Origin of the sequence: Halomonas sp. SS10-MC5 (assembly GCF_015992245.1) — a bacterium.
GTDB classification, from domain to species: Bacteria; Pseudomonadota; Gammaproteobacteria; order Pseudomonadales; family Halomonadaceae; genus Halomonas; species Halomonas sulfidoxydans.
On record NZ_CP065435.1, the window covers coordinates 4072955 to 4127731 of the forward strand.

At 67.4% G+C, this 54777-nt stretch carries 56 protein-coding genes (2 of these 56 only partly in view); 21 read left to right on the forward strand and 35 right to left on the reverse strand.

Features of this window, described 5'->3' with window-relative positions; genetic code table 11:
• The 12 genes from I4484_RS19010 to I4484_RS19065 all read right to left on the reverse strand — a co-directional run.
• A protein-coding gene (locus I4484_RS19010) for a glutathione S-transferase family protein (RefSeq protein WP_197448734.1) crosses the window boundary here: on the reverse strand, window positions 1-397 show its 5' portion. It extends 230 nt beyond the left edge of the window; only the first 397 of its 627 coding nucleotides appear in the window; it begins with the start codon at window positions 395-397; the stop codon falls past the left edge of the window.
• A 157-nt stretch (window positions 398-554) separates the two neighbouring features.
• A complete protein-coding gene (locus I4484_RS19015; protein WP_197448735.1) occupies window positions 555-713 on the reverse strand; it encodes a hypothetical protein in 159 nt (52 codons plus the stop codon).
• A gap of 190 nt (window positions 714-903) precedes the next feature.
• Window positions 904-1536, reverse strand: coding sequence for a protocatechuate 3,4-dioxygenase subunit alpha (gene pcaG, locus I4484_RS19020; protein WP_197448736.1), 633 nt, complete (start codon window positions 1534-1536; stop codon window positions 904-906).
• A gap of 13 nt (window positions 1537-1549) precedes the next feature.
• Window positions 1550-2290: a protocatechuate 3,4-dioxygenase subunit beta gene (gene pcaH / locus I4484_RS19025; RefSeq protein ID WP_197448737.1), complete on the reverse strand. Its 741-nt coding sequence runs from the start codon at window positions 2288-2290 to the stop codon at window positions 1550-1552.
• 132 nt (window positions 2291-2422) lie between these two features.
• Window positions 2423-3358 (reverse strand): pca operon transcription factor PcaQ, encoded by a 936-nt coding sequence (gene pcaQ, locus I4484_RS19030; protein ID WP_197448738.1) that lies wholly within the window; start codon window positions 3356-3358, stop codon window positions 2423-2425.
• A 9-nt stretch (window positions 3359-3367) separates the two neighbouring features.
• Window positions 3368-4561: a CynX/NimT family MFS transporter gene (locus I4484_RS19035; protein ID WP_197448739.1), complete on the reverse strand. Its 1194-nt coding sequence runs from the start codon at window positions 4559-4561 to the stop codon at window positions 3368-3370.
• A gap of 126 nt (window positions 4562-4687) precedes the next feature.
• The gene (locus I4484_RS19040; RefSeq protein WP_197448740.1) at window positions 4688-5887 is read right to left on the reverse strand and encodes an alpha/beta fold hydrolase; all 1200 of its coding nucleotides are present in this window, start codon (window positions 5885-5887) and stop codon (window positions 4688-4690) included.
• Between the two features lie 75 nt (window positions 5888-5962).
• Complete coding sequence (pcaF, locus tag I4484_RS19045) at window positions 5963-7165, reverse strand: 3-oxoadipyl-CoA thiolase (protein ID WP_197448741.1); 1203 nt, start codon at window positions 7163-7165, stop codon at window positions 5963-5965.
• 31 nt (window positions 7166-7196) lie between these two features.
• Window positions 7197-7964 carry a CoA-transferase subunit beta gene (locus I4484_RS19050; protein WP_209539268.1) on the reverse strand — a complete coding sequence of 256 codons (768 nt, stop codon included), beginning with the start codon at window positions 7962-7964 and terminating at the stop codon, window positions 7197-7199.
• A 20-nt stretch (window positions 7965-7984) separates the two neighbouring features.
• Entirely contained in the window at window positions 7985-8815 is an 831-nt protein-coding gene (locus tag I4484_RS19055; RefSeq protein ID WP_197448743.1) for a CoA transferase subunit A, read from the reverse strand.
• A 289-nt stretch (window positions 8816-9104) separates the two neighbouring features.
• On the reverse strand, window positions 9105-9935 hold the full coding sequence (locus I4484_RS19060; protein WP_197448744.1) for a 3-keto-5-aminohexanoate cleavage protein: 831 nt from the start codon (window positions 9933-9935) through the stop codon (window positions 9105-9107).
• A gap of 213 nt (window positions 9936-10148) precedes the next feature.
• Window positions 10149-11474, reverse strand: a complete 1326-nt coding sequence (locus tag I4484_RS19065) for an adenylosuccinate lyase family protein (protein WP_197448745.1) — start codon at window positions 11472-11474, stop codon at window positions 10149-10151.
• Between the two features lie 144 nt (window positions 11475-11618).
• Between I4484_RS19065 and I4484_RS19070 the strand changes: the two genes are divergently transcribed.
• The gene (locus I4484_RS19070) at window positions 11619-12404 is read left to right on the forward strand and encodes an IclR family transcriptional regulator C-terminal domain-containing protein (RefSeq protein ID WP_197448746.1); all 786 of its coding nucleotides are present in this window, start codon (window positions 11619-11621) and stop codon (window positions 12402-12404) included.
• A gap of 46 nt (window positions 12405-12450) precedes the next feature.
• Window positions 12451-13407 (forward strand): AEC family transporter, encoded by a 957-nt coding sequence (locus I4484_RS19075; RefSeq protein ID WP_197448747.1) that lies wholly within the window; start codon window positions 12451-12453, stop codon window positions 13405-13407.
• A gap of 15 nt (window positions 13408-13422) precedes the next feature.
• On the opposite strand, the gene I4484_RS19080 is transcribed toward I4484_RS19075, so the two are convergent.
• The 6 genes from I4484_RS19080 to napE all read right to left on the reverse strand — a co-directional run bounded on the left by I4484_RS19080 (window position 13423) and on the right by napE (window position 18105).
• The gene (locus I4484_RS19080) at window positions 13423-14025 is read right to left on the reverse strand and encodes a NapC/NirT family cytochrome c (protein ID WP_197448748.1); all 603 of its coding nucleotides are present in this window, start codon (window positions 14023-14025) and stop codon (window positions 13423-13425) included.
• Window positions 14026-14035: 10 nt separating this feature from the next.
• A complete protein-coding gene (locus I4484_RS19085) occupies window positions 14036-14500 on the reverse strand; it encodes a nitrate reductase cytochrome c-type subunit (protein ID WP_197448749.1) in 465 nt (154 codons plus the stop codon).
• Between the two features lie 13 nt (window positions 14501-14513).
• A complete protein-coding gene (napA, locus tag I4484_RS19090) occupies window positions 14514-17009 on the reverse strand; it encodes a nitrate reductase catalytic subunit NapA (RefSeq protein WP_197448750.1) in 2496 nt (831 codons plus the stop codon).
• The gene (locus I4484_RS19095; protein WP_197448751.1) at window positions 16990-17286 is read right to left on the reverse strand and encodes a chaperone NapD; all 297 of its coding nucleotides are present in this window, start codon (window positions 17284-17286) and stop codon (window positions 16990-16992) included. Before I4484_RS19095 ends, napA begins: the two co-directional genes overlap by 20 nt.
• Complete coding sequence (gene napF / locus I4484_RS19100; RefSeq protein ID WP_197448752.1) at window positions 17283-17819, reverse strand: ferredoxin-type protein NapF; 537 nt, start codon at window positions 17817-17819, stop codon at window positions 17283-17285. The genes I4484_RS19095 and napF overlap by 4 nt, the downstream gene beginning before the upstream one ends.
• Window positions 17820-17901: 82 nt before the next feature.
• A complete protein-coding gene (gene napE, locus I4484_RS19105; RefSeq protein WP_197448753.1) occupies window positions 17902-18105 on the reverse strand; it encodes a periplasmic nitrate reductase, NapE protein in 204 nt (67 codons plus the stop codon).
• 109 nt (window positions 18106-18214) lie between these two features.
• Here napE and I4484_RS19110 point away from each other — a divergent pair, with 109 nt between their 5' ends.
• Window positions 18215-18721: a DUF4142 domain-containing protein gene (locus I4484_RS19110; RefSeq protein ID WP_197448754.1), complete on the forward strand. Its 507-nt coding sequence runs from the start codon at window positions 18215-18217 to the stop codon at window positions 18719-18721.
• 52 nt (window positions 18722-18773) lie between these two features.
• Here I4484_RS19110 and aroQ read toward each other — a convergent pair whose 3' ends face one another.
• The 6 genes from aroQ to I4484_RS19140 all read right to left on the reverse strand — a co-directional run bounded on the left by aroQ (window position 18774) and on the right by I4484_RS19140 (window position 25266).
• Window positions 18774-19217 carry a type II 3-dehydroquinate dehydratase gene (gene aroQ / locus I4484_RS19115; RefSeq protein ID WP_197448755.1) on the reverse strand — a complete coding sequence of 148 codons (444 nt, stop codon included), beginning with the start codon at window positions 19215-19217 and terminating at the stop codon, window positions 18774-18776.
• Between the two features lie 40 nt (window positions 19218-19257).
• Window positions 19258-22239, reverse strand: a complete 2982-nt coding sequence (glnE, locus tag I4484_RS19120) for a bifunctional [glutamate--ammonia ligase]-adenylyl-L-tyrosine phosphorylase/[glutamate--ammonia-ligase] adenylyltransferase (RefSeq protein WP_197448756.1) — start codon at window positions 22237-22239, stop codon at window positions 19258-19260.
• Window positions 22240-22325: 86 nt separating this feature from the next.
• On the reverse strand, window positions 22326-22697 hold the full coding sequence (locus I4484_RS19125) for a diacylglycerol kinase (RefSeq protein WP_197448757.1): 372 nt from the start codon (window positions 22695-22697) through the stop codon (window positions 22326-22328).
• Window positions 22698-22727: 30 nt separating this feature from the next.
• A complete protein-coding gene (dacB, locus tag I4484_RS19130; RefSeq protein WP_197448758.1) occupies window positions 22728-24191 on the reverse strand; it encodes a D-alanyl-D-alanine carboxypeptidase/D-alanyl-D-alanine-endopeptidase in 1464 nt (487 codons plus the stop codon).
• A gap of 35 nt (window positions 24192-24226) precedes the next feature.
• Window positions 24227-24556 (reverse strand): multidrug efflux SMR transporter, encoded by a 330-nt coding sequence (locus I4484_RS19135; RefSeq protein ID WP_217626094.1) that lies wholly within the window; start codon window positions 24554-24556, stop codon window positions 24227-24229.
• Entirely contained in the window at window positions 24556-25266 is a 711-nt protein-coding gene (locus I4484_RS19140) for a tRNA (guanosine(46)-N(7))-methyltransferase TrmB (RefSeq protein WP_197448759.1), read from the reverse strand. Before I4484_RS19140 ends, I4484_RS19135 begins: the two co-directional genes overlap by 1 nt.
• 322 nt (window positions 25267-25588) lie before the next feature.
• On the opposite strand from I4484_RS19140, the gene I4484_RS19145 reads away from it, so the two are divergent.
• From I4484_RS19145 to I4484_RS19170, 6 genes are all read left to right on the forward strand, one after another.
• The gene (locus I4484_RS19145) at window positions 25589-27466 is read left to right on the forward strand and encodes a beta-ketoacyl synthase (RefSeq protein WP_197451120.1); all 1878 of its coding nucleotides are present in this window, start codon (window positions 25589-25591) and stop codon (window positions 27464-27466) included.
• Between the two features lie 84 nt (window positions 27467-27550).
• Window positions 27551-28030, forward strand: coding sequence for a pantetheine-phosphate adenylyltransferase (gene coaD / locus I4484_RS19150; RefSeq protein WP_197448760.1), 480 nt, complete (start codon window positions 27551-27553; stop codon window positions 28028-28030).
• A gap of 78 nt (window positions 28031-28108) precedes the next feature.
• Window positions 28109-28357, forward strand: a complete 249-nt coding sequence (locus tag I4484_RS19155; RefSeq protein ID WP_197448761.1) for a YfhL family 4Fe-4S dicluster ferredoxin — start codon at window positions 28109-28111, stop codon at window positions 28355-28357.
• A 124-nt stretch (window positions 28358-28481) separates the two neighbouring features.
• Window positions 28482-29864, forward strand: a complete 1383-nt coding sequence (locus tag I4484_RS19160) for an MATE family efflux transporter (RefSeq protein WP_197448762.1) — start codon at window positions 28482-28484, stop codon at window positions 29862-29864.
• 88 nt (window positions 29865-29952) lie between these two features.
• Window positions 29953-31263 carry a short-chain fatty acid transporter gene (locus tag I4484_RS19165; RefSeq protein ID WP_197448763.1) on the forward strand — a complete coding sequence of 437 codons (1311 nt, stop codon included), beginning with the start codon at window positions 29953-29955 and terminating at the stop codon, window positions 31261-31263.
• Between the two features lie 187 nt (window positions 31264-31450).
• On the forward strand, window positions 31451-31972 hold the full coding sequence (locus I4484_RS19170; RefSeq protein WP_197448764.1) for an acyl-CoA thioesterase: 522 nt from the start codon (window positions 31451-31453) through the stop codon (window positions 31970-31972).
• 57 nt (window positions 31973-32029) lie between these two features.
• Here the strand turns inward: I4484_RS19170 and I4484_RS19175 are convergent, their stop codons facing one another.
• From I4484_RS19175 to I4484_RS19185, 3 genes are all read right to left on the reverse strand, one after another.
• Window positions 32030-32365, reverse strand: coding sequence for an I78 family peptidase inhibitor (locus I4484_RS19175; RefSeq protein ID WP_234283752.1), 336 nt, complete (start codon window positions 32363-32365; stop codon window positions 32030-32032).
• Between the two features lie 106 nt (window positions 32366-32471).
• Window positions 32472-32603 carry an entericidin A/B family lipoprotein gene (locus I4484_RS19180; protein WP_104204325.1) on the reverse strand — a complete coding sequence of 44 codons (132 nt, stop codon included), beginning with the start codon at window positions 32601-32603 and terminating at the stop codon, window positions 32472-32474.
• 96 nt (window positions 32604-32699) lie between these two features.
• A complete protein-coding gene (locus I4484_RS19185; RefSeq protein WP_197448765.1) occupies window positions 32700-32837 on the reverse strand; it encodes an entericidin A/B family lipoprotein in 138 nt (45 codons plus the stop codon).
• A gap of 141 nt (window positions 32838-32978) precedes the next feature.
• On the opposite strand from I4484_RS19185, the gene I4484_RS19190 reads away from it, so the two are divergent.
• On the forward strand, window positions 32979-33404 hold the full coding sequence (locus I4484_RS19190; RefSeq protein ID WP_197448766.1) for an HIT domain-containing protein: 426 nt from the start codon (window positions 32979-32981) through the stop codon (window positions 33402-33404).
• 6 nt (window positions 33405-33410) lie between these two features.
• Here I4484_RS19190 and I4484_RS19195 read toward each other — a convergent pair whose 3' ends face one another.
• Genes I4484_RS19195 through I4484_RS19210 form a run of 4 tightly spaced genes read right to left on the reverse strand, consistent with a single transcriptional unit; the run spans window position 33411 to window position 36063 of the window.
• Entirely contained in the window at window positions 33411-34454 is a 1044-nt protein-coding gene (locus I4484_RS19195) for a nickel/cobalt transporter (protein ID WP_234283750.1), read from the reverse strand.
• Window positions 34445-35119 carry a DUF1007 family protein gene (locus I4484_RS19200; protein ID WP_197448767.1) on the reverse strand — a complete coding sequence of 225 codons (675 nt, stop codon included), beginning with the start codon at window positions 35117-35119 and terminating at the stop codon, window positions 34445-34447. The genes I4484_RS19195 and I4484_RS19200 overlap by 10 nt, the downstream gene beginning before the upstream one ends.
• Before the next feature lie 33 nt (window positions 35120-35152).
• The gene (locus I4484_RS19205) at window positions 35153-35512 is read right to left on the reverse strand and encodes a hypothetical protein (RefSeq protein WP_197448768.1); all 360 of its coding nucleotides are present in this window, start codon (window positions 35510-35512) and stop codon (window positions 35153-35155) included.
• Window positions 35512-36063 carry a hypothetical protein gene (locus I4484_RS19210; RefSeq protein WP_197448769.1) on the reverse strand — a complete coding sequence of 184 codons (552 nt, stop codon included), beginning with the start codon at window positions 36061-36063 and terminating at the stop codon, window positions 35512-35514. Before I4484_RS19210 ends, I4484_RS19205 begins: the two co-directional genes overlap by 1 nt.
• A gap of 272 nt (window positions 36064-36335) precedes the next feature.
• On the opposite strand from I4484_RS19210, the gene I4484_RS19215 reads away from it, so the two are divergent.
• On the forward strand, window positions 36336-36809 hold the full coding sequence (locus I4484_RS19215) for a Dps family protein (protein ID WP_197448770.1): 474 nt from the start codon (window positions 36336-36338) through the stop codon (window positions 36807-36809).
• Window positions 36810-37005: 196 nt separating this feature from the next.
• The gene (locus tag I4484_RS19220) at window positions 37006-37569 is read left to right on the forward strand and encodes a type 1 glutamine amidotransferase domain-containing protein (protein WP_197448771.1); all 564 of its coding nucleotides are present in this window, start codon (window positions 37006-37008) and stop codon (window positions 37567-37569) included.
• A gap of 53 nt (window positions 37570-37622) precedes the next feature.
• Here the strand turns inward: I4484_RS19220 and I4484_RS19225 are convergent, their stop codons facing one another.
• Together I4484_RS19225 and I4484_RS19230 are read right to left on the reverse strand one after the other, a co-directional pair.
• Window positions 37623-39101 (reverse strand): aminoacyl-histidine dipeptidase, encoded by a 1479-nt coding sequence (locus I4484_RS19225; RefSeq protein WP_197448772.1) that lies wholly within the window; start codon window positions 39099-39101, stop codon window positions 37623-37625.
• 26 nt (window positions 39102-39127) lie between these two features.
• Window positions 39128-41221, reverse strand: a complete 2094-nt coding sequence (locus I4484_RS19230; protein ID WP_197448773.1) for a tRNA(Met) cytidine acetyltransferase TmcA — start codon at window positions 41219-41221, stop codon at window positions 39128-39130.
• Between the two features lie 355 nt (window positions 41222-41576).
• On the opposite strand from I4484_RS19230, the gene I4484_RS19235 reads away from it, so the two are divergent.
• The 7 genes from I4484_RS19235 (at window position 41577) to I4484_RS19265 (ending at window position 49959) form a co-directional block, all read left to right on the forward strand.
• Complete coding sequence (locus tag I4484_RS19235) at window positions 41577-42680, forward strand: TRAP transporter substrate-binding protein (protein WP_197448774.1); 1104 nt, start codon at window positions 41577-41579, stop codon at window positions 42678-42680.
• A 70-nt stretch (window positions 42681-42750) separates the two neighbouring features.
• Complete coding sequence (locus tag I4484_RS19240; protein WP_197448775.1) at window positions 42751-43341, forward strand: TRAP transporter small permease subunit; 591 nt, start codon at window positions 42751-42753, stop codon at window positions 43339-43341.
• Window positions 43342-43362: 21 nt separating this feature from the next.
• Window positions 43363-44733, forward strand: a complete 1371-nt coding sequence (locus tag I4484_RS19245; protein ID WP_197448776.1) for a TRAP transporter large permease subunit — start codon at window positions 43363-43365, stop codon at window positions 44731-44733.
• 375 nt (window positions 44734-45108) lie between these two features.
• Window positions 45109-46215, forward strand: a complete 1107-nt coding sequence (gene dctP, locus I4484_RS19250; RefSeq protein ID WP_197448777.1) for a TRAP transporter substrate-binding protein DctP — start codon at window positions 45109-45111, stop codon at window positions 46213-46215.
• A 67-nt stretch (window positions 46216-46282) separates the two neighbouring features.
• Window positions 46283-46783 (forward strand): TRAP transporter small permease subunit, encoded by a 501-nt coding sequence (locus I4484_RS19255; protein WP_197448778.1) that lies wholly within the window; start codon window positions 46283-46285, stop codon window positions 46781-46783.
• On the forward strand, window positions 46780-48114 hold the full coding sequence (locus I4484_RS19260; RefSeq protein ID WP_197448779.1) for a TRAP transporter large permease subunit: 1335 nt from the start codon (window positions 46780-46782) through the stop codon (window positions 48112-48114). Before I4484_RS19255 ends, I4484_RS19260 begins: the two co-directional genes overlap by 4 nt.
• 168 nt (window positions 48115-48282) lie before the next feature.
• Entirely contained in the window at window positions 48283-49959 is a 1677-nt protein-coding gene (locus I4484_RS19265) for an iron ABC transporter permease (protein WP_197448780.1), read from the forward strand.
• Here the strand turns inward: I4484_RS19265 and I4484_RS19270 are convergent.
• Window positions 49945-50997, reverse strand: coding sequence for an ABC transporter ATP-binding protein (locus tag I4484_RS19270; RefSeq protein ID WP_234283755.1), 1053 nt, complete (start codon window positions 50995-50997; stop codon window positions 49945-49947). The two genes, I4484_RS19265 and I4484_RS19270, sit on opposite strands and share 15 nt — an antisense overlap.
• 336 nt (window positions 50998-51333) lie before the next feature.
• Between I4484_RS19270 and I4484_RS19275 the strand changes: the two genes are divergently transcribed.
• A complete protein-coding gene (locus I4484_RS19275; RefSeq protein ID WP_197448782.1) occupies window positions 51334-52362 on the forward strand; it encodes a Fe(3+) ABC transporter substrate-binding protein in 1029 nt (342 codons plus the stop codon).
• Window positions 52363-52414: 52 nt separating this feature from the next.
• Here I4484_RS19275 and I4484_RS19280 read toward each other — a convergent pair whose 3' ends face one another.
• Window positions 52415-53359: a LysR family transcriptional regulator gene (locus I4484_RS19280; RefSeq protein ID WP_197448783.1), complete on the reverse strand. Its 945-nt coding sequence runs from the start codon at window positions 53357-53359 to the stop codon at window positions 52415-52417.
• Window positions 53360-53491: 132 nt separating this feature from the next.
• Here I4484_RS19280 and I4484_RS19285 point away from each other — a divergent pair, with 132 nt between their 5' ends.
• A protein-coding gene (locus tag I4484_RS19285; protein ID WP_197448784.1) for a uracil-xanthine permease family protein crosses the window boundary here: on the forward strand, window positions 53492-54777 show its 5' portion. It continues 97 nt past the right edge of the window; only the first 1286 of its 1383 coding nucleotides appear in the window; it begins with the start codon at window positions 53492-53494; the stop codon falls past the right edge of the window.

Here is a 54777-nt window from a genome sequence, read left to right on the forward strand (position 1 = left end):
CCTGCCTGGCCAGGTCGACATCCTGAGGCAGCCGCTTCTCTTCCGGGTAGAGGAAGGTGTGGCGAGCAATCCTCCATAGTGGCTGCTCGATCTCGGTCACCAGGAAGAAATTCCAGCGATGCATCTGGGCGCGTTCTTCCACAGCGCTGGGAATGAAACCCGCCTGTGGATATTTTTCGGCCAAATAGAGCGGTATCGCGGCCGATTCGGTGATGACCTGGTCGCCGTCGACCAGTACGGGCACCTTGGCGGCGGGGTTGAGCGCGAGGAAATCTGGCTGGTAGTGCTCTCCTTGCATGAGGTCCACTGGGATCAGCTCGTACTCCAGGCCCAGTTCGTTGAGTAACCAGATGACGCGCAGGACTCGGGTCGGCGGCGTTCCGTAGAGTTTCAGCATGTTCGGCTCCATTGATTGGCAGGCATCTGCTGTTTCGCCTGTCTCAGGACCCCATCGAACGGGGGCGCACGCTATCGACACCCCATAACGAGAAGAGCCAGCGCGGTGCGCTGGCTCTTCTCGTCGTGTCTCGCTGCCGGCCGCTCGGCCTCGGCCGTTAGAGGTAGTAGTTGTTGCGCAGGCGGGGCGCATGCTGACGGTAGGCAGCTTCGCTCATCCGCTCGAGCAGACGGTACGCGGCAGCGCCGATGCGCTTGATCAGGGGAGCGCTGGTTTGGGTGGCGACTGCACTGTGGGAAAGCGTCTGGGTGGTCATGGCTGGGTATCTCGGTTACTTCGTGAGGATGCTAACAGAATAACCGAGACATAGACTTTGGTCTAATTTGTTCGCCTTTAGTCGCATGACCTGCGTCATGCCGATGGCCAAAAAACCGAGAGCCGGCACGTGTGCCGGCTCTCGGTGTCTTGCGGCCCTCGCCGGCCAGATTCGCTGCGGTAGTGGCAGATCAGAAATCGAAGAACACCGTCTCGCCTTCACCCTGCAGCCTGATGTCGAGGCGGTAGCGCACCTTGCCGTCGGCCTCTTCGCGCTTGGCGATGAGGGTCTGGCGGCGGGTCGGCGATTCGATGCGCGAGAGCACCGGGCAGGCGGCGTTGGCCTCGGCTTCGTCCTCGAAGTAGAGGCGGGTCTGCAGCTGGATGTTGATGCCGCGGGCGAAGATCGCCAGGTTGATGTGCGGCGCCATGAGCTGGCCGCTGGGGTGCGCCACCGGGCCGGGCTTGACGGTCTTGAGCGACCATTCGCTGCCGTGGTCGAAGGTGGTGGCGGTGCGCCCGAAGCTGTTGAACGGCTTCTTCAGGTCGAACTCGGGCTGGTAGACGCCGTTGGCGTCGGCCTGCCAGGCCTCGAGGAAGGCGTCGCGCACCAGGTCGCCGTTGCCGTCGATCACGGTGCCGACGACTTCGATCAGCTCGCCCTCGGCACCGGGCTTGGCCATCTCGTTCCAGATCTCTTCGTCGCGGGTCGGGTTGCCCGCGGCGGCCAGGGCCAGGCCGATGTGCACGTAGGGCCCGGCGGTCTGGGAGGCGGTCTCGCGCAGCATCAGCTCGCTGGTGGGAACGCTGTTTGGCTGTTTCATCTCTGTTCCCTCCTCACTGATTTTCGAAAAAGGTCTGCAGCTCGCCGCGCACCACCAGGTCGAAGCGGTAGGCCAGGCAGTCCATGGGCTTGCTGCGCGCCATGTCGAGGCGTCCGATCATGGTCTCGACCGCGGCCGGGTCCTTGATGGTGTTGACGATGGGGCACAGCGGAATCAGCGGATCGCCCTCGAAGTACATCTGGGTGATCAGGCGGGTGGAGATCGAGGGGCCCATCACCGAGACGTGGATGTGCGAGGGGCGCCAGCTGTTGGGGTCGTTGGGCCAGGGGTACGGGCCGGGCTTGATGGTGCGGAAGCGGTACCAGCCCTGCTCGTCGGTGAGGGTACGGCCCACGCCGCCGAAGCCGGGATCGAGCGGGGCGAGGTAGCGGTCGTTCCTGTGGCGGTAACGCCCGCCGGCGTTGGCCTGCCACATCTCGACCAGGGTGTGCGGCACCGGCTTGCCGAACTGGTCGATCACGCGGCCGAACATGATGATGCGCTCGCCCACGGGCAAGCCCGCTGCGCCCGCCAGTGTGGGGTCTTCACGGAAGTTGAGCAGCAGGTCGTTGTCGTGGGGGCCCATGCGCAGATGGCGGAAGTTCGGGCCGGTGAGTTCGGAAGCGGTGGCTTGCTGCATGCTGGCCAGCGCCTGCTGCGGCGAGCGGGGCACGCTGGTCTTGTAGCCGGGGGCGTAGGCCGGGGGATGCCAGTTACGGTCGCGCTCCACGAAGCGCTTGTTGTGATCTTGCATGGCGTGTCGTCTCTTGGGGAGAGTGGTCTTGTCCCGCCCAGTGTGGCCTCTCGCCAAAGGCCCGCCAATTGACGACTAGGGCACCCCTCATAACCAATGGGTTATGCTGCACCGCAATTATAGCGGCTGCTTTCAGCTACTCCCGGCGCCACGCTCCGCGCTCACTTCGCGCAGCACTTCGCAGAAGGCCTCCAGCGCCAGCGAGGGCTGCATGCTGGCGTTGTAGCACAGCCCGACGGAGCCGCCGCGGGGCTCCAGCTCGATGCCGAGGCGACTCAGCCGCCCCGCCGCCAGGTCTTCGAACACGGCCTCTTCGGGCACGACCCAGATCGCGTCGCTCTCCAAGGTGTAGTGGCGGCTGATGGGCAGCGAGAGCGTCTCCAGCCGCTGGCTCATCAGTGTCAGCGAGTGGCGCACGCAGAAGCTGTCGACCTGCTGGCGCAGGGTGGTCTGCAGGGGTGGTAGCACCCAGGGGAATTCGCCCAGCCGGGCGGCTTCGAGCGGTGCGATGCCGGCCAGCGGGTGGCCGCGGCGCACGCACAGCAGCAGCGGCTCGTAGTAGAGGTGCTCGAAGGCCAGGTCGCGGATCTCGCGGGCCTCGGTCATGCGCCCCACCACCAGATCCAGCTCGCCGCGGCGCAGGCGCGAGAGCAGGAAGGCGCTGGCGCCAGCCACCACGTTGACGCCTACCGCGTTCTGCCCGCCGGGTGCGGCGTGCCAGCGGCGGATGGCCTCGGGCAGCAGCCGGCTCTCCACCGTGGAGAGCGCCCCCACGCGCAGGTCGTGGGCGCCCAGGCGCACGTCGCCCACCGCGGCCACGCCCTCTTCCAGCGCGCGCATGGCCGGCCCGGCATGGCGCAGCAGGGTCAGGCCGGCCTGGGTCAGCGCCACGCCCTGGGGCGTGCGTTCGAACAGCGAAGCACCAAGGCTCTCCTCGAGTTCGCGAATGGTCTTGGAGATGCCCGGCTGGGTGATCGCCAGCCGCTCGGCGGCCCGGGCGAAGCTGCGCTGGCGGGCCACCTCGAGGAAGGCCTGCAGATGGCGCAGCTTGATACGGGCGTTGAGCATGGGGTTGTCCTACTGGCGTGAGGCGAGCAGCCGCGGGGTGACGGCCATGGCGACCAGGCTGATCAGCAGGGTCGGCAGGAAGGCCAGCGCCACGGTTCCCGAGAGATCGTTGAGCCAGCCGCCGACCACGGTGATGCCGAATACCAGAAGGTACCCGAAGAACAGCATGCCGGCCATCAGCCGCGGCAGCGCCTCGAGGCGAACCAGCCAGGCCGGCAGCGCCAGCACAAAGATGAACAGCGCGCTGGTGAAGAAGCCGAACACGCCGGCCGCCCACACCACGTGGCCACCCGGCAGCCACAGCATCAGCGGCAGGGCCAGCAGCGCCAGGGCGGTGATGCCGATCAGCGGCCGGGGCCGCCCCATCAGCCGGTCGGCGTAGAGGATCAGCAGCGCCGAAGAGAGCATCTGGGCGCCGTTGAGCGCCGTGAGGCTGGGCGCCAGCAGGTCGAGGCGCGCACTCGCCTCGAGCAGCGGCGGCAGGAAGACGTTGCCGGTGAAGTAGAGCGCCGCCGCCGCGCCGAGCAGGGCCACCAGGCGCCACGTGCGCCCGTCGCGCACGTTGGGCAGGGTCAGGCTGGCGCTACGGGAGCCGTTCGCCATGGCCGGAAGCTGCCGGCAGCCGACGATCAGCGCCAGCATCAGCAGCGGCACCGGCGCCACCCACAGGGCGAACGCCCACTGCCAGTGGGCGCCAAGCCAGGCCGCGGCCAGGGGGCCGGTGGCGCCCGCCGCCAGCAGCTCGCCCACCAGCAGGCCGTTGGTGTACACCGCCGAGGCGCGGCCGATGCGACCGGGCGCCCAGAGCTTGGCGAGTACCGGCATCGCCGTCTGCATGAAGGCGATGCCCACCCCCATCAGCACGGTGGCCAGCATGAAGGCGGTAAAGCCCTCGGGCAGGCTGCGCAGCGCACTTCCCAGCGCCATGACGGCGAGCCCCAGGAGCATGCTGGGCAGCGTACCGACCCGCGCCAGCAGCCAGCCGGCCAGCAGGGCGCCGAAGGCCAGGGTGACCAGCGGCAGGCTGGTGGCGATCGCCACCTCGCTGCTGGTAAAGCCCAGCACCGCCTTGAGCTGGGGAATCAGCGGCGGCACCACCAGCACCGTAAGGCGCAGATAGAGCCCCAGGCACCACAGCAGGCCGTAGGCCAGCAGGGCCTGGCGCAGCTCGCTCGGCAGCGGTGTGGTGGTGTCCTGAGTCATGCCCTGCTCTCCTGGTCGCGAATGCCCCGCCCATAAAGCCGAAACCGGCCAAAGGCCGGTTCGGATCATGCCATGCGGCACAGCTTATTAGCACTCTAACGAAAGTCTAGGGCGTCTCACGCCGAGTCAATTCAACTCCTCGCCCCAGCCCAGCTCCTTGGCCAACGCAAACGCATGGTTCGCCGCCGGTACGCCGGCGTAGATCGCCACGTGCATCAGTACCTGGCGCAGCTCCGCTTCGGAGAGGCCGATGCGCTTGGCGGTCTTGAGGTGCAGCACCAGTTCCTCGCGGCCCAGGGCGGCGAGGATGCCGGTGGTGATCAGGCTGCGCTCGCGGCGGGTGAGGTCGTCGTTGCTCCACAGCTCGCCCCAGGCCAGCCGGGTGATCATCTGCTGGAAGGGGGCGTCGAGGCTGTTGGCGTTCCGGCTGGCGCGGGCGACGTGCTCCTCGCCGAGCACCTGCTTGCGGGTCTCGAGCCCCTCGGCATAGCTCACGCCGCGCTCGCCGACGTCCTCACGCTCGCCGGCCATCCACAGCAGCAGCCGCTTGGCCATGGCGGCGGGCGCCTCCACCGAGGGCACGTGGGCAATGCCTTCGAGGATCTCCAGCGGCGCCCCGCCACACTCGGCGGCCAGGGCCTGCAGGGTCTCGGGCGGTGTGGCCACGTCGGCGCTGCCGCCGAGCAGGTGCACGCCGATGCCCGGATGCTCCGCGAGCGGCCCTTTCAGCTTGCCGCGGAAGTCGGTGCGGCCGAGCATCTCGCATAGGCGGGCGTAGGATTCGTCGTCGCCGCGGCCCATCTGGGTGCACCAGCCGGCCTGGAGTGCCGGTTCGGCCTCGAAGCAGGCCGGCGCGAACCAGCGCGGCACGATCTCCTCGGCCATGGCCGCCAGGCCTTCCTGACGAATGCGCCCGGCGCGGCTGCTCCACAGTTCCTGGTTGCCGATCACCGCGCCGGTGTTGGTCAGGGTGAAGGAGTAGAGCCGCTCGGCGTGCTCACTGATCAGCTGCTGGCCGACCACACCGCCGATGGAGGTACCGACGAAGTGGAAGCGCGAGGCACCGGCATGTTCGACCAGCGCCAGCGCCTCCCGGGCCAGCGCCGCCGGGGTGATCTCGCCGCCCTCGGCCGGCCAGGCCTGGCTGGCACCGTGGCCGGGCAGGTCCCAGGTCAGCACGCGGTAGCGCGGCAGCAGCGCCGGCAGCAGCTCGTCCCACACCGCCTGGGTCATGCCCAGCGGATGCGCCAGCACCACCAGCGGCAGCGCCTCGGGGCCGAGCAGGCGATAGGCGACGCTGCGGCCGTCGACGTTCAAAAATGCCATGTTCCTTCTCCCTGCAGTGCAACGGGAAAAGCCGGCAGTTCATCACCACCGGCCTGGTACCAATCTCAGTCTCGCTTAGACCCTTTCGATCAGGGTCGCAATCCCCTGCCCCACGCCCACGCACATGGTGCACAGCGCATAGCGCTTGCCGCTGCGCTGCAGCTCGTGAGCGGCGGTAAGCAGCAGGCGGGCGCCGGACATGCCCAGCGGGTGGCCCAGGGCAATGGCGCCGCCGTTGGGGTTGACCCGCGGGTCGTCGTCGGCGAGCCCCAGGTCCCGCGTGCAGGCAAGCGCCTGGGCGGCGAAGGCCTCGTTGAACTCGAAGATGTCGATCTCGTCCATGGTCACGCCGGTGCGCTCGAGCAGCTTGCGTACCGCCGGTACCGGGCCGTAGCCCATGATGCGCGGCTCGACGCCGGCCGTGGCCATGCCGATGATCCGGGCCATGGGCTTGAGCCCATGTTGCTCCACCGCGGCCCGGCTTGCCACCAGCATGGCGGCGGCGCCGTCGTTGACGCCGGAGGCGTTGCCGGCGGTGATGCTGCCGCCCTCGCGGAACGGCGTCGGCAGCCCGGCCAGCTTCTCCAGGGTGGTTTCGCGCGGGTGCTCGTCGGTGTCGAACACCAGCGGCTCCTGCTTGCGCCGCGGAATCTCGATCGGTGTGATCTCGATGGCGAAGCGACCCGCCTTCTGCGCGGCGGCGGCCTTCTGCTGGGAGCGCAGGGCGAAGGCGTCCTGGTCCTCGCGGGAGATGTTGAACTGTTCGGCCACGTTCTCGGCGGTCTCCGGCATGGAGTCGATGCCGTAGGCCTTCTTCATCAGCGGATTGACGAAGCGCCAGCCGATGGTGGTGTCCTCGATCTTCTGGCCGCGGGAGAAGGGGCTGTCGGCCTTGCCCAGCACGTAGGGCGCGCGGGACATCGACTCCACGCCGCCGGCCAGGGCCAGTTCCATCTCGCCGGCCTTGATGGCGCGGAAGGCGGTGCCCACCGCGTCCATGCCGGAGCCGCACAGGCGGTTCATGGTAGTACCGGGCACCGAGGTGGGCAGGCCCGCCAGCAGGGCGGACATGCGCGCCACGTTGCGGTTGTCCTCGCCGGCCTGGTTGGCGCAGCCCATGAAAACCTCTTCAATCGCGGAAGGGTCCAGGTCGGGCGCTTCCGCCAGCACCGCCTTGAAGATGGTGGCGGCGAAGTCGTCGGGGCGCACGCTGGCCAGGGTACCGCCGAAGCGGCCGATGGCGGTGCGCCGCGGATGGCAAAGGAATACGTCGGTCATACCTTATCTCCTCTAATTCGCCGTCGCGGCGTCACGCACCGGCATGGGCGCGGGCGGTCCTGTCTTTGAGTTCGCGCAGGACCTCAAGCTCGCGGGCCGAGGGCTCCGGGGTGCTCTCCAGCGTGTCGGCAAAGCGGATCTCCCAACCTGTGGCCTCGATCACGTCCTCGCGGCTCACGCCCGGGTGAAGCGAGACCACCACCAGCTCCTTGGTCTCGGGGTCGGGCTTCATCACGCACAGGTCGGTGATGACCCGGGTCGGCCCCTTGCCGATGTTGGGCACACCGTCGCGGCCCTTGCCGTCGCGGCCGAAGCCCAGGGTGGTGACGAAATCGACCCGGTCGACGAAGGCGCGCTTGGAGTGCTTCAGGGTGATGAAGACCTCACCCGCGTTCGTCGCGATTTCCGGCGCACCGCCGCCGCCCGGCAGTCGCACCTTGGGCTCGCGGTAGTCGCCGATCAGGGTAGTGTTGAGGTTGCAGTAGCGGTCGATCTGGGCGGTACCGAGGAAGCCCACGTCGATCTTGCCGCCCTGCAGCCAGTAGCGAAACATCTCCGGCACCGAAACGGTGGTGAGCGCCGTCTCGGCCAGCTCGCCGTCGCCGATGGAGAGCGGCAGCACGTTGGGCTTGGTCTGCAGGGTGCCGGATTCGTAGATCAGCACCACGTCCGGCGCATGCGTCAGGCGCGCCAGGTTGGCCGCCTCGCTGGGCAGGCCGATGCCGACGAAGCAGGTCATGCCGTTCTCCAGCGCGCGGGCCGCGGTGACGGTCATCATCTCCGCCGAGGTGTAGTCCAGGCACTTATCGACGGTACTCATCAGGCGTTCCCCCCTGCGTTCATGACGTTCTCTTCGATCCACCGGGTGAAGGTGTCGCGGTCGCGGGCGATGGCGTCCCACTCCTTGTAGAAGGCGTTGTTGCGCGGGTAGTAGCCGTGGGCATAGGAGGGCAGCGAGCCCTTCTCGGCCACGGCGATGGCGCTGATGGCCCAGCCCGGGATGATGCAGGCGTTGGGGTGGTAGTCGGCCTCGGCGCGCAGGTCGTCGACGATCTCCTCCACCGTGACGATGCTGCGCTTCGCCGCCAGTACGGCCTCCTTCTGCACGCCGACGATACCCTCCACCAGCACGTTGCCGGCGCGGTCGGCCTTCTGCGCATGCACGATGGAAACGTCCGGGCGCACCGAGGGCACCGCGGCCAGGCGCTCGCCGGTGAACGGGCACTCGATGAACTTGATCTGGTCGTTGACGCTGGGCAGCTCGCTGCCCACATAGCCACGCAGCACGGCCAGAGGCAGCCCGGCGGCACCGGCCTCGAAGGCGCAGGCCATGGCGGCGTGGCTGTGCTCGAGGATCTCGACCTTGTGCGGCCAGCCCTTCTCCACCGCGTCGCGCAGGCGATGCAGCGAGCCCACGCCGGGGTTGCCGCCCCAGGAGAAGATTACCTTCCTGGCGCAGCCGGCGCCGATCATCTGGTCGTAGACCAGGTCCGGCGTCATGCGGATCAGGGTCAGGTCACGCTTCTTCTGGCGGATCACCTCGTGACCAGCAGCGAAGGGAATCAGGTGGGTAAAGCCCTCCATGGCCACGGTGGCGCCGTCTTCGACGTAGCGGGCCACCGCGTCACGGAGGCTCAGGAATTCGGCCATGGTGTTCTCCTGGGCGCTCTCGTTAGAAAGTTCGAATAGCGAACTTTGTTTTGTGATGCGAACAAGTTAACGCCAAGCTCATGCCATCGTCAAATACGCTGCCCATGAAAAAGCGAGGGGAGGCCTGGCTTCCCCTCGTTGGGTTCAACGAAACCGATGGATTTTCAGGGCATTATTCGCGCTGCAGCCAGGCCGCCGCGCGGCGTACTTGCGCCTGGCCGCTACCAAGGTATAAGGCAGGATCCGTCGCCCCAGCTTCCAGGGCCAATGCCGCTATCGTCGTGGAAGGCTAGGTGGTAGCCAGGCCGAGGATCTCGCGGGCCTGCTGCCAGGTGGCCACGGGGCGCTCGTACTTCTCGCACAGTGCCACGGCACGCTCGACCAGGGCGGCATTGGACGGTGCCAAGGTGTCGCGGTCGAGTCGCACGTTGTCTTCGAGGCCGGTGCGGGTGTGGCCACCCGCGGCGATGGACCATTCATTCAGCAGGAGCTGGTTGGGGCCGATGCCGGCACCGCACCACTGGGCATCAGGGGCCAGGCGCTTCAGGGTCTCGATATAGAAATCGAAGGTTGGCTTGTCCGCCGGCATGGCGTTCTTGACCCCCATCACGAACTGAACGTAGAGCGGCGCCTTGAGCTTACCCTGTTTTGAAAGATTCACCGCCTGGTGGATGTGCGACAGGTCGAAGGCTTCGATTTCGGGCTTGATGGCGTACCTCAGCATCTCGTCGGCCAGCCACTCCACCAACTGCGGCGGGTTCTCGTAGACGCGGTTGGGAAAGTTGTTGGAGCCCACCGAGAGACTGGCCATATCCGGCCTGAGCGGCAACATGCCGCCCCGCTCCTGGCCGGCACCGGAGCGCCCACCGGTCGAGAGCTGGATGATCATCCCCGGGCAGTGCTTTCTGAGCCCTTCCATCAACTGGGCGAACTTTTCGGGGTCCGATGTCGGGCTCTGGTCGTCGTTGCGCACGTGACAGTGGGCGATGGTGGCCCCGGCTTCAAACGCCGCCTGGGTGCTCTCGACCTGCTCTTCGACGGTAATCGGAACGGCAGGGTTATTCTCCTTGCGCGGCAAGCTGCCGGTGATGGCAACACAGATAATGCAGGGATTGGACATGACGGCCTCTCGGGGAACCGGAGCGCAACCAGGCGTTGATACGAAGGGGCCTGGAAGGCATTCCATTTAGTTCGTATAACGAACATAGATTTGCAATACGAACAATCTAGTCCCATGAACCTCCACCGTCAAATCTGCAAGCGTGTATATAAGCAAAGGGGAGGCCAGGCCTCCCCTTTGCAGGAATACGAAAAGAAATGCTATCTCAAAGCGTTATTCACCCAACCAGGCCATGGCGCGATGCACCTGCGCCTGGCTACTACCAAGGTATAAGGCCGGGTCCGTTGCCTGGCGCAGGGCTTCCGCTTCAATCCGCCCCCTCACTTCGGCGTGCTCTTCAAGCGCCTCGGCATAGGGAATGCCCTGGTGTCGTGCCGTTTCGGCGGCTTCGGCGCTGATCCGCTTGGCTGCATCCTGGCCCAGTACCGGCGCCAGCAGGCGTGACACCGGCTCGGCCATGATGCCGCCGCCGGTGGCCGCCAGGTTGCGCCGCATCGCCTCGGGGTGAACCTCGAGCCCCTCGAGCAGCACGGCGGCCTGCTCCAGTGCCCCCTCCAGCAGCAGCGCACTATCGATCAGCGGCGACCATTCGGCGTGCCACTCGCCCAGCCCGCGCTCCAGCGGCTGGGCAACGGCATGGAGCAGCACCGTGGTGTTGCCGTGCACCTGTCGGGCGGCACCGCGGATCATGGCGCAGCGCACCGGGTTGCGCTTGTGCGGCATGGAGGAGGACTCGCCCATGCCCGGGGCGGATGGCTCGGCCACTTCGCCCACTTCGGTCTGGGTCAGCAGCGCCACGTCGAGCGCCAGCTTCTCGGCCGCCCCCGCCGCGGCGTCCAACGCCGTACCCAGGGCATGGATCGGCAGGCGGTCGGTATGCCAGGGCAGTACCGGCGTCGCCAGGCCGAGCTTCTGAGCGATGGCGTCCATAAAGTCGAGGCCCAGCGTGTCCCAGCCGGAGTGCACCCCCACGGCGCCGCCGAACTGCACCGGCAGCTCGACCTGTGCCAGGCGTCGTCGCGCCTGCTCCAGCCCGATGGCCCAGTGCGCCACCTTGACGCCGAAGGTAGTCGGCAGCGCCTGCTGCATCAGCGTACGCCCCACCATCACCGTCTGCTCATGGGCCTGCATGAGCGCGAGCGCGGCCGTACGGCAGCGCCCGAGCAGCGCATCCAGCGCAGCCAGTCGCGGCTGGAGCAGCAGCATCAGCGCCGAGTCGACCACGTCCTGGCTGGTGGCACCCATGTGCCAGTAGCGCTTGAGCGCATCGGGCAGCGCGGCGCGCCCCTGCTTGACGAAGGGAATCGCCACGTTGCCGCCGCTGGCCACGCCCGCCGCCAGCGCCTCGTGATCGAAGGCATGCGCTTCCAGCACGCGCCGCATGGCCCCGCTCGTCCCTCCGGGCATGGCGCCTCGCACCTCCTGCACCTCGGCCAGGGCCAGCTCGAAGGCCAGCATGGCCTCGACCAGTGCCGAAACGTTGCACTGCATTAATGCCGATTGGCTCATGAAGGGGTGCCGCAGGAGGGTGTCAGGCATATCATGCTCTCCCAAGGAATGGCTGACCCATGGCTTAGGCTTAGCCCATGGTCGTACAGATGTTCGCAATTCGAACATTATGCTAGATTGAAGGGCTCCCAAAGAGCAAACCATCCAAGACGACGGCACAACGACGGAACAAAAATGGCATCAGAGGAAGAGGTTCTCAGCCCGGACGACCGGGACTTCGTCACCGCACTGGCCAGTGGCCTGGAAGTGATCCTGGCCTTCGACGAGACGCACTCGCGCATGACCCTGAGCGAGGTCGCCAGCCGTACCGGCATGAACCGCGCCCGCGCCCGGCGCTTCCTGCTCACGCTGCATGCGTTGGGCTACGTGAGGAAGCAGGGCCGCAACTTCGAGCTAGCCCCGCGGGTGCTGCAGCTCGGCTATGCGTTTCTCTCTGCCAACAACTATCGTAGCGTGATCCAGCAGGTGCTGGAGGACATCACCGCCGAAAGCGGCGAATCCTCCTCCCTCGGCGTGCTCGACGGCGACGAGGTCACCTACGTGGCGCGCTCCTCGGCCCGTCACCGGCTGATGGCCATCACCCTCTCCGTTGGCACCCGGCTGCCCGCCGCCCACACCTCGATGGGACGTGCGCTGCTGGCCCAGCTTCCCGATGCCGAACTGGATGCCTTCCTGGAGCGGGTCACGCTTACGCGCTACACCGACAAGACCGTAACCGACAAGGCCGCACTCAAGAAGTGCATCCTCAAGGTGCGCCAGCAGGGCTACGCCATCGCCGACCAGGAGCTCGACTCGGGGCTGCGCTCGCTGGCCGTGCCGGCCTTCGACGCCAACGGCAAGCTGCTCGGCGCCATCAACATCAGCACCAACGCCGCCCGGGTCGATCTGGATACCCTGATGAAGGAGTACCTGCCGCTACTGCAGCGCAAGGCCCGCGAAATCCGCGCGACCGTCAGCTGAGGCAAGGCAGAGCGTCGTCGAACCCACCTCGTGCCGGGAAGCGTGCATGCTGGAAATTCTCGCCATTACCACGCCGATCTTCCTGCTGATCGGTGCCGGCTATCTGGCCATGGGCATACGGCTGATCAATCGGGAGCAGGTGCAGGGTGTGGCGACCTTCGTGCTCTACTTCGCCCTGCCGGCGCTGGTGATACGCGCCCTGACCCAAAGTCCGCTCGACGAGGTGCTGCAGAAGCCGTACCTGCTGGCCTACGGCCTCGGCTCGGCCCTGGTCTTCGGCTTGGCCCTGCTGCTGACCCTGACGCTGCAGCGCAAGCCGCTCAGCGAAGGCGCCCTGCATGCCCTGGGCGTGTCCGCCTCCAACAGCGGTTTCATCGGCTATCCCGTCGCCGCCATGGTGCTCGGCAGCTCGCCGGCCGCCGTCTTCCTGGCGCTGAACATGATGATCGAGAACCTGCTTATCATCCCGATGGCCCTGATCCTGGCCGAGGCCGGGCGCCAGAGCGGGACCGGCATCGGAGCCATCGCGGGCAAGACCTTCTTGCGGCTGATCCGCAACCCCATCCTGATCGGCCTGGCCCTGGGCCTGCTATTGGCGGTAACGGAAACCTCGCTGCCGCGCCCGCTGGCCCAGGTCGTCGAGATGCTGGCCAATGCCGCCGGGCCGGCGGCGCTGTTCGTGATCGGCGGGACCCTGTTCGGGCTCCAGGTGCGCGGCATGCTGCGTGACGTCGGGCAGATCGTCGTCGGCAAGCTGGTTCTGCATCCTCTCGCCGTGCTCGGCCTGTTTCTGCTGATGCCGGCGGCGGACCCCACCCTGCTGGCCGGCGCACTGCTGTTCGCCTGCGCACCGATGATCAGCGTCTATCCCCTGCTCGGCCAGCGCTACGGCATGGCCGGCGTCAGCGCCGCCGCGCTGATGGTGGGCACACTGGCCGCCTTCTTGAGCCTGAGCCTGGCCATCTGGGCGATCCAGGCTGCCGGGCTACTGCCCATCGGCTAGCGCTTCAGGCTCCATTCACTCCCACCCCTCGACGCCGGCCATGTCGGGCAGCTCGTGGGCGATGCCCTTGTGGCAGGTAATGCAGGTATCGTCGCCCTGGATCAGCCCTCGCCGATGTGCCGCGGCCGCCCGGTTGCTCTGCCGAGTGAAATCCATGGCGTCCTCGTCGTGGCAGTTGCGGCACTCCAGCGAGTCGTTGGCCTCGAAGCGGCGCCACTCGCGGGAGGCCATCTCCAGGCGGTGGTCGAGGAACTTCTCGCGGGTATTGATGGTGCCGAAGATCTTGCCCCATACCTCCTTCGAGGCCTGCATCTTGCGCGCGATCTTGTCGGTCCAGTCGTGCGGCACGTGGCAGTCCGAGCACACCGCCCGCACACCCGAGCGGTTGGTGAAGTGAATGGTGGGCTGGATCTCTTCGTAGACGTTGGCCCGCATCTCGTGGCAGCCGATGCAGAACCGCTCGGTATTGGTCGCCTCCATGGCGGTATTGAAGCCGCCCCAGAACAACACCCCGCCGATGAAGCCCCCCACGGTGAGAAACCCCAGGCTGAAGTAGCCGCTGGGCGAATTGAAGACGCGCCAGAAGACCGCGAGCAGGCTCTTGATACGTTGGATCATGCAGCACCCCTCACTCTTCCGTCTCGCGTGGCTGGCGGAGGATTTCGGCGATGTCGACGAAGCGGTTCTCGACTGCCAGCGGCGCGTCCGTCTGCGGCACGTGGCACTGGTTGCAGAAGTAGCGGCGCGGCGAGAGTTCGGCGAGGAAGTTGCCGTCGCGGTCCATGTAGTGGGTCACGCTGATCATCGGGGCCTGGGTGTCGCCGACCCGCTGCCGGCTGTGGCAGCTCATGCAGCGGTTGGCGTTGAGGTCGACCTGGTAGTTGTCGATCTTGTGCGGGATGGTCGGCGGCTGCATCGGGTAGGCCCGGACTCGCCGCTGGTCGTCGTTCACGACGTCGTAGAGCGGTTCCGGGGTGCGCTCCTCGAGCAGCGGTACGTGGCCGCGCAGGGCATCGAGTTCGCCCTCCTGGGCGAGCACGCCCAGGCTGATCGCCAACACTGCGACGGCGATGGCGGGGGTGATCGTTCGCATCGTGCTTCCCTCCCTAGACCGGTTCGATCCGGCAGGCGCACTTCTTGAAGTCCGTCTGCTTGGAGATGGGGTCGGTGGCGTCCAGCGTGACCTTGTTGATCAGCTGGCTGGCATCGAACCAGGGCACGAACACCAGCCCCCTGGGCATGCGGTTGCGCCCGCGCGTCTCGACGCGGGAGTTCATCTCGCCGCGCGGGCTGACGATACGCACCTCGCTGCCGCGACGCACGCCGAGCTGACGCGCGTCCTCGGGGTGCAGGTAGACCACTGCCTGGGGAAAGGCGCGGTGCAGCTCGGGCACGCGCCGGGTCATCGAGCCGGAGTGCCAGTGCTCGAGCACCCGGCCGGTGACCAGCCACATCGGGTACTCCTCGTCGGGCGACTCGGCGGGCGGCTCGTAGGGCAGGGCGTAGATGACGGCGCGGCCGTCCTTGTGGCCGTAGAACTGGAAATCGCGCCCCTCCTCCACGTAGGGATCGTGCTCGCCGTTGTAGCGCCAGCGCGTCTCCTCGCCGTCGACCACCGGCCAGCGCAAGCCGCGCTCCTGGTGGTAACGCTCGAACGGGGCCAGATCGTGGGCCTTGCCGCGGGTGAACTTGGCATACTCCTCGAACAGCCCCTTCTGTACGTAGAAGCCGAAGTGGTGAGCCTCGTCGTTGGCGTACTCCTCGTCGAGCTCGTCGAGGCCGTAGGCATCCACCTGGCCGTTGCGGAACAGCACCTCGAACATCGACTTGCCGCGGTAGTCCGGGTTGGCCTCGAGCAGTTCCTCCGGCCACACCTCCTCGATCTGGAAGCGCTTGGAGAACTCCACCATCTGCCACAGGTCGGAGCGCGCTTCGCCGGGCGCCCTGACCAGTTGATGCCAGAACTGGGTGCGCCGCTCGGCGTTACCGTAGGCGCCCTCCTTCTCGACCCACATCGCCGCGGGCAGGATCAGGTCGGCCAGCTCGGCGGTCACGGTGGGGTAGGCATCGGAGACGACGATAAAGTTGTCGGGGTTGCGGTAGCCGGGGTAGGTCTCCTCGACCAGGTTGGCCGCCGCCTGGACATTGTTGTTGCACTGCACCCAGTAGACGTTGATCTCGCCGTCCTTGAGCATGCGGTTCTGCAGTACGGCATGGGCGCCGGGCTTCTCCTGGATGGTGCCTTCCGGCACCTTCCAGGCGTTCTCGGCGAAGCGGCGGTGGTCCGGGTTGGTCACCACCATGTCGGCCGGCAGCCGGTGCGAGAAGGTGCCGACCTCGCGCGCGGTGCCGCAGGCCGAGGGCTGGCCGGTCAGCGAGAAGGGACTGTTGCCCGGGGTGGAGATCTTGCCCGTCAGCAGATGGATATTGTAGATCATGTTGTTCGCCCAGACCCCGCGGGTGTGCTGGTTGAAGCCCATGGTCCAGAACGACATCACCTTGGTGTCGGGGTCGGCGTAGAGCTCGGCCAGGGCATCGAGCTGACGCTGGGGCACGCCCGAAAGCTCGCTGACCGTCTCGGCGTCGTACTGCTGCAGGAACTCGCGGTAGCGCTCGAAGTCGATGTCGCGGGCACCGCCGCTTTCGGCGGCGTTGGCCGCCGCCAGCTCCAGGCGATGCTCGGGGCGCAGGCCGTAGCCGATATCGACGTTGCCCTCCATGAAGCGCACGTGCTCGTTGACGAAGTCCCAGTTCACCCGGTCGTTCTCGATGATGTAGCGCTGTATATAGTTGAGGATCGCCAGATCGGCCTGGGGCGTGAAGATGATCGGCTGGTCGGCCAGCTCGAAGGAGCGGTGCTCGAAGGTGGAGAGCACCGCCACCTTGACGTGGGGCGCCGACAACCGGCGGTCGGTGACCCGGGTCCACAGGATGGGGTGCATCTCGGCCATGTTGGAGCCCCACAGCACGAAGGCATCCGCCGCCTCGATGTCGTCGTAGCAGCCCATCGGCTCGTCCATGCCGAAGGTTCGCATGAAGCCGAATACCGCCGAGGCCATGCAGTGGCGCGCATTGGGGTCGATGTGGTTGGAGCGGAAGCCGGCTTTCATCAGCTTGTTGGCGGCATAGCCCTCCCACACCGTCCACTGGCCGGAGCCGAACATGCCGATACCCTGGGGGCCCTTCTCGCGCAGCACCGCCTTGTACTTTTCAGCCATCACGTCGAAGGCCTCGTCCCAGCTCACCGGAGTGAACTCGCCGTTCTTGTCGTACTGGCCGTTGGTCTTGCGCAGCAGCGGCTGGGTGAGTCGGTCCTCGCCGTACATGATCTTGGACAGGAAATAGCCCTTGATGCAGTTGACGCCGCGATTGACCGGGGCGTTGATGTCGGCGTGGGTGGCGACCACCTGATTGTCGCGTGTCGCCACATTGACCCCGCAGCCCACGCCGCAGAAGCGGCACGGTGCCTTCGACCACTTCAACTGGGACTGGCTGGCGTCGGTGACCACGTTCTGCGCCTGGCCGGTAGTGCTGATCCCTGCCGCCGCGGTGGCTGTGGTCGCCGCCGTGGCCTTGATGAAGTCACGTCGCGTCAGCGTCATCGCTCATCTCCTCCATCTCCCTGTCCAGTTCCTCGGCGCTCTCCGCATGGTGGTAGACCAGGCTCACCGACAGCACGCCCGGGGCTCGCTGAAGCGCCTCGATGAATGCCACAATCTCGCGCTGTCCCGCCGTCTCCAGCACCAGCACCATCTTGCCGCACGGGTCCGTGGCGTGGACTTCGACGCCCGGATGGGCCTGGCACTGCTGTCGGACGTCGGCGATGTGCGCCGGCTGCAGTTGCACGACCAGGCTCGAGATATGTAACTCTGCGTTCATGTCTCCCCCTGAAGGTCGGTGGAGGGAAGCCGGGCCGAATGGCCCGAGCCCGGTACGCCGACCGTGACCGCCCCGGTGGGACACACCGAGACGCAGGCGCCGCAGCCGTTGCAGACCTCGCTGTCGATCGAGGGCTCCGGTACGCGCCGGGCATTGAACGAGAAATGGATCGCGCCGGCCTCACAGCTCTCGCCGCAGCTGCGGCAGTAGACGCCCTGCGGCCCCAGGCATGCCGGCCCGATGGCCGCGACGTGCCGCCACGGCGGCTCATGCACCGGGTCGAGAAAGACCTCTTCCTCGCAGGCCTCGACGCAGGCACGGCAGAAGATGCACTCGCCACGTTGGAAGTCGACCTGCGGAAAACCGGCCGCATCGCGCACGATAATGTCGGTTTCGCAGGCCTGGAAGCAGTCGCCGCACTGGCTGCAATTTTCCAGGAATTGTGGCTCATCACGGGCCCAGGGTGGACGCAGCGCAGGGGAATATTCGAGGCCCCCCTTGAGCAACGCCCGCCGCGAGGGTTCCACGGCCATTTCGTTTCTCCACGGTCTTTATTATTTCAATTCAGTTTTGCAATTTTTCTTATTTGCTTTTTCTTATGTGCCTCTCGACCCGCTAGCCGGGCGGACCGGGAGGTCCGGCAAAGATCTGGAAGATCCATACAGCGAATCCGTAGCCCGATACCACAAGAACGGCAAGAATCGGAAACAGGATGCCGGCGAGGAACAGAAATACCAGAAGCTCCCGCTTCTTCTCCTGCTGCTCTTCGGGCGTTTGCGGCTTGCGCTTGCGGCTTGGTTTGTCGATCGTTCTTTGCATGCATCGGCACCAGAGCGAGACGTCTTGTACTACCGTAGGAAGCAAAGAGGTCTTGCGCAAACCGAATTCGAGCTCGCTCATCATTCAGGCAACAAGCGGGAGCAACGGAATGAAAATCTTTCTCTCAAAGGACTCGATCATCCTGGGGGTGGTGCTGGCCTGCCTGCTGGCCGGGCCGGCATTGGCGCGGGAGAGCGAGGATCGCGAAGCGATCCAGGCCAGCCTGCGGGCCCTGCACCAGCATCAGGCTGACCTCGCGGAGCTGGCCGAGAAGCGTGCCGAAGATGACGAGGTCGTCCAATTGGCCAACACCCTGCGGCGCGACCACGCCATTCTCGACGAGTGGCTGGCCGAGACCAGCGGGAACAGCGACACCCCCCACGACGAGCACACTCTGCATGATCGGGATGCCTTTGAAGCATTACGCGAATTGGAGGGAGAAGCGTTCGACGAGACCTTTCTGTCCTACCAGATGGAACTGCATGTGGCCGCGATCGAGTACCTGGAGCAGAACCGCCCCCAGGGCGACGGGCAGCTCGACGAGTTCAACAACCACCTGCTCGTCACTCACGAGACGCTACTCGTCAATCGCGAGCTGATCGACTCGTTACTCTAAGGGGTTGTGGTGCAAGGCCCGCTGCCGTGGGGCACGACAGCGGGCGGCAGGCTCAGGCGCGCTCGGCGGCGCGGATCACGGCGTCCAGCGCGGCCAGGTAGCCCTGGCTGCCGAGCCCAGCGATGACGCCGTCGGCGCGCAGCGAGACGTAGGAGTGGTGGCGGAAGCTCTCGCGCTTGTGCACGTTGGAGAGGTGTACCTCGATCACCTTGCCCTCGAAGGCGTTGAGCGCATCGAGGATCGCCACCGAGGTATGCGTATAGGCGGCGGGGTTGATGACGATCGCCGCGGTGCCATCCTCGCGCGCGGCATGGATGGCGTCGATCAGCACGCCCTCGTGGTTGCTCTGCAGCGCCTTGATGTCCCAGCCGTTGACGGCAGCCTTCTCGTACAGCGCATTGTTGATGTCGTCCAGCGTCTCGCTGCCGTAGATCTCTGGCTGGCGGGTGCCCAGCAGGTTGAGGTTGGGGCCGTGCAGGATCAGTACCTTGTTCATCGCGGTCTCTCTGGTGGAAACGGAATCACACGAGCGGGCTTCATGCCGCAGGCTCCAGCAGGCGCTGCCAGGCCTCGATCACCGCCTGGCGGTGGGCGTGGAAGTCGGCGTCGCGGCCGCGGGCGGCCTCGCGGGTCAGCGAGGCGCGGTGGGCAGCGCTACGCAGGGCCAGGTAGGCCTCGCGCAGGCGCCGGCACTCCTCGGCGGGCAGGCGGCCGCTGCTCTCCAGCGTCTCGAGGATGCGCATGTTGTCGCTCCACTGCAGCAGTTCGGGCGTATCGTGCCCCATGGAGAGCACCGCGAACTGGCACAGGAACTCGATGTCGACCATGCCGCCGGGGTCGTGCTTGAGGTCGAACTCGCCCTCCCCGGCCTTGCCGCCCAGGTGGTCGCGCATCTTGCGGCGCATCTTGACCACCTCTTCGCCCAGGGCCCGGCAATCGCGCTCGCGCCCGAGGATCTCGCGGCGCACCGCGTCGAAGCCCTCGGCCAGGCGGGGGTGGCCGGCCACCACACGGGCGCGCACCAGCGCCTGGTGCTCCCAGGTCCAGGCTTCGCGGCGCTGGTACTCGCCGAAAGCGTCTAGCGTGGTGGCCAGCAGCCCGGCATTGCCCGAGGGACGCAGGCGCATGTCCACTTCGTAGAGCGTGCCGGCCGGGGTCACCGCGGTGAGCAGGTGGATGATGCGCTGGCCCAAGCGGGTGAAGAACACCGGCGTGTCGATGGGCCGCGCACCGTCGGTCTCGCCGTGGGAATCGGCATCGTGAATGAACACCAGGTCGAGATCCGACCCGTAACCCAGTTCGATGCCGCCCAGCTTGCCATAGCCGACGATCAGAAATTCGGGGTCGCTACCGGCCCGGCTGCCATCGCGCCGCAGCGGGTAGCCATGCTTGCGCACCAGGTGGCGCCAGGCCATGGCCAGCACCTTCTCCAGCAGCACCTCGGCGATGTAGGTGAGATAGTCGCTGACCTTCATCAGGTGGCGGGTCCCGGCGATGTCCGAGGCGGCCACCCGTAGCACGTGGGCGTGCTTGAACACGCGCAGCGCCTCGAGCTGCGCCTCTTCGTCGTCCTCGGGAATGCGCCCCAGGGTCTGACGCAGCTCGTCGGCCAGGCGCGCCTTGTCGGCGGGTGTGTAGAGCGTATCCGGCGTCAGCAGCTCGTCGAGCAGGATCGGATAGCGGGCCAGCTGCTCGGCGATCCATGGGCTGGCGCCGCACAGTTCCATCAAATGACTGAGCGCCTCGGGGTTCTCGCGCAGCAGCGCCAGGTAGGCGGTGCGCCGCAGCACCGACTCGACCAGCGGCAGCACACGTTCGAGCGCGGTGTCGGGGGCGTCGCTTGCCGCCACGGCATCCAGCAGCAGCGGCAGCAGGGCTTCGAGGCGGTCGTAGCCGATGCGCTGCATGGACTGGACCTGGCGCGACTGGCGCAGGGTCACCAGGCGGCGCAGCGCGGTCTCGGGCTGAGCGAAGCCCTCCTCGGCGAGCATCGCCTGCGCCTCCGATTCCTCCAGCTCGCCGCACCACAGCGCGCGCCAGTCGTCGAGCGAGACGCCTCCCTCCTCGGGGGTCGCACTTGCCTCCTCGTGCTCCTCCTCGGGGTCGGCCACCACCGCATCGAAGTGGTGGCGGACCCGCCCGCGCACCTCCTCGAGCCGCGCCACGACCGCCGGCCAGTCCTCCATGTTGAGCGCCTGGGCCACACGCTCGCGATCGAGGTCGTCGTCGGGCAGGTTCTGGGTCTGGCGATCCTCCAGTGCCTGCAGCACGTGCTCGAGATCGCGCAGGAAGACATAGTCGGGCTCGAGTTCTTCGACCACCTGCTGCGGCAGCAGGCCCAGCGCCGGCAGGCGCGTGAGCGCGGTCCGCAGCGAGGTGACCTGCAGCTCGGTATCGCGGCCGCCGCGGATCAACTGGAAGGCCTGCACCACGAACTCCACCTCGCGAATGCCGCCGGGGCCGAGCTTGATGTTGGCCTGCATGCCGCGGCGCTTCACCTCGCGGTTGATCAGCGCCTTCATCTCGCGCAGCGACTCGATGGCGCCGAAGTCGAGGTACTTGCGATAGACGAAGGGGCGCAGGTTACCGAGCAGCTCGCCCCCGGCCCCCAGGTCGCCGGCCACTGGCCGCGCCTTGAGCATGGCATAGCGCTCCCACTCGCGGCCCTGGTCCTGGTAATAGGCGGCCAGCGACGAGAAGCTGCCGACCAGCGGACCGCCGTCGCCCAGCGGGCGCAGGCGCATGTCGACGCGAAAGACGAAGCCGTCGGCGGTCACCGCATCCAGCGCGGCGATCAGCTTCTGCCCCAGCTTGGTGAAGTACTCCTGGTGAGTGAGCGACTTGCGCCCGCCCTCGGTCTCACCCTGCTCGGGATAGGCGAAGATCAGGTCGATGTCCGAGGAGAGGTTGAGCTCGCCGGCGCCGAGCTTGCCCATGCCCAGCACCACCAGGCGCTGCTCGCTGCCGTCGGCGCGCGGCGCCGGGCGCCCCCAGCGCGGCTCGAGATGGGTCTCGAGCCAGCCCAGCGCGCCCTCGAGACACACCTCGGCCAGCCGCGACACCGCGGCGGCGGTCGACCACATGTCGATGCCCGCCGGCCGCGTCAGGTCGCGCCACACGATGCCCAGCATGCGCGCCCGGCGGAAGCGGCGCAGCGCCGCGTGCAGGGCCGCCTCGTCCTCGACGCTCTCGAGCCGCTCGGCCAGCCAGGCGGCGAGCGTTTCGGCGCCCGGGGCCTCATCCAGCTCGCCGCTGGCATCCAGGTGCTGAAGCCAGTCGGGATAGCGCGCCAGCGTATCGGCCGCGAAGTCGGAAATGGCGATCACGCGTGCCAGCTGGCGCCGACGCTCGGGATCGAGGCCCAGCCAGTTCTCCGACGGTGGTTCCTGGCCGGTCATCTCGGCGACGCTGTCGCCCTGCGCCAGGCTTTCGCCGAGACGCTGCCACGCCTTCTCCAGGGCTGGCACGAGCGCGGGGGAGAGGTCGTCGGCGGGCAGGAAGTCGTCGGGAATGGGCATGGCGCGCGCCTTATCGCAGCTGAGGTCCCCTCAGCATATCGAAGGCGTCGGCGCGGGGGCACCCCTGGGGGGTGACACGGCGGCATTCAGCCGAAGAATTTCTGCCAGATGAGCAGCCCCCAGGTCAGGCCGGCGGCCAGCAGGGCCAGCAGCACCGCCGCCGAGCCGATGTCCTTGGCCCGCCCCGACAGCTCGTGGTGCTCGGTGCCGATGCGGTCCACCACGCTCTCGATGGCGCTGTTGATCAGCTCCACGGTGAGCACCAGCAGGCAGCTGCCCACCAGCAGGATCCACTCCACCGGCCCGGAGCCGATCCACCAGGCCAGCGGCAGCATCACCACGCACAGGGCCAGCTCCTGGCGAAACGCCGTCTCATGACGAAAGGCAAACCTGAGCCCCTTGAGGGAGTAGCCCGTGGCATCGATGATGTGCCGCCATCCGGTACGCGCTGGTTTCATCGTCTCGCAATCCTTACGTGCAGGTGGAACTCAGTGCGCCTCGATCATGCGCTCCAGGTCCTGGGCCAGGGGGTCCAGCACCTGGGCCCAGTTGAGCCAGGGCGTGGAGGCGGTGCCATTGACCAGTACCGTGAACACGCCCCAGCGTCCCGAGCGCGCACGGAAGTAGCCGCTGACGGCGCGTACCGCATAGGGCTGGTTGAGGGTGCCGGTCTTGAGCATGAGACGATCCTGGACCAGCGGCGAGCCGCGGCGAATGAAGCGGGATACGCCGTTGGCCGGCGACTGGAAGCTGGCAACGAAGCTGGGAAACAGCGAGGTGCGGTGGAACATGCTCTCCAGCAGCGTGTTGGCGCCGCTGGCCGAGGTGCGGTTCTCGGTGGTCAGGCCGCTGCCGCTGAGCATCACCACCGGACCGTGATCGGGCAACCCGGCCACGTAGTCCTGGATCGCCTCCCCCGCTTGCAGCAGGGTCGCCCGTGGCGCGTCGACCAGGTTGAGCGCCAGCACGTCGGCCATGAAGTTGTTGGAATAGTTCATCACCTGCAGCAGCAGTTCCTGCAGCGGCCTGCCCTCCACCGTCGCCAGGGCATGGGCGGACGCGGGCGGCGGTTCGGTGGTGGTGGCATAGCCGGCGCCAATGGCGATGCCGGCCTGCTCGAGCATGGCCGCCAGGGTGCGCGCGGTCTGGCGCGCGGGGTCGCCGCTGGCACGGTAGACGTCGCGCGGCGCGGCGTTGAGCGCGATATGACCGCGCAGCAGCATCACCTCGTCCTCTTCGCGGGTGATGCGCTCGGCGCTGAACTCGGTGGCAGTTCCGGCCGCGCGCGTCTCCATCCGGTTGTCGATCTCCACGATCAGCGACTGGCTGTCGCAGCTGGTCACCCGTGCCGGCTCGCCCGCGGATGCGCCCGGCGCCACGTTGACGCACCAGTTGCCGTGGTTGACCCCCGCCGAGGAGAGCAGCGCGCTGTAGCTGTTGGCGGCGTGCGACTCGGCCGCGCAGCGGTCGGTGGTGATGCACGCCACCGGGCCGAAGCGCCACTGGCTGACCACCAGGCGCCCTTCGACCTCGCGTACGCCGGCCTGGTGCAGCCGCTGGGCCAGGCGCCACAGATCCTCGGTGGTCAGCGCCGGGTCGCCGCCACCATCGAGGATCAGGTCGCCGCGCAGCACGCCGTCGGCGTCGAGCTCGGCGCTGCTGACCAGGCGCGTGGTGAAGCGATGCTGCGGCCCCCAACGGTCGAGCGCCGCCGCCGCCAGGTAGGCCTTGGACACCGAGGCCGGCGACAGCTGGCGCCCCGGCTCGATGGCGCCGAGCACTTCGCCGGGGCGGCCGGCATCCCCAAGCAGCCGGGCCTCGGCGCTGATCAGAAAGCCTCGCTCGGTCATTTTCTCCAGCGCCGTGAAGCCCGCCGCCGACGCGACCAGGGGCAGCAGCGAGAGGCCGAAGAGGAGCAGGTAGCGAAGCCTGGCAGCAGCACGAATCAACATTGCAACAGGATCCATCCAGAACTCATGAAGCCGAATCAGTGGGCGGAAATGCGTGAGAAAAGCTGGATCACCACCACACCGGTGACGATCAGGCCGATACCCAATACGGCCGGCAGATCGGGCCGCTGGCCGTACACCACGATCCCCAACAGGGCCACCAGCACGATACCCAGACCGGCCCAGATGGCATAGGCAATACCGACCGGGATGGTGCGCAGCACCAGCGACAGCATGAAGAAGGCGATCGCATAGCCGACCACCACCAGCAAACTGGGGCCGGGGCGGGTGAAGCCGTCGGTGGCCTTGAGCGCACTGGTGGCGACGACTTCCGCCACGATGGCCAGCGCCAGGTAGACGAACGCCATCAGTTCACCTCCTGCGATACGCCGGGTACGAGCTGCGGGGCGTGGGGCAGATCGGCCGCCAGGCGCCAGAGAGACTGACCGCTGAGGTGGTACTTTCGTTCAAAGGGCGTCAGGTAGCGCTCGCCGGGGACGAAGGGCTCCACGGGTGCCGCCACGCCGGTGACCTGATGCAGCGCCAGGGCGAACTCCTCCACGTAGAGCCGCCAGTTGGAGCGCAGCTCCAGCCGCCCGCCCAGCGCCAGGATCACCGGCAGCACCGGATGGCCGTGCCAGCGCTGCTTGAGGTGTGCCGACTTGGGATAGGGGTTGGGATAGAGCAGGTAGTGCCGCGCCGGCTGCCAGTCGCTGGCCAGCGCCAGGCGCCAGAAATCCACCAGGTCGGCACGCACCAGCAGCGCGTTGCCGCCCACTTCGCCATGCGCCCGCGAGAGACGGTCGGCGCTGCGGTCGACTCCGATGACCAGATGATCGTCGAAGCGGGCGGCCAGCTGCCGCGTCGACAGCCCCACGCCGCAGCCGGCATCGAGGATCAGCGGCCGACGGCCGCCGCCCTGCTGCTCGTACCAGGCCCGGGCCCGCTCGAACGCCTCTCGCGTGTGAGCGGCCACCGGCTTGCGCAGGGGGTGGTCGAGCGCGCGCGCGACGCGCCGGGCGACGTCCTTGTGCGGGCCGAGCTGGTTGGTGGCGATGACGCGGGAAGTGGCATGCATTGCGTGAGCGGTTCGGTGGCTGACGAACTGGCCATTCTAGCAGCCATGGCGCCCCAGGCGAGGGGCAAAAAAAAGGCGCACCCCAAGGACAGGGAGCGCCCACATACCCACTCGTATGACTCAAACAGCCCCGTCAGCTTAGCGCTTCCACCGCCTTATTTCAAACGTTTGTTCAATCGCCGGCGGCCGAAACATGGGCCGCACGCCCATGACGGCGTCCCGAGGCGGGTGCTATGATCGTCACCCTCATATTGACGTTATCGACTCGCACGAACAGCACAACGAGGAAAGCGGCTTGTCACACTTACCGGTGATCGTCGGCATGGGCGGCGTCAACGCCGCCGGTCGTACCTCAGGCCATCAAGCATTTCGTCGCACCGTGATCGACGCCCTTCCCGAAGCCGAACAGCAGGCGCTGCTGCTCGGCCTGGCCGCCCTGATGGGCCTGGGCAGCTGTCGGGAAGGCGCCTGGTACGACGCCGCCGGAGATACCATCGACGCCGACCGGCTGGCCGAGAACTGCCGCGCCCAGGTGCTCGACCACACCTTGATCCGGCGCATCGAAGACCCCCGCTTCAATGACGATGGCCTGCCGGCCAATCGCCGCGCCGGCCTGGGCCTGGGCGCCGAGCTGACCTTCAGCATTCGCCGCCGCCAGCTGCCCGAGCGGCTGCCCCCCACCTGGCAGGTGCGCGAGCTGGATCGCCACACCCTGGAGGTCACGGTCCCCCCCGGCGAACTCGACGTGCTGCTGCCGGAGACCCGGCCGGCCCAGGTGCGGGCCGCCGGCCAGCTGCCCAGCGGCTTCGACCCCAGCCGCTACTACCGCAGCGTGCACCATCCCCGCGGCTTGTCGATGTCGATCTTCGCCGCCAGCGACTGCCTGGCCAGCAGCGGCCTCGATTGGGAAGTCCTGCGCGACCGCCTCGACCCCGACGAGATCGCCGTCTATGCCGGCAACTCCATCGGCCAGCTCGACGACGAGGGCTGGGGCGGGCTGCTCAAGAGCTTCGTCTCGGGCAACCGTGCCACCTCCAAGCAGATGCCGCTGGGCTACGGGCAGATGCCGGCCGACTTCCTCAACGCCTATGTGCTGGGCAGCGTCGGCGGTACCGGCGCCGTGCTCGGCGCCTGCGCCAGCTTCCTCTACAACCTGCGCCTGGGGGTCGAGGACATCCGCAGCGGCCAGCGCCGCGCGGTGATGGTGGGCACCTCCGACGCGCCGGTGACCCCCGAGATCATCGAGGGCTTCCGCGCCATGGGCGCGCTGGCCGACGACGAGAGCCTCAAGGCGCTGGACGCCCTGGAGCTGCTCACCGACGCCGACTACCAGCGCGCCTGCCGCCCTTTCGCGCGCAACTGCGGCTTCACCATCGCCGAGGCCAGCCAGTTCGTGCTGCTCCTCGACGACGCGCTGGCGCTGGAAATCGGCGCCGAGATACTGGGCAGCGTGCCGGGTGTATTCGTCAACGCCGACGGCTGGAAGCGCTCCATCTCCGCGCCCGGCATCGGCAACTACATCACCCTGGGCAAGGCGGCCGCGCTGGTACGCGCCATGCTGGGCGACGAGGCACTGCGGGAGCGCACCTTCGTGCATGCCCACGGCACCAGCACGCCGAAGAACCGCGTGACCGAATCCCACGTCTTCGACCTGGTCGCCCGGGCCAACGGCATCGATCACTGGCCCGTGGTGGCGGTGAAGGCCTTCGTCGGCCACTCCCAGGGCAGCGCCGCCGGCGACCAGTTGACCAGCGCCCTGGGCAGCTTCGCCCACGGCCTGCTGCCGGGCATCCCTACCCTCGACGCGGTCGCCGACGACGTCCATGCCGAGCGGCTGCGCTTCTCGCGAGAACCGGTGCCCTTCGCGGCCGATGCCGCCTTCATCAACGCCAAGGGCTTCGGCGGCAATAACGCCACCGGGGTGGTGCTGTCGCCCGCCGTGACCGAGCGCCTGCTGCTGAAACGCCATGGCGAAGCCGCCGTCGCGGCCTGGCGCGAACGACGCGACGCCACCCGCCAGGCCAGCCAGGCCTATCTGGCCCAGGCCGATGGCGGTCACTACCAGGCGCGCTATCGCTTCGGCGAGGGCGTGCTGGAAGGACCGGAGCTCGAAGTCAGTGCCACCGACATCACCATCCCCGGCTACACGCGCCCGGTGTCGCTCGCGGTGGACAACCCCTTCGGCACGCTGGACGACTGATTCGCCGGACCCGGTTCGGCGTTGTCGCCCCGGCCACGGACGGTTACCCTGAGCTCTCTTCAGCCGTGCAATGAGCGGAGCGCCATGAAAATCGCGGTCTATCCCGGCACCTTCGACCCCATCACCCACGGCCACTTCGACCTCATCGAACGCGCCTCCTTGCTGTTCGACAAGGTGGTGGTGGCGATCTCGGCCAGTCCCGGCAAGAACCCGGCGCTGGATCTCGATACCCGCATCGCCCTGGCCCGCGAGGTGTCGGCGCAGCTCGACAACGTCGAGGTGGTCGGCTTTTCGGGCCTGCTCACCGACCTCATGGCCGACCAGGGCGCCCGCATCATCCTGCGCGGCCTGCGTGCGGTGTCCGACTTCGAGTACGAGCTGCAGCTCGCCAACATGTACCGCGCCCAGGCGCCGGAGCTCGAGAGCGTTTTCCTCACCCCGGCGGTGGAGAACTCCTACATCTCCTCCACTATCGTGCGCGAGATCGCCAAGCTCGGGGGCGATGTGTCGCGCCTGGTGCATCCCAGGGTCGCCGAAACGCTGCGCAAGCATTACAATACCTGACCGTATTACTCGGCAATTCCCGAGCCGCTTCATCCTGGGCACGGCCGGACGCGGCCTGCCCGATCGCGAGGTAGCCCCATGGCCCTGATGATCACCGACGAGTGCATCAACTGCGACGTCTGCGAGCCCGAATGTCCCAACGACGCCATCTCGGCGGGCGAGGAGATCTACGTCATCGACCCCAGCCGCTGCACCGAGTGCGTCGGCCACTACGACGAACCGCAGTGCCAGCAGGTGTGCCCGGTCGACTGCATTCCCCTCGACCCCGAACGCCGCGAGACCCAGGACGAACTGATGGCCAAGTACCGGCTGATCACCGCCGCCTGAGTCTATTTCCGCTGTCGCGCTGCCTCGACAGCCACCCTTCTCGGCCCGCTGCGGCGGGGCTGTTGCATTACACCCACCTGCCCGCCATGCTGCTCGATTCGTCCAACACCGGGGGCTAGATGTGGTGACCGCCGAGACGCTTGCCGCCGCCCGGCGGCGCATCTGGACACTGGCCTGGCCGATCATACTTTCCAACGTCACCGTGCCGCTGCTAGGGCTGGTGGATACGGCGGTGGTCGGCCACCTGCCGGATTCGCGCTACCTGGCCGGGGTAACGCTGGGCGCGACCCTGTTCAGCTTTCTCTACTGGGGCTTCGGCTTCCTGCGCATGGGCACCACCGGGCTAACCTCCCAGGCCGTGGGCCGCGAGAGCGACAGCGAGGTGCGCAACCTGCTGGGCCAGTCGCTGCTGCTGGCCATGGCCATCGGTGCGCTGCTGATCCTGTTCTCCAGGCCGCTGATCGCCCTCGGGTTGTGGCTGCTCGACGGCAGCGTGGTCGCCACCGGGCTTGCCGAGGAATATGCCCGGATCCGCATTCTCTCGGCGCCGGCGGTGCTGGCCAACTACGCCATCCTCGGCTGGTTCCTGGGGCAGCAGAATTCGCGGGTGACGCTGGCCATCCTGGTGCTGACCAACAGCGTCAACATCGCGCTGGACCTGCTGTTCGTGGTCGGGCTCGGCATGACCAGCGACGGCGTGGCCTGGGCCACGGTGATCGCCGATTACACGGCGCTGGCCTTCGGCGGCTGGCTGGTGCTGCGACAACTGAAACTGCTGCAGGGCCGCTTCCTGCGTGAACGGCTGTTTCGGCTCGCCGCCTACGGCGAGCTGTTCCAAGTCAACGCCAACCTCTTCCTGCGCACCCTGGGGCTGCTGTTCGCCATGGCCTTCTTCACCTCGCGCGGGGCGGCGCAGGGCGACACCGTGCTGGCCGCCAATGCCGTGCTGATGCAGTTCATCATGCTCACCAGCTACGCCCTGGACGGCTTCGCCCATGCCGCCGAGGCCACGACGGGACACGCCGTGGGGCGTCGGCGCTGGGACGAGTTCGGCCTGGCCGTGCGCGCCGCCGCCCGCTTCTCGCTGCTGACGGCCACCGCCGCGGCGCTCGCCTTCGCCCTGGGCGGCCACCAGCTCATCGCCCTGCTGACCGGCCTGCCCGAGGTGCGGCAGACCGCCGGCGAGTACCTGCCCTGGATGGTGGCCATGCCGCTGATCGCCGTCTGGAGCTACCTGCTCGACGGGGTCTTCATCGGCGCCACGGCGATCCGCGAGATGCGCAACAGCATTTTCATCGCGCTGGCGGCCTACCTGCCCTGCTGGTGGCTGGGCCAGGCGATTGCCGCGCCGGGTTACGAGAACCATGCCTTATGGCTGGCCTTTCTGATCTTCGCCACGGTACGCTCGCTGGTACTGGCCGGCTACTATTGGCATCATCGGCGCAGCCGCTGGTGCCAGCGCCCGAACCTGGTACCCGCAGCGCGGATGCCCGATCGCCCGCTCTGAGCCGGAGACCTTTTTATTAGGGCAAGCCGATGACCTTGCGCTATTTTTCTCAGACGCACCCAAGACAACCAGAAGAAGCGACGCCGCCATGCTAAGAATGCTGTCGAGACCTGCCGTCAAGCTGGTCGAACGCTATCTGCCGGACCCCTTCATCTTCGTGCTGCTGCTGACCATCATCGCTGCCGCCGCTGCCATCGGTGTGGAGCGCCAGACGCCGCTGGCGGTGATGCGCTACTGGGGCGACGGCTTCTGGAACCTGCTGACCTTCTCCATGCAGATGCTGTTGATCCTGGTGACCGGCTTCATGCTGGCCAGCTCGCCTCCGGTCAAGCGCCTGCTGCAGCGGCTCGCCGGCCTGGCCAGGAACGCCGGCCACGCCATCCTGCTGGTGACGCTGGTCTCGCTGCTGGCCAGCTGGATCAACTGGGGCTTCGGCCTGGTGGTGGGGGCGCTGTTCGCCAAGGAGCTGGCCCGCCTGGTGCGGGTCGACTATCGCCTGCTGGTGGCCAGCGCCTACTCCGGCTTCGTGGTCTGGCACGGGGGCCTGGCCGGCTCCATCCCGCTGACCATCGCCACCGAAGGCCACTTCACCGCCGAGCAGATCGGCGTCATCGGCACCGGCTCGACCATCTTCGCGTTCTTCAACCTGGCGCTGGTGGTGTGCCTGTTCGTCGCCATCCCGCTGGTCAACCGCGCGATGCTCCCCGACGACAAGGAGAGCGTCTACGTCGACCCCAAGCTGCTCGACGACGCCCCAGCCACACGGGTGCGCCTCACGCGCCCCGCCGAACGCCTGGAGAACAGCGTCACCCTCGCCTGGCTGGTCGGCATTCCCGGGGTGATCTTCCTGCTCGACCACTTCGTGCTGCGCGACGGCGGCCTGAACCTCAACATCGTCAACTTCATGTTCCTGTTCCTGGCCATCGTGCTGCACCGCACGCCGCGCAGCCTGCTGGAGAGCCTCAACGAGGCGATCAAGGGCGGTGCCGGCATCGTCATCCAATTCCCCTTCTACGCGGGGATCATGGCGATCATGGTGCAGTCGGGGCTGGCCGAATCCATGTCCGAAGGGCTGATCGCCTTCGCCACCGAGACCTCGCTGCCGTTCTGGTCCTTCATCAGCGCCGGCATCGTCAACCTGTTCGTGCCCTCCGGCGGTGGCCAATGGGCGGTTCAGGCCCCGGTCATGCTGCCGGCGGCCGAAGCGCTCGGCGTGGACATCCCGCGCGTGGCCATGGCCGTAGCCTGGGGCGACGCCTGGACCAACCTGCTGCAGCCGTTCTGGGCCCTGCCGGTGCTCGCCATCGCCGGGCTGAAGGCCAAGGACATCATGGGCTACTGCCTGATCCAGCTGATCATCACCGGGGTGATCATCTCGATTGGCCTGACCTGGTTCTGAGCACTCCACCACCGAGAGCGGCCCCGGGCATGCCGGGGCGCCTCGGCGCTTGCGTCGCACCCGATCGCCCGCCAACCACCGGTTCCGGCGTCGAGACGAGCCGACACCGGTTGGGTTGCGTGGCCTCGATGCCTTCGCGCCGGGGAAAACGGTATGCTGTGGGAAACCCGACGACGAGAGCCTCCCGATGGACGAACACGCCCTGCCCGGCCAGCACGAACTGACCATGACCGTGCTGATGACCCCCGACATGGCCAACTTCAGCGGCAAGGTGCACGGCGGCGCCATCCTCAAGAAGCTCGACGAGGTGGCCTACGCCTGCGCCAGCCGCTATTCCGGCCACTACGTGGTCACGCTGTCGGTCGACCAGGTGCTGTTCAAGCAGCCGATCCACGTCGGCGAGCTGGTCACCTTCCTGGCCTGCGTCAACCATGTCGGCCGCTCCTCGATGGAGATCGGGATCAAGGTGGTCGCCGAGGACATCCAGCGCAAGCTGATCCGCCACACCAACAGCTGCTACCTGACCATGGTGGCGGTGGATGCCGACGGCAAGCCGGCGCGGGTACCGCCGCTGACGCTGGCGACGCCGCTGCAGCGGTTGCGCTTCGAGAAGGCGGCCCTGCGCAAGAAGCTGCGCAAGCAGGCCGAGGAGGCCGAGCGCCAGACCCAGGCGGAGCACGGGCAGAGCCGGCGGGGCGCTGACGCATAGGGACGACCAACGGCAAGCATGAACCGCCCGTCTGCCGAGGCCGTTGGAACGTCTCCGTCAGCCGCAGCCGATGTCGGTGATGGTGTCGCCGTCGTCGATATGGACGTTGATGCGATCGCCCCGGTATTCCAGGGTGTAGGCCTGCCCCGGGCGGATGACCCGCAGCGTGGCGGCGCCGCTTTCCCGGCGTATCGATTCACCCAGCGCTTCGTCGTAGCGGCGGCCGAGCCGATCCTGCACGCGCTGCGCGCCGCAGGCGTCCTCACTGCCGCTGACACGAGGCGGCTTGGGGGCGGGGTCGTGCGCTGCATTACCGGAATTCGACATGGAGGTACAACCTGTCAGGAACGTCAGGCCGACGGTGACCAGACACAACCGCAGTGGGCTTACCATGGGCAAGATCTCGCTACGATGGGAAGGGGGGCGAAGCGGTTGCGTTCAGGCAGCACACGGGAGACTGCCAGGTCACCCGTGCGCTGCCAGGCCGGACCGCAGGTGTTTACTCGGCGGCGTCCTGCACGGCCTGACCGCCGCGCTCGACGTCCTCGCCGGCACCTTCCATGGTGTTGCACCCCGCCAGGGCACCGGCGGTCATCAGCAGGGCAAAACTCAGGGCAATTGCTTTCTTCATGGTCGTATCTCCTTGAAACGATTTAGGGAAATCCATTCCTTTCCGTGAAGCAATGGCCACTTAAGCGTAACAGCCCTTTGCCGCTTTGCATAACCGCTAATATGACGACGACTGCCGCTGGATCGCCTCGCCACCTTGTTCGATGTCCTCGCCCATGCCACGCATGGTATTGCAGCCGCTGAGCAGCGACAGTCCCAAGAGAGCCGCCAGCAGCACCGCCACCGTCCGCTTCATGTTGCTTACCTCCTCTCCGTCAGGGCTCGTTCCTTCACTCTAGCCGCTGTCGTCCCGCTTCGCTTGCTTGCTTGCGTGTCAGGCGCTTCGCGCCCGGCTGTGTCATGATGACCTCTATCGTCACCGTCGCGGAGGGGAGAGATGCCGTCAGTTGCATTGGATGAGCGCCTGGTCAGGGACAGCTACCCGGTCACGGAACTGCCGCTGTGCCAGCTGCGCCTGATGGACGATTCCCGCTTCCCCTGGCTGATTCTGATTCCCCGGCGTGAAGGTGTCAGCGAAGTGTTCGACTTGGACGAGGCGGACCAGCAGCAGCTATGGCGCGAGGCCGGCGAGGTGGGGCGCATGCTCAAGGCCCTGACCCGGGCCGACAAGATCAACGTGGCCAACCTGGGCAACGTGGTCGCTCAGCTGCACGTGCACGTCGTCGCCCGCCTGCGCGACGACGACGCCTGGCCGGGGCCCATATGGGGTCAGGGCCAGCCGCAGCCCTACGACCTGAACGGCCTGGCCAGCATGCGCGACCACCTGCTGGCGCAGCTGGATGGGCTGAAGCAGCGGCTCTGAATACGCTCAGCCGCCCAGGGGATGCCCGCCGGGCGGTGACGAGCCCTCCGGCGGATTGCTGCGGGCCGGCGGCTCCCCGAGCAGGGGCGCCGAGGCGGGTTGCGTCACGCCGGTGACGGAGAGCGAGATGCCCAGCGCCATGATGACGAGCCCGCCACCCAGGGCTGCCCAGCTCAGCAGACGTCCCACCCGTGGCATGCCATTCTGCTTCAGCAACTGCCGTTCGGCCCAGCCGCGCGCCACGACGCTGGCCAGCGCCAGGCCGGAGACGGTCAGCGCCGTGCCCAGCGCCATCACCATGACCGCCGCCACCCCGACCGCGAACTGGCCCAGCAGGGTGGCCGCGCCCAGCAACAGCACGCCGCCGCTGCAGGGACGAATGCCGATGGCCACCACCGTGGCCAGCGCGGTGCGCCAGTCGGCCGCCCGGCGCGGGTCGACGTGGTGCTGGCCGCCGCAGCAGGTGTGATCGTGGTCGTGGTCATGCGCGTGGTCATGGGCGAGAGACGCGTGGCTCCCGGCCGGCCGTCGCAGCTGACGAATCGCTCTCAGGCACAGCCAGCCGCCAAGCAAAGCCACCATCAAAAAGCTGGCCTGTTCGACCCAGGCGACGCTGCCCATGGCCTGGCGGGTCACCCAGCCCAGGCCGTGAACCAGCACCACGACCAGGCCGATGGCCACCAGCCCCTGCAGCAGCGAGGCGGCGAAGGAGAGCGCGAGCGCCCGGCGCACCGCGCCGCCCTGCGAGAGCAGGTAGGTCGTCAGCACCGCCTTGCCATGTCCGGGGCCGGCGGCATGGAAGACACCATAGCCGAAGCTGACACCGAGCAGCGCCCCCCACGCCCCCGTCGAGGGCGCGCCGGAAAATTCGCTGATCGCCAAGGTCAGGGCACGATGGAAGTCGCGCTGCCAGGCCACCAGCTGCAGGCTCAATGACTGCAGCCCGCCCTGGCCGAGAAACAGCAGCAGCCCGGCGATGGCCAGCAGCACCAGTCCGATCCACCAGGTCCTGGCCGGCGCCCTCGCGATCGCCCTGGCCATCACTCGCATGTCACCACCCCGGTTTCGGCGAAATGCCGCCCCAGGCCGGGCTCGGCCTCATCGTCCATGTCGAGCTGGGCCGCTTCCATCACCCGCTCGGGATCGGGGTCGGCAGGCAGGATGTTCGTGGTGCAGCTCAGCTCGCCGCCGACCGTCAGCGCCTCTTCCCGTGGCGTGTCGTCCTCCGCCTCGTGGACCACCTCCAGGTAGTAGGTGGGGTCGAATACCTGGTACTGCAGCGTCTGCTCGCTCAGCGCCCTGGGCGCCGCCAGCGGCAGCAGGAAGACGAACTCGACCCGGCCGTCGCGCTCCATCACGGTGTACTCGGTCACCTCGCCGAGGCTCAGCTTGTCGTCTCCCACGCGCACCTCGGTAAAGTAGTCGAACGGCGCCAGGTTGCCGCGGATCTCGCCTCCCAGCCGGTCGAGCCCCGCCTCCAGCCCGCCTTCGGTCTGGCTCAGCTCCTCGATGAGGACCAGGCTGTAGAATGGGTCCATGCGCCAGGCCTGATGCAGCGCTTCGAGTCGCCCCTCCTCGTCGACCACCAGGCGTACGCGGATGTCGATCCAGCCATGCGGATGGGCCAGGGCCAGGCCGGGCAACAGCAGGACGAGCAGGCCCGCCAGCCAGGCGCGTCTCGCGCTGGCATGGCAGAGTTGGCGCAATCGGTTCATGTGGCAAATGAGCTCATGCAAAGGGGTTGTCGGTTATCGCGGCGCCAGCCCCAGCCGACGCTGCAGCTCGGCCAGCAGCGGGTCGAGCAGGTGCGGCGGCAGCGGCCTGCCGCCTCGGGTCGCCGTCAGCGAAGCTCGAGCGCCCTGGCCGGCGGAAGCGACCTCCGCCCGGACCCGATAGCCCGGCCAGCGCGCCAGCACCGCCTCGACGCGCCCCAGTTCGGCATCGGCATGGCGGATCACATAGCCCTCTTCCATCAGCAGGCCGACGATCTCCTGCAGCGTCGCCTCGGGCGCTGCCGCGAGCGTCAGTTCACGCGGCTCCGGTGGCGGCATGGTGGTGGCACAGCCCGCCAGCGCGACGAGCAGCAGCGCCATGGCAAGTCCCCGCATCAGGGCTCCTCCCTCACTCGGGCGGCCTGCATGGCCTGGCGCAGCGAACCGCAGAAGGCGGCATCGCTGCCGCTTCGCGTCTCGCGCAGCTCGCCGCGCCAGTCGATCACCTGAATGTCGCGGCTGACCCGCACCCAGCCCTCGTCGGCGACCACCGAGACGCGTTCGAGCTGAGTGGCGTCTTGGGTGATGCTGCCGCCGGCACCGCCGAAGCCGATCATCACTCCGGTGGAGACGCCGCGACCGCGGCCCAGGCCGAAGCCACCGAAGAAACCGGTACGCTCCCAGTCGTCGTAGCGGTCGCCGTAGCCCGGAATGGTACGGGTGCGCTCGGCGCTGACCACTCCCAGCGCCAGCTCGGTGTCCCGCACCACGAAGTCCTCCGCCTCCAGCGCGTCGAGGCCGCGGCGGACCCACTCGCGAGACTCGATACCTTCGGTCTCCCAACGGCACTCCGCGGCGGGCCGCGGCTCCGCGGAAGGCAGTACCGACGGCGTCGTCTCGCAGCCGGCCAGCAAGGCCAGGCCGGGCATCATCCACCACAGACGCATGGAGGTTCTCCTGTTCGTCATTGGCCGCAGTCTACGCAGCCCGGCCCACCTTGCAAGGTCGTCTGACGCCTTGAGAGTCCCGCAGAGCCCAAGGGTTCCCGAGCGACGGCGCCGACGGCCGCGATACGGGCACGCAGCGTCTGGCCGGCGGCGACCGCGATTGGCCTTTCATGCATGTAGTCTATCGCAACCATGGGCAGATATTGCTTAAGCATCGCGTCACTGCGCTCTAGACTTGGCAGCCACACATTCGCACGCGAAAGGAGTACGCCATGAGCGACACCAATGCCATCGGCCTGCATCAGGACAGCGCCCACCAGCTCGCCGAAAAGCTCAACGTCCTGCTGGCCAACTACCAGGTCTTCTACATGAACGTGCGCGGCTATCACTGGAACGTGAAGGGACCCCAGTTCTTCGAACTGCACGCCAAGTTCGAGGAGTTCTACACCGATTTGCTGACCAAGGTCGACGAAGTGGCCGAGCGCATCCTGACCCTGGGGCACAAGCCGGTACACGCCTACAGCGACTACGTCTCGATGGCGCGGATCCGCGAGGACAAGGACGTGCACGACGGCGAGGCCTGCGTACGTGGCGTGCTCGAGGGCTACCAGACCCTGATCGAACTGCAGCGCGACCTGCTGTCGACGGCCGCGGACGCCGACGATGAAGGCACCGCCGCACAGGCCGGCGACTACATCCGCGAGCAGGAGAAGACCGTGTGGATGCTCAACGCCTACCTGGGCTGAGCGTCGTCCTGGCGAGGGCCGGGGCACGCCCCGGCTCCCGCGCCCCATGAGCGGCGCCGACGAGTCGCTTGACGATTCGCAACATTCTTCCCCTTGCCGTCGGCGTCGTCCGCCACAACGCTATCAAGTGCATGCAAATGCGACTCGCCAACCACGCTGGCGGAGCCAGTGACCACAGCTTGCAAGGAGGTAGCTCATGAGCGAGAAGCTGAACGGCAAGACCGTCGCCATCCTGGCCACCGATGGCTTCGAGGAATCGGAACTCAGCGAACCCAAGGCCGCACTCGAGCGCGAGGGCGCCACGGTGCACGTGATCGCGCCGGACAAGGACAGCATCCGCGCCTGGGCGAAGACTGACTGGGGCCCTTCCTATGACGTCGATCGTCGCCTGGAGCAGGCCAATGCCGACGACTACGACGCGCTGGAGCTGCCCGGCGGCCTGTTCAACCCCGACGCCCTGCGCCAGAACGAGCAGGCGCTGGCCTTTACCCGGCACTTCTTCGAGGCCCACAAGCCGGTCGGTGCGATCTGTCACGGCCCGTGGGTGCTGATCAACGCAGGCGTCGCCAAGGGCCGCCGCATGACCTCCTACCCCTCGGTGGAGCAGGACCTGCGCAATGCCGGGGCCGAGTGGGTCGACCAGGAGGTCGTGGTCGACAGCGGCCTGGTCACCAGCCGCAAGCCCGACGATCTCGCGGCGTTCTGCTGCAAGCTCGTCGAGGAGATCGCCGAGGGCAAGCACAGCCGCCAGCACGCCTGACACGGCCCAGCTCTCCCGCCGCTCGCATCCGGCGAGCGGCGTTCCTGCGCGGCTCAGCCGCCCCGCGCCGCTGCGTCGTCGGCCAGGTCTTCGACCAGCGCCCGCAGCAGTACCCAGAACTCTTCCACCGAACTCAGCTCGACCCGCTCGTCGGGCGAGTGGGCGCCGCGGATCGAAGGGCCGAACGAGATCATCTCGAGACCGGGATACTTGCCGGCGAGGATGCCGCACTCCAGCCCCGCGTGGATCACCTTGACCGCCGGCTCGCTGTCCAGGAGTTGCCGGTGCAGGCGCTGGAAGCGTGCCAGCAGAGCGCTGTCGGGCGACGGCGTCCAGCCGGGGTAGGCGTTCTCGACCCGAGTGCGCGCACCGATCAGGTCGAATAGCCCGCGGAAGCGGTCGGCCAGGTCGTCCAGCGCGCTGTCGCGCAGCGAACGCACCAGGGCGCAGAGGTAAAAGCGCCCCTCGTCGAGGCTCACCACCCCCAGGTTGTTCGAGGTCTCGACCACGCCGGGCACCGCACTGCTCATGCGCTCCACGCCGTGGGGCGCCACGTTGAGCGCCGCCAGCAGCATGCGGCTGGCATGGGCATGCAGCGCCTGGAGGGGGCGGGCCTCGAGCGGCGTGATGGTCAGCATCATCTCCTCTTCGACCCCGGCCAGCTCGGCGCGCAGCTCCTGCTCCAGCGCCGCCACGCGGCGCGCGGCGGCCTCGGCCTCGTCGGCGGGCAGCACCAGGGTGGCAAAGGCCTCGCGCGGAATGGCGTTGCGCAGGGTCCCGCCGCGATAGCCGGCCAGGCGGACATCGTAGGCTTCCAGCGCTCTCAGCACCCGGACCAGCAGGCGGTTGGCGTTGCCGCGGCCGCGGTGGATGTCGATACCGGAATGGCCGCCCTTCAGGCCGGTCAGGGCCAGCTGCACGGCGACCTCGTCGGGCCCTGGCTCGGCGGTGGGAAGCTGGGCCTCCACCACGATGTCGGCACCGCCGGCACAGCCGATGAAGACCTCGCCGCGATCCTCCGAATCCAGATTGAGCAGCACATCCCCCTCGAGCCAGTGTTCCGCCAGCTGCAGGGCGCCACCCATGGAGGTCTCCTCCTCGAGGGTGAACAGCGCCTCCAGCGGGCCGTGCACCAGCCCGTCATCCTCCAGGATCGCCAGCGCCGCCGCCACGCCGAGGCCGTTGTCGGCCCCCAGCGTGGTATGCCGGGCTCGCAGCCAGCCGCCTTCCACATAGGTCTCGATCGGGTCGCGGGTAAAGTCGTGGGGGTGATCGGCGTTGGCCTGGGCCACCATGTCGAGATGCCCCTGCAGGATGACACCGGGGGCGCCCTCCCTGCCGGGCGAGGCCGGCTTGCGAATGCGCAGGTTACCGAAGTCGTCACGGTCATGCGCCAGCCCCTGCCGCTCGGCCCAGCGCTCGAGAGTGGCCACCAGCTCGGCCTCGTGCCCCGAGGGCCGCGGCGTGTTGCACAGGGTGCGGAAGTGGCGCCACAGCGGCTGCGGCGCGAGTTGTTCGAGATGTTCGTTCATGATCCGTCTGCTCGGGAGTAACCGGGCTACCTTACCGGGCCGCTGGCGCCGGGGAAAGCCCGCCCGGGGCATGCCGAATCTCCCTCCTGCAGGCGGGCCACGACCCCGCGCAGCCGCTCCATGGCCTGGCGCCGCCCTCCGGCGCCGCAGCGCGCCGCCAGCCAGGCGATATCGCGCCCCTGGAAGGCCCAGGCGGCAAGCCAGGCCAGGTCGGGCTCGCGACAGCCCGCCGTTGCCGCCCGTCGCACCAGCCCCTGCAGGGCCGGGCGCGCCAGTGCCGGCTCACGGCGGCCATGGGCCACGTCGGCGATATCGCAGCGTTCGACTGCGTCGGGTGCCGGCCGCGGCCCTTCGGCCAGCAGCGCCAGCGCCACCTGAGGGTCCAGGTCGGCAAGCTCGAAGGCCAGCAGGGCAGGCAGCAGGCGCTGGAAGCGTGCCGACAGCGTCTCGGCCAGCGCCTCCCCTGCGGGACCGAGCGGGGCGACGACCATCACGGCGTGCTCGCCCGTCGACGTCTCCCGCGACAGCCCCAGCCGCACCGTACGAAAGCCCAGCGCCTGCCAGAACGCCAGCAGTCCCGGCTCGGCGCCGAAGCTGGCTCCCAGCAGGTCGACGCCGGCCCTGCGCGCGGCCTCTCGTTCCTGCTCCAGCAGGCGCCGGCCCAGCCCCTCGCGCCGCCGCTGGGGGTGCACCGCAATGCGCTGCACACGGCGCAGGCGAGCCGCCAGCGCCTCCCGGGAGCCGGCATGGGCGGCCAGCGACTGGGCCAGCAGATGGCCGGGCAGACGCCGCTCGCCGCGCGCCACCCGCTCGGCCAGCTCGGGCGTAAAGCCGCCTTCGTCGGCGCACACCGCCACGGCCTGAACATGCCCCCCTGCCGCCAGCGTGGTGATGCCGAGCCCCGGCGCGTCGAGCAGGCGCTGCAGGTCGGCCGGCGTGGTGCGGTAGTGCGCCTGTACCAGCAGACCGAAGATCTCGCGCAAGGCGTCTTCGTCGGCGACAAGGGCCGGGCGCTCCCACGACACGGTCTCGAGCGCCGATGCGACCATGGGCGGTGGCGGCTCGGCATCGAGCAGCAGCAGCTCGTCGACCAGTCGCTCGAGCGGGTCGCCCTCGGCCCAGCGCACCGGCGTGACGAGATGGAATTCGCGCCAGTCAGGAGCCTGCCGCTCGAGCCGCTGGCGAAAGCGCAGGGCGAAACCGCGCCCGGAGCCTTCGTAACCGTGCACGGTGGTGGCGAAGGCGATACGCGGGAAGGCCTCGAGCCAGTGGCCGAGCAGGGCAGCGGGAATGGCGGCGGCTTCGTCCACCAGCAGCCAGGTGCCCGCCCCGCCGGCCTCGCCGCGTTCGACCCGGGCGCTCAGCTCGTCGGGCGCGAGGAACTCCACGCCCCCGCCCTGCGCGTCGACGAAGCGGTTGCCTTCACGCCGGCCCAGTGGGCGCAGCGCCTCCAGGCGCGCGAAGAGGGCCGCTACCGCTTCGGGGCGCGGCGCCGTCACGCCAATCTGCTGCTGGCTCGCCTCCAGCAGCCGCGCACAGGCAATGCCGAGCGCCGCGCTCTTGCCGCGCCCGCGGTCGGCGGTGAGCACCAGCGGGCGCCGCCGCCGCAGGCCGACCAGGCGCCTCACCGCCTCGGCCTGATCAGGGGTCAGGCAGTCGGGGTCGCCATCGGGGGCCTCGCGCCGCGGCGGCTCGGCGGGCAGTTCGGGCAGTTGCGGAGGGCTGCCGGGCGTCCACCGCGCGATACCGGTCGCCTGCGATAGCCGTTCCAGCAGGCGGGCCATGTAGCGGCCGGCGCCGGCCCCGACGGAGGGCGGAGTCAACAGCACCAGCAGACCGCCGGCGCACAGGGTCCCGCTCAGGGCGCCGAAGGCATCCGCATCGAGACCGTCCGTCGCGGATACGCCATCGAAGACGATCAGGTCGTGCTCTCGCCCCAGGCGGGTCCTGGCCTTGGCAGGCGGCAGCCACGCCCCGCGCAGCGGCGCCTCGGGCGGCGCCGGCGATACCCAGCAAGGGGAATGCCAGACCCGCGCCTGCCACAGGGCCCAGGCCTGGCGCCGGGCCGGCTCGGCAGCTGCGGCCGACCACACCAGCCCGCGCCAGCCATATCGACCCATTTGGTCAGACCAATTCAATATCGACAAGACACCCCGCTCGCTCACTTGCCCCCTCCTTCCCGTTTGCGGGCCCCTCTGCCTCAGCAATTGGTCGCACATCACGCGCCCGCCCAATCGATGAGCCTGCTAAACTTTTATATTGAAAAGCCAACGTTTCCGACACGTTCCTCGACAATCGCGACAAAACCTCGCTCCCCGAAGTGGCCACCGGCATTCGCAAGTTCGCCAAGCGAACTTGCGATATTGGTCTTACCAATTTTCCACAGTTGCTTTGCCAGTACCCTCGCGGCTAATTTCGGCGCTGGAATAGGCCTTTCCTAGAACAATACCCGTCACAACAAGTGGAGTCGCGTCTATGCAAGCCTCAACTGGCCCTCGTCTGGCCGCACGCCTCAAACTGACCGCCACGACAGCCGCCGTGGTCCTGGCTGGTGCTGCCCTGGCCGGTACCGCCACCGCCCAGGAAAGCGTGCGCTGGCAGGTGCCCATCGCCTTCCCCTCGCACCTGGTCGGCCTGAGCACACCGGTGGTGCACCTCTCCGAGACGCTGGGAGCGATCTCCGGAGGCAACATCCAACTGCGCTACTACGAGCCGGGCGAGCTGATACCGCCATTCGAGATCCTCGACGCCGTCTCGGAGGGGCGTTACCCGGCGGGCTTCACCTGGATCGGCTACGACCAAGGCAGCATCCCGGTGCTGCCGCTGCTGTCGGGCCCGCCCTTCGGCATGGAGCCGCCCGCCTTCATGGCATGGCACTACTTCGGCGACGGCGATGCCCTGCTGCAGGAAGTGTACGAACCCTACGGCGTGAAGGCGCTGCTGTGCGGCGTCATCGGGCCGGAAGCCGCCGGCTGGTTCGCCGAGCCGCTGGACTCCCTCGATCAGATCGATGGCCTGCGCATTCGCTTCGCCGGCATCGGCGGTCGGGTGATGGAAGAGCTGGGCGCCTCGGTCACCATGCTGCCCGGTGGCGAACTCTATCAGGCCATGGAGCGCGGCACGATCGATGCCACCGAGTTCTCGGCCCCGGCAGTGGACCGCATCCTGGGCATGCAGGAGATCGTGCAGCACTACGTCATGCCGGGCTGGCACCAGACCTATACCACCTCGCACCTGCTGGTGAACCGGGAGATGTGGGACGACCTCTCCGACCTGAGCCGCGCCCAGATCGAGACCGGCTGCCGCTCCGCCACGCTGTTCGGCTTCTCCGAGAGTGAATGGGAGAACCCCCAGGCGCTGGCCGGCTTCGAGGCCGAGGGCGTGAACGCCCAGACCCTGTCGCCCGAGATCCTGGCCGAACTGGAAACCGTCACCATGCGCGTGCTGGACCAGATGGCGGGCGAGGACGAACTCTTCGCCCGTGTGCTGGAGAGCCAGCGCGAGTGGATGCAGGTCCACGGCAACTGGCACGACAAGGGTTATCTGCCGCGCGCCTACTACGCGCCGAAATCCAACTGATCGTCACTGACGGCCGCCGGAGACCTGCCTCCGGCGGCCTTGCCGGCTTGCGGCAACGAGAGGCTGCTCGATGTCTACACCCCACGCTTCCGACTCCCCCCACGCCCTCCCTCCGGAGCTGCCCACGAACCGCGTCAGCCACGCGCTGGATACGGCCATCGCGGTGCTCGGCAAGGGGCTCTCCTGGCTCTGGCTGGCCACGCTCGCCGTGGTGCTGGCCAACGTCTTCAGCCGCTTCATTCTGGGGCGCGGCTCGATCGCCCTGGAGGAGCTCTCCTGGCACTTCTTCGGCGCCACCATGATCCTCACCCTGGCCTACGCCGTGGTCACCGACGATCACGTTCGTGTCGACGTCCTGCGCGAGCGCTTCTCGCTGCGCTTCCAGGCCTGGGTCGAGCTGCTGGGCATCGTCGTGCTGGTGCTGCCGGTACTCGCGTTCATGGTCGACGGCCTGGCCGAGTACGCCTACCGCTCCTTCGAGCGCGGCGAGCACTCCCAGGCACCCAGCGGGCTGCCCTACCGCTTCATCATCAAGAGCACGCTGCCGCTGGGCATGGCGCTGATCGCCCTCGCCCTGTCGTCACGGGCGCTGCGCTGCTGCACCTATCTCTTCGATTTTCCCCGGAAGCTGCCGCTGCGCCGCCCGGCGGACCATCGCTAACGCGCCTCCGCGAGGATCGACATGGGTCTTGAAGAAATTCTCGTCAGCGGCATGTTTGCCGCTTTCATGGGGCTTTTGCTGCTGGGCTTTCCCGTGGCCTGGGCACTGGCCGGCATCGGCTTCCTGTTTGCCGTCATCGGCCACCTGCTGGTCGAAACCTTCCACGCCGACCTCTGGTTCAGTTGGGGCGGCACCATCGGAGTGCTCGACAGACGGCTCTACGGCATCGTCGCCAACGAGCTGATGGTGGCGCTGCCGCTGTTCATCTTCATGGGCATCATGCTCGACCGTTCGGGTATCGCCGAGCGGCTGATGAATTCGCTGGTGCGGGTGCTCGGCGGACTGCGCGGTGGCTATGCCGTCACCGTGGTCATCGTCGGGGTGTTGCTGGCCGCCTCCACCGGGATCGTCGGCGCCTCGGTGGTACTGCTCGGCATGCTGTCGATCGGGCCCATGCTGCAGGCCAAGTACGACAAGTCGCTGGCGGTGGGTACCGCCTGCTCGGTCGGCACGCTGGGCATCCTGGTGCCGCCGAGCATCATGCTGGTACTGATGGCCGATCGCCTCGGCACCTCCGAAGCCTCGGTCGGCCGGCTGTTCATGGGCGCCCTGATCCCGGGCGTCATGCTTGGCGTGATGTACATCGGCTATATCGTGATCGCGGCGTACCTCAAGAAGGATCTGGCACCGGCGCCGCAGGACCGCACCCCGCTCACGGCGAGAGCCCTGTTCGACGTGCTGCTGGCGGTGCTGCCCCCCATGGCGCTGATCGTGGCGGTGCTCGGCTCCATTTTCCTGGGGATCGCCACCACCACCGAAGCATCGGCGGTGGGCGCGCTGGGGGCCATGCTGCTCGCGCTGTTCAGCCGCCGGCTGAGCCTCGAGGTGGTGTCCAAGGCGCTGTACCAGACCACCCGCACCACGGCGTTCATTTTCGGTATCTTCGTCGGCGCCACCATCTTCGCGGTGGTACTGCGGGGGCTCGGCGGCGACGACGTCATCCGCGCCGCGATCTCCGGCCTGCCCTTCGGCCCCGCCGGCGTGGTGCTGTCGGTCATGCTGGTGGTGTTCCTGCTCGGCTTCTTCCTCGACTGGGTGGAGATCACGCTGATCATCCTGCCGCTGGTGGCCCCGGTGGTCTTCAGCCTCGGGGTCGACCCGGTATGGTTCGCCATTCTCTTCGCCATCTGCCTGCAGACCTCGTTCCTGACGCCGCCGGTGGGATTCGCCCTCTTCTATATCAAGGGTGTCTGTCCACCCGGCATCACCACGCTCGACATCTACAAGGGCGTGGCCCCCTTCGTGGCGCTGCAGCTGCTCGGGCTGTTCCTGGTGTTCTTCTTCGAACCGCTGGCCACCTGGCTGCCGGCCCATGTTTACAGCGGGCGCTGAGCCTCCGGCACCAAGGCGCGCGGCAAGCCGGCGGGGCGCCCGTCGGCTTGCCGCACCCAATCAGACTTTGGTCTATCGCCCCCCTGCGCGCTTTCCCCTCCCGGCTTGCCAAGTTGGCGTCGCTTTGCCTTGCAATACAGACACCTCTATTTGGCGCTTATCTTAATTAAACGTAACTGATGGCCCGCCCGGGCGCGCTCGCGTCGAGGCCCCGACCCAAGCAAGCTATCGATTCCTGTCATGCCAGCATGCTAGCTTGTCGTTGTTTGCCGAGCGGCCGTACCGGTGATCCCGGGCGGCCTCGGGCGCCTCTCGGCGCCCGTCGGCATGGCTCGTCTACTACGGCATACAACAAGACCCAAAAGGGAGCATGACATGAAGAATCTGAAGACGACATTCGGCCTCACCGGCCTGGCGGCGGGCATCGCCCTGGCGGCCTTCGCCTCCACCGCCCAGGCCCAGGAACGCTGGACCATGACCACGACCTGGCCGGACAACCTGGACCTGATCGAGATCGACCGCCACTGGGCAGAGCTGGTCAACCAGCTCGCCGGCGACGAGCTGCAGATCGAGTTTCGCGCCGGCGGTACGCTGATGCCCGGCACCGAGGTGTTCGACGCCACCGAGACCGGCAGCATCGAGGCCTCGGGTGACTGGCCCGGCTACTGGGCGGGGCGCAGCTCGGCGTTCTCCCCCCTGGCCGCCACGCCCAGCCTGTTCAACGGCGTCGACTACCTGAACTGGATTCAGCAGTGGGGTGGCTTCGAGCTCTACCAGGAGGTCTACGGCCAGTACAACATGGTCTACCTGCCCTACGGCATCACCAACAACGAATCCGGCTTCATGGGCCGCACCCCGATCGAGAGCCTGGCCGACCTGGACGGCAAGCGCCTGCGCCTCTCGGGACGTGACCAGGGTCGGGTCCTCGAGCGCCTGGGCGGCTCCCAGGTCACTCTCTCGGGCGGCGAGATCTACCAGGCGGTGGAACGCGGCGTCGTCGACGGTGCCGAGTTCTCCACCCCGGGGGTGGACTACAATGCCGGCTTTGCCGAGGTCGTCGAATACTGGGCGACGCCCGGCTGGCACCAGTCCGCCAGCGTGTTCGGCGTGATGATCAACAAGGACGCCTGGGACGCGCTCTCCGAGGAGACCCAAGAGAAGCTGAAGATCGCCGCCGACGCCACCCTGGCCTGGTCGCTGGCCTGGTCCGAGCGCCAGTCGACCGAAGGCACCGTCAAGTTCCAGGAGGCCGGCGTGGAGATCTCCACCTATGGCGAAGAGGACATGGCGCGCATCCAGGAAGTGACCAACGAGGTGATCGTGGAGGGCGCCTGCGAGGACCCGCTGCACGCCAAGGTCTACCACTCCATGATCAGCTACCTGCAGCACTACGCCAACTGGCGCGACGTCTCCGTGCCTTACAACATGAGCCGCAGCTTCGATAACCTGCCGTCTCTGGAAGAGATCGAAGCCTGCCTGTAAGGCGGCCCTACCCGCCCCGGCCGCTGGCGCCGGGGCGGCATTCGTTCCGACCTCGGAGACTTGATCCATGAATGCGATTGCCAAGGCGATCGACACGCTCAACGAAGTGTTCGGGCGGGTCATTGCGCCGCTGATCGCCGTCATCACCGTGGTGGTGCTCTACGATATCGCCCTGCGCCTGTTCACCGGGCGCCCCAGCGATTGGGCCTTCGACATCACCAAGATGCTGTTCGGCGCCCATTTCATGCTGATGGCCGCCTACGGCCTGCGCCATCACGCCCACGTCGAGGTCGACGTGCTCAAGCGGCTGCTGTCGCGGCGCAAGCAGGCCGCGCTCGAGCTGCTCGGCTACCTGATCTTCTTCATTCCGTTCATCTGGATGCTGTTGACGCTGGGCTGGAGTTTCTTCGAGCGCTCCTTCAGCCGCGGCGAGACCACCTACGGCATCGTCTCGATCCCCGTCTATCCGGTGAAGGGCGTGATCGTGCTGGCGGCGGTGCTGATCCTGCTCCAGGCCGTCGCCATCGTGATTCGCGCCATCCAGCAGCTGCGGGAGGAAGCCGCATGAACCTGAGCCCGGAAATGCTGACCCTGGTGATGTTCGGCGGCCTGCTGGTCGGCCTGTTCATGGGCCACCCGCTGGCCTTCGTGCTGGGCGGCGTGGCCGTGATCGGCGCCTATCTCGGCCCCGGCCCCCGCGTGCTCGGCACGATCATCAACAACATCTACGGCAACGCTATGGACAACTACGTCCTGGTGGCCATCCCGCTGTTCGTGCTGATGGCGCGCTTCCTCAACGACTCCGGGGTCACCGAGAGAATGTTCGAAGCGATGCGTCTGCTGCTGGCCAACCTGCGCGGCGGCCTGGCGCTGACCGTGGTCATCGTCTCGGTGCTGCTCGCCGCCACCACCGGCATCGTCGGCGCCTCGATCGCGGTGATGGGCATGATCGCCCTGGCACCGATGCTCAAGTACGGCTACAACAAGGAGCTCAGCACCGGCGTGATCATGGCCAGCGGCTGCCTGGGCATCCTGATCCCGCCCAGCATCATGCTGATCCTGATGGCCAGCTATTCGCCGGTGTCGGTGGGGGCGCTGTTCGCCGGCGCGCTGGTACCGGGGCTGCTGCTGGGCGCCATGTACGCCCTCTACGTGCTGCTGATCTGCCTGGTGAAACCGAGCTACGGGCCACCGGTGCCCGCCGAGGAGCGGGCCGAGACCTCGACCGGCCAGTTGCTGATCATGCTGGCGAAGTACGTGCTGCCGCCGATGGCGCTGATCCTCGGCGTGCTCGGTGCGCTGTTCACCGGTATCGCCACCGCCACCGAGGCCTCGGCCATCGGCGTGGGTATCGCCTTCCTGCTGTTCCTGATCTTCGGCGACCGCAAGCTCACCACCTGCTTCAGGACACTGATCGATGCCAGCAAGACCACTACCATGGTTATGCTGGTGCTGGTCGGCGCCACCGCCTTCACCGGGGTGTTCTCGCGCGGCGGCGGCATGACGGTGATCAGCGAGCTGGTCATGGCCATGCCCGGTGGTACCACCGGCGCACTGATCCTGATGCTGTTCCTGGTCTTCATCCTGGGAATGTTCCTCGACTGGACCGGCATCGTGCTGCTCAGCTTCCCGATCATGCTGCCGATCGTGTCCGACATGGGCGTCGACATGCTGTGGTTCGTGGTGATGGTGGCGGTGGTGCTGCAGACCTCCTTCCTCACTCCACCGTTCGGCTATGCGCTGTTCTACCTGAAGGGCGTGGCGCCCAAGGGGGTCGAGATCATCGACCTCTACAAGGCGGTGATCCCGTTCTGCGCGCTGATCGTGCTGGCCTGCCTGCTGATGGCCTTCTTCCCGGTGCTGGTGACGGGTCTGCCGTCGCTGATGCTCGGCTACTAGCGCTTCTTCCGGCCTCAGGACCCGGCGCCCGTATCGCAGGATACGGGCGTTTTTCGTGATGCCGGTCAGGTGGCACGAGCTGCAGCCGTACGCGGCAACTGGTATCATTTCCGGCCGTTACCGCCTCGCATTGCTGCGCCGCCGTGCGGCCAGTGAAGGAGTTCCTGCTTGTTCCGATCCGCGACCACCGGCCTTTCCTCCCTGTCTCGGCGCCTGAGCCCGTGGACGCTGCTGATCCTGAGCGTCGCCCTCGTCGTCGCCCTGCCGGTCATCGTGGTGCTGGCGCATATCGTGATGCCGACACAGGGCGTCTGGCAGCATCTGGCCAGCACGGTGCTGGGTCGTTACCTGGGGAATACCTTCTATCTCACCGTCACGGTGGGAATCGGCAGCATGGTGATCGGCACCGGTACCGCCTGGCTGGTGGTGATGTGCCGCTTTCCGGGCCGGCGCCTCTTCGAGTGGGCCCTGCTGCTGCCGCTGGCCGTGCCCACCTACGTGATCGCCTACGCCTATACCGATTTCCTGCAGTACGCGGGCCCCGTGCAGAGCTGGCTGCGCGCGGTCTTCGACTGGGGACGCGGCGACTACTTCTTCCCCGACATCCGCTCGCTGGGCGGCGCCGCCACGCTGATCACCCTGGTGCTCTACCCCTACGTCTACCTGCTGGCCCGGGCGGCCTTCCTGGAACAGTCGGTGTGCGTGCTCGACGTCGGTCGCACGCTGGGGCGCGGCCCGTGGAACCTGTTCGCCACCGTGGCCGTGCCGCTGGCACGGCCGGCGATCGTCGGCGGCGTCTCGCTGGTGCTGATGGAGACCCTCAATGAGTTCGGTGCCGTGCAGTTCTTCGGCGTCGACACCTTCACCACCGGCATCTATCGCACCTGGTTCGGCCTGGGCGAGCAGGTTGCCGCGGCCCAGCTCGCCGCTTGTCTGCTGCTGTTCGTCATCGTGCTGGTGCTGCTGGAGCGCTGGTCGCGCGGCAAGCGCCAGTATTTCCATACCACCAATCGCTACCAGCAGCTGCCCGAGTACCGGCTGCCCGGCTGGCGCGGGGTGGCGGCCTTCATGGCCTGTGCCACGCCGGTGCTGATCGGCTTCCTGGTGCCCAGCGGCCTGCTGCTGCAGATGGCCATTGCCAAGGGCGATACGCTGCTCGGCACGCGCTTTCTCGATTTCGCCTGGAACAGCCTGATGCTGGCCGTCGTCGCCTCACTGATCGCGGTGGGCCTGGCGGTCGTACTCAGCTACGGCGTGCGCCTCCACGACAGCCCGCTGACGCGCATCGCCACGCGGGTCGCCTCGATGGGCTATGCCATTCCCGGCTCGGTGATCGCGGTGGGCATCCTGATTCCCTTCGCCTGGCTCGACAACACGCTCAATACCTGGCTGCACGCCCACTACGGCAAGATCGTCGGGCTGGTCTTCAGCGGCTCGGCCTTCATCCTGGTGTACGCCTACGTGGTGCGCTTCCTGGCGGTGTCGTTCAATACCGTGGAGGCCAGCCTGGGCAAGGTGACGCCGAGCATGGATGCCGCCTCGCGCACCCTGGGCCAGACGCCGGCCGGTACGCTCAAGCGGGTCCACACGCCGATCATGCGCGGCAGCCTGATCGCCGCCGGCATCCTGGTGTTCGTCGATGTCATGAAGGAGCTGCCGGCCACCATCATCCTGCGCCCCTTCAACTTCGATACCCTGGCGGTCAGGGCCTACGGCCTGGCCTCGGACGAGCGCCTTGCCGAGGCCTCGACGGCGTCGCTGGCCATCGTGGCCGTCGGCATCCTGCCGGTGGTCCTGCTGAGCATGGCCATGCGCCGTTCGCGCCCCGGCTCAGGCCGCCGCTGAGGGGAAGACGAAGACCTGCGACAGGTCGAGGTGAATGTCCACCCGCTGCCCCTCGGCAGGCAGGAACACGCCGGGCACCCTGGCGTGCAGGTGGGCTTCGCTGCCGTCCTCACCGTGAGCGCAGATGTGCAACAGGCTGCTGCGCCCCAGCAGCTTGGCCATGACCACGTGGCTGTAGCGATGCTCCGGCGCCGGCTCGAAGTGCTCGGTGATGCGCAGCGCCTCGGGGCGGATCATCACCAGCGCCTGGCTCCCTTCGGGCAACCAGCCGGCCTCCACCGGCCCCACCGGGGTCTGCACGCGACCGCCCCGCACCTCGCCCGAGAGTTCGTTGACCTCGCCGAAGAAGGCGACGACGAAGGGGTCGCAGGGGGCGCAGTAGAGCTCCCGGGGGGTGCCCACCTGGACGATGCGCCCATCGCGCATAAGGGCGATGCGATCGGCCATGAACATGGCCTCCTCGGGATCGTGGGTCACCAGCAGGGTGGCGGCGCCGACCTTCTTTAGCACGTGCAGGGTATCGTCACGGATGCGATCGCGCAGCCGCGCGTCGAGGCTGGAGAAGGGTTCGTCGAGCAGCATCAGCTGGGGCGCCGGCGCCAGGGCGCGGGCCAGCGCCACACGCTGCTGCTGTCCGCCGGAGAGCATGTGCGGGTAGCTGTCGGCATAGCTGGCCATGCCCAGCTGCTCGAGCAGGGTCAGGGCCCGCTCGCGGCGCTGCCGGGGGGGCTCGCCCTTCAGCCCGAAGGTGACGTTCTCGATCACCGTGAGGTGAGGAAACAGCGCGGAATCCTGGAAGGCCAGGCCGACGTTGCGCTTCTCCGGCGGCACGTGGCGACCCTTGGGCACGGCGATCTCGCCGCCGTTGAGGCTCACGCGCCCCCGCTGCAGTACCTCTAGCCCCGCCGCGATGCGCAGCAGCGTGGTCTTGCCGCAGCCCGAGGGGCCCAGCAGACAAACGACCTCGCCAGGCGCCACATCGAGGTCGACGCCACGCACGGCCGTCTGGCTGCCGAAAGCATGTTGCACTCCCTCCATGGTCAATGCGGTGGACTGGGGATAGGGAGCGTGTCCGACTTCCATTGGCTTCGATTGGCTAGTCATAGAACAGCGAACATGATCCAGGGGAGAAATGGGCAAACTTCATCCTACCCGAAATGTCCAGCAAATACGTTTGGAATCTCCTCGCATTTGCCAATTTTTTCGCCTTCCCTTGCTCTCGGTCAGCTTCCCGGCGCCGCGTGGTCAAGGGTCTCTGACGGCAGGCTTGACGACTTCTTCACAAAACGCTTCAATAGCGTTCAACGTAATGCAACGTATTATCATTACTTGAACAAAACACCTGTCACATCAGGCTCTCGAGGTGAAACCATCATGATCCATCGTCAGCGTCTCGTCGCTCCCCTTGCCGCCATCCTGGCGGGCTCCGCTCTGGCCAGCACGGCAGGCGCCGATGAGCTCAACCTCTACTCGGCCCGCCACTACGACTCCGACGAGAAGCTCTACCAGGCCTTCACCGAGCAGACCGGGATCGAGGTCAACCTGCTGGAGGGCGACTCCGACCAGCTGATCGAGCGCATCCAGCGCGAGGGCGTGGCCAGCCCCGCCGATGTCATGATCACCGTCGATGCCGGTCGCCTGTGGCGCGCCGAGCAGGACGGGGTCTTCCAGAGCGTCGAATCCGACGTGCTCAACGAGCGTCTGCCGGAAGCCATGCGCCACCCCGAAGGCAAGTGGTTCGGCTTCAGCCAGCGCGTGCGGGCGATCGTCTACAACCCCGAGAACGTCGACCCCAGCGAGATCACCTCCTACGAGGACCTGACCGACCCGCGCTGGGAGGGCGAGATCTGCATCCGCTCCTCCAACAATATCTACAACCAGTCGCTGCTGGCCTCGATGATCGAGCATCACGGTGCGGAGGGTGCCGAGGAGTGGGCCCAGGGCGTGGTCGGCAACATGGCGCGCGACCCCGAAGGCGGCGACACCGACCAGATCAAGGCCGTGGCTGCCGGTGAGTGCGATCTGGCCGTGGCCAACCACTACTACTACGTGCGCCTGCTCGAGTCCGAGGAGGCCGCCGATCGCGAAGTGGCCGAGAAGGTGGGCATCCTGTTCCCCAACCAGGATGACCGCGGCACCCACGTCAACGTCGGCGGTGCCGGCGTGGTGAGCACCGCGCCGAACCGCGAGAATGCCGTTCGCTTCCTCGAGTTCCTGGCCTCCGACGAGGCCCAGGAGATCTTCGCCGCCGGCAACTATGAGTTTCCCGTGGTCGAAGGCGTGAAGATGAGCGAGACGCTCGAGTCCTGGGGCGAATTCAAGAAGGACGACCTCAACGTCAGCATCCTGGGCGAGAACAACCCGGAAGCGGTTCGCATCTTCGATCGCGTCGGCTGGCGCTGAGCCTTATCCGACATGAGACAACGCCCGCGGCCATGGCCCCGGGCGTTTTCGTTTACGCTCTCCTCGGCGCCCCCGGGGCCATGCCGTCTCCCCCGGGCTCGATGCCCAGCAGCGCCTCGCTCAACTCCTCGGCCAGTACCGCCACCGCCATCGGCAGAGCGCGCTCGGCCGCACTGCACAGCACCAGCCGGGCCTTGGCGATGTTGCGATCCTGCAGCGGCTTGAATACCAGCTCCCCATGCTCCAGTTCGCGAGCGACGTCGAGCTTGTTGAGATAGGCGACTCCCAAACCGGCCCGCGCCAGCGACTTGATCGTCAGGATTCGGTTGCAGCCGGCCAGGGGGGTGAGGTCGATGTCCGAATGGGCAAGCGTGCGCTCCAGGGTCGAGCCGTGAAACATCTCGGCGCTGGGTAGAATCGCCGGGTAGGGACGGCAGTCACGCAGGCGTACCGTTTCCTTCTCGGCCAGCGGGTGCGTGGGGGCCACTACCGCGCCGAAACCCAGCTCGACCGCCTGCTCGAAGCGAATCCGACGCGTCACCGGCGGGTTCATGCAGATGCCGATATCGGCCTCTCCGGTGGCGACTTGCTCCAGAATCGTGTCGGTCAGGCCGGTGGTCAGCACGAAACGCACCCGCGGGAAGCGCTCCCTGAAGCCGCGCAGGAGGGAGGGCAGTAGCTGGTCGGTCAACGACTCGATGGTGGCGATGCGAACCTCGGCGCAGCCGGTGCCACGGATGTCGCCCAGGGTCTCCAGCATCTGGCGCTCGTCGCGCTGCCATTGGCGAATCTGGTAGAGCATCAACTCACCCGCCGGCGACAGCCGCAGCCCCCGCGGTAGCCGCTCGAACAGCGGCACACCGAGCTCATCCTCGAGCTTGAGAATCTGTCGATTGATGGCCGAGGCGGCGACGTGCAGCCGTTCTGACGCCTTGCGCAGCGATCCCTGGCGGGCGACTTCCTCGAAATAGCGCAGAGAGGTCAGCAGTAGCTGCATGAGACACCATCCCGGCAAAGCTTACCGTTGCCTTTTCGGCAACGAAATGAGCGAAACATTATTATGGACCAGCACGGTTGGGCGAGGCTAGCTTGCGTAGAGCAACGACAACAATGACAGAGGAAGCTAGCCATGAGAACGACGCATGATCCCACCGAGACGAGGCCGGTCGAGCCCGTAGACGAGAAGCTGCCGTGGCACTCGATGATGCTCTACGGCTTCCAGCACGTACTGGTGATGGCCGCCGCGCCGATCACCGCCGTGTTCCTGGTGGGCCAGGCAATGGGCTTCGGCAGCGACGTCACGGTGGCCTTGATGAGTGCCACCTTCCTCGCCTGCGGCCTGGGCACGCTGCTGCAGTCCTTCGGCCCCTTCGGCATCGGCGCGCGGCTGCCCTTCGTTCAGGTGCCGGGCGGCGCACCGATCGTGATTTTCCTGGCCATCGCCCAGGCCACCGACATCCAGACCGCGACCGGCGCGGTGATCCTCACGGGGCTGTTCTATTTCCTGGCCCTGCCGTTCTTCACCAAGGTACTGAAATTCTTTCCTCCGATCGTGATCGGCACCATGCTGCTGCTGGTCGCAGTCAACCTGGTGCGCATCTTCGGCGGGCTGATCACCGGCAAGCCGGACTCGCCGGATTTCGCCAACCTGACCAGCATCGCCCTGGCACTACTCACCATGGGCTGCATCGTGCTCTTCGCCCGAATCTTCACCGGCGTGCTGCAGCGCATTGCCGTCATGCTGGGTTTGGTCGCCGGCGCGGCCGTGGCCACGCTGCTTGGCGTGATGAGCTTCGACAACGTGCTGGCCGGCCCGGTGGTGGCCTTCCCGTCGCTGTTCCCCTTCGGCATGCCGAAGTTCGATCTCTTCGCCTCGCTGCCGTTGATCATCTTCAGCGTGGTCTCCATGACCGAGGCCACCGGCCAGACCATGGCCACCGCCGAGATCGTCGAGAAGCAAGGTGACTCACGCGCCCTGGTGCCGCGCAACATCCGCGCCGATGCGCTGGGCTCGTTGATCGGTGGTTGCTTCGGTACTTCGCTGATCATCACCAGCGGCGAGAACATCGGTATCGTGCGCGCCACCGGTGTGCGTTCGCGCTACGTGACCGTGGCGGCCGGCATCATTCTCGTGGCCTTGGCACTGCTCGCCCCTCTCGGACGGGTGGCCGCCACCCTGCCCACCGCCGTGGTCGCCGGCACCGCGGTGATTGTATTCGCCATCATCGGCGTGATGGGCATCAACATCCTGCGTAAGGTCGACTTCAACGAGCATGGCAACATGTTCACGCTGGCCGCAGCGCTGGCCATGGGTCTGCTTCCGATCGTCGTACCCGGCTTCTACAGCGCCTTTCCACAGCACCTGCAGATCATCCTCGGCAACGGCCTGGCCATGGGCACACTGACGGCGGTGCT

Excerpts from the sequence above, each read along its gene's own strand:
- I4484_RS19015 (WP_197448735.1), bottom strand. The coding sequence starts at position 713 with ATGACCACCCAGACGCTTTCCCACAGTGCAGTCGCCACCCAAACCAGC.
- pcaG (WP_197448736.1), bottom strand. The coding sequence starts at position 1,536 with ATGAAACAGCCAAACAGCGTTCCCACCAGCGAGCTGATGCTGCGCGAG.
- pcaH (WP_197448737.1), bottom strand. The coding sequence starts at position 2,290 with ATGCAAGATCACAACAAGCGCTTCGTGGAGCGCGACCGTAACTGGCAT.
- pcaQ (WP_197448738.1), bottom strand. The coding sequence starts at position 3,358 with ATGCTCAACGCCCGTATCAAGCTGCGCCATCTGCAGGCCTTCCTCGAG.
- I4484_RS19035 (WP_197448739.1), bottom strand. The coding sequence starts at position 4,561 with ATGACTCAGGACACCACCACACCGCTGCCGAGCGAGCTGCGCCAGGCC.
- I4484_RS19040 (WP_197448740.1), bottom strand. The coding sequence starts at position 5,887 with ATGGCATTTTTGAACGTCGACGGCCGCAGCGTCGCCTATCGCCTGCTC.
- pcaF (WP_197448741.1), bottom strand. The coding sequence starts at position 7,165 with ATGACCGACGTATTCCTTTGCCATCCGCGGCGCACCGCCATCGGCCGC.
- I4484_RS19055 (WP_197448743.1), bottom strand. The coding sequence starts at position 8,815 with ATGGCCGAATTCCTGAGCCTCCGTGACGCGGTGGCCCGCTACGTCGAA.
- I4484_RS19060 (WP_197448744.1), bottom strand. The coding sequence starts at position 9,935 with ATGTCCAATCCCTGCATTATCTGTGTTGCCATCACCGGCAGCTTGCCG.
- I4484_RS19065 (WP_197448745.1), bottom strand. The coding sequence starts at position 11,474 with ATGCCTGACACCCTCCTGCGGCACCCCTTCATGAGCCAATCGGCATTA.
- I4484_RS19070 (WP_197448746.1), top strand. The coding sequence starts at position 11,619 with ATGGCATCAGAGGAAGAGGTTCTCAGCCCGGACGACCGGGACTTCGTC.
- I4484_RS19075 (WP_197448747.1), top strand. The coding sequence starts at position 12,451 with ATGCTGGAAATTCTCGCCATTACCACGCCGATCTTCCTGCTGATCGGT.
- I4484_RS19080 (WP_197448748.1), bottom strand. The coding sequence starts at position 14,025 with ATGATCCAACGTATCAAGAGCCTGCTCGCGGTCTTCTGGCGCGTCTTC.
- I4484_RS19085 (WP_197448749.1), bottom strand. The coding sequence starts at position 14,500 with ATGCGAACGATCACCCCCGCCATCGCCGTCGCAGTGTTGGCGATCAGC.
- napA (WP_197448750.1), bottom strand. The coding sequence starts at position 17,009 with ATGACGCTGACGCGACGTGACTTCATCAAGGCCACGGCGGCGACCACA.
- I4484_RS19095 (WP_197448751.1), bottom strand. The coding sequence starts at position 17,286 with ATGAACGCAGAGTTACATATCTCGAGCCTGGTCGTGCAACTGCAGCCG.
- napF (WP_197448752.1), bottom strand. The coding sequence starts at position 17,819 with ATGGCCGTGGAACCCTCGCGGCGGGCGTTGCTCAAGGGGGGCCTCGAA.
- napE (WP_197448753.1), bottom strand. The coding sequence starts at position 18,105 with ATGCAAAGAACGATCGACAAACCAAGCCGCAAGCGCAAGCCGCAAACG.
- I4484_RS19110 (WP_197448754.1), top strand. The coding sequence starts at position 18,215 with ATGAAAATCTTTCTCTCAAAGGACTCGATCATCCTGGGGGTGGTGCTG.
- aroQ (WP_197448755.1), bottom strand. The coding sequence starts at position 19,217 with ATGAACAAGGTACTGATCCTGCACGGCCCCAACCTCAACCTGCTGGGC.
- glnE (WP_197448756.1), bottom strand. The coding sequence starts at position 22,239 with ATGCCCATTCCCGACGACTTCCTGCCCGCCGACGACCTCTCCCCCGCG.
- I4484_RS19125 (WP_197448757.1), bottom strand. The coding sequence starts at position 22,697 with ATGAAACCAGCGCGTACCGGATGGCGGCACATCATCGATGCCACGGGC.
- dacB (WP_197448758.1), bottom strand. The coding sequence starts at position 24,191 with ATGTTGATTCGTGCTGCTGCCAGGCTTCGCTACCTGCTCCTCTTCGGC.
- I4484_RS19135 (WP_217626094.1), bottom strand. The coding sequence starts at position 24,556 with ATGGCGTTCGTCTACCTGGCGCTGGCCATCGTGGCGGAAGTCGTCGCC.
- I4484_RS19140 (WP_197448759.1), bottom strand. The coding sequence starts at position 25,266 with ATGCATGCCACTTCCCGCGTCATCGCCACCAACCAGCTCGGCCCGCAC.
- I4484_RS19145 (WP_197451120.1), top strand. The coding sequence starts at position 25,589 with ATGGGCGGCGTCAACGCCGCCGGTCGTACCTCAGGCCATCAAGCATTT.
- coaD (WP_197448760.1), top strand. The coding sequence starts at position 27,551 with ATGAAAATCGCGGTCTATCCCGGCACCTTCGACCCCATCACCCACGGC.
- I4484_RS19155 (WP_197448761.1), top strand. The coding sequence starts at position 28,109 with ATGGCCCTGATGATCACCGACGAGTGCATCAACTGCGACGTCTGCGAG.
- I4484_RS19165 (WP_197448763.1), top strand. The coding sequence starts at position 29,953 with ATGCTAAGAATGCTGTCGAGACCTGCCGTCAAGCTGGTCGAACGCTAT.
- I4484_RS19170 (WP_197448764.1), top strand. The coding sequence starts at position 31,451 with ATGGACGAACACGCCCTGCCCGGCCAGCACGAACTGACCATGACCGTG.
- I4484_RS19175 (WP_234283752.1), bottom strand. The coding sequence starts at position 32,365 with ATGGTAAGCCCACTGCGGTTGTGTCTGGTCACCGTCGGCCTGACGTTC.
- I4484_RS19180 (WP_104204325.1), bottom strand. The coding sequence starts at position 32,603 with ATGAAGAAAGCAATTGCCCTGAGTTTTGCCCTGCTGATGACCGCCGGT.
- I4484_RS19185 (WP_197448765.1), bottom strand. The coding sequence starts at position 32,837 with ATGAAGCGGACGGTGGCGGTGCTGCTGGCGGCTCTCTTGGGACTGTCG.
- I4484_RS19190 (WP_197448766.1), top strand. The coding sequence starts at position 32,979 with ATGCCGTCAGTTGCATTGGATGAGCGCCTGGTCAGGGACAGCTACCCG.
- I4484_RS19195 (WP_234283750.1), bottom strand. The coding sequence starts at position 34,454 with ATGCGAGTGATGGCCAGGGCGATCGCGAGGGCGCCGGCCAGGACCTGG.
- I4484_RS19200 (WP_197448767.1), bottom strand. The coding sequence starts at position 35,119 with ATGAACCGATTGCGCCAACTCTGCCATGCCAGCGCGAGACGCGCCTGG.
- I4484_RS19205 (WP_197448768.1), bottom strand. The coding sequence starts at position 35,512 with ATGCGGGGACTTGCCATGGCGCTGCTGCTCGTCGCGCTGGCGGGCTGT.
- I4484_RS19210 (WP_197448769.1), bottom strand. The coding sequence starts at position 36,063 with ATGCGTCTGTGGTGGATGATGCCCGGCCTGGCCTTGCTGGCCGGCTGC.
- I4484_RS19215 (WP_197448770.1), top strand. The coding sequence starts at position 36,336 with ATGAGCGACACCAATGCCATCGGCCTGCATCAGGACAGCGCCCACCAG.
- I4484_RS19220 (WP_197448771.1), top strand. The coding sequence starts at position 37,006 with ATGAGCGAGAAGCTGAACGGCAAGACCGTCGCCATCCTGGCCACCGAT.
- I4484_RS19225 (WP_197448772.1), bottom strand. The coding sequence starts at position 39,101 with ATGAACGAACATCTCGAACAACTCGCGCCGCAGCCGCTGTGGCGCCAC.
- I4484_RS19230 (WP_197448773.1), bottom strand. The coding sequence starts at position 41,221 with ATGGGTCGATATGGCTGGCGCGGGCTGGTGTGGTCGGCCGCAGCTGCC.
- I4484_RS19235 (WP_197448774.1), top strand. The coding sequence starts at position 41,577 with ATGCAAGCCTCAACTGGCCCTCGTCTGGCCGCACGCCTCAAACTGACC.
- I4484_RS19240 (WP_197448775.1), top strand. The coding sequence starts at position 42,751 with ATGTCTACACCCCACGCTTCCGACTCCCCCCACGCCCTCCCTCCGGAG.
- I4484_RS19245 (WP_197448776.1), top strand. The coding sequence starts at position 43,363 with ATGGGTCTTGAAGAAATTCTCGTCAGCGGCATGTTTGCCGCTTTCATG.
- dctP (WP_197448777.1), top strand. The coding sequence starts at position 45,109 with ATGAAGAATCTGAAGACGACATTCGGCCTCACCGGCCTGGCGGCGGGC.
- I4484_RS19255 (WP_197448778.1), top strand. The coding sequence starts at position 46,283 with ATGAATGCGATTGCCAAGGCGATCGACACGCTCAACGAAGTGTTCGGG.
- I4484_RS19260 (WP_197448779.1), top strand. The coding sequence starts at position 46,780 with ATGAACCTGAGCCCGGAAATGCTGACCCTGGTGATGTTCGGCGGCCTG.
- I4484_RS19270 (WP_234283755.1), bottom strand. The coding sequence starts at position 50,997 with ATGGAGGGAGTGCAACATGCTTTCGGCAGCCAGACGGCCGTGCGTGGC.
- I4484_RS19275 (WP_197448782.1), top strand. The coding sequence starts at position 51,334 with ATGATCCATCGTCAGCGTCTCGTCGCTCCCCTTGCCGCCATCCTGGCG.
- I4484_RS19280 (WP_197448783.1), bottom strand. The coding sequence starts at position 53,359 with ATGCAGCTACTGCTGACCTCTCTGCGCTATTTCGAGGAAGTCGCCCGC.